Source organism: Longimicrobiaceae bacterium (assembly GCA_035936415.1).
Lineage (GTDB): Bacteria > Gemmatimonadota > Gemmatimonadetes > Longimicrobiales > Longimicrobiaceae > JAFAYN01.
Genome location: DASYWD010000169.1, coordinates 1 through 44,187 on the forward strand (window position 1 = coordinate 1; position 44,187 = coordinate 44,187).

The 44,187-nt window shown below is 70.7% G+C and carries 31 protein-coding genes; 12 read left to right on the top strand and 19 right to left on the bottom strand.

The features are described 5' to 3' along the window. The 3 genes from VGR37_06325 to VGR37_06335 all read left to right on the top strand — a co-directional run. Positions 1-1,747, top strand: a 1,747-nt coding sequence (locus VGR37_06325) for an FtsX-like permease family protein (GenBank protein HEV2146997.1), incomplete at its 5' end; no start/stop codon positions are given. A 78-nt stretch (positions 1,748-1,825) separates the two neighbouring features. Beyond that, on the top strand, positions 1,826-4,066 hold the full coding sequence (locus tag VGR37_06330; GenBank protein HEV2146998.1) for a hypothetical protein: 2,241 nt from the start codon (positions 1,826-1,828) through the stop codon (positions 4,064-4,066). 125 nt (positions 4,067-4,191) lie between these two features. Beyond that, positions 4,192-5,364: a cytochrome P450 gene (locus tag VGR37_06335; protein HEV2146999.1), complete on the top strand. Its 1,173-nt coding sequence runs from the start codon at positions 4,192-4,194 to the stop codon at positions 5,362-5,364. A gap of 52 nt (positions 5,365-5,416) precedes the next feature. Here VGR37_06335 and VGR37_06340 read toward each other — a convergent pair whose 3' ends face one another. The 7 genes from VGR37_06340 to VGR37_06370 form a co-directional block, all read right to left on the bottom strand. Further along, positions 5,417-7,258: an ABC transporter ATP-binding protein gene (locus tag VGR37_06340; protein ID HEV2147000.1), complete on the bottom strand. Its 1,842-nt coding sequence runs from the start codon at positions 7,256-7,258 to the stop codon at positions 5,417-5,419. After that, a complete protein-coding gene (locus VGR37_06345; protein HEV2147001.1) occupies positions 7,255-8,013 on the bottom strand; it encodes a pyridoxal-phosphate dependent enzyme in 759 nt (252 codons plus the stop codon). Before VGR37_06345 ends, VGR37_06340 begins: the two co-directional genes overlap by 4 nt. Beyond that, a complete protein-coding gene (locus VGR37_06350; GenBank protein ID HEV2147002.1) occupies positions 8,010-9,191 on the bottom strand; it encodes a pyridoxal phosphate-dependent aminotransferase in 1,182 nt (393 codons plus the stop codon). Before VGR37_06350 ends, VGR37_06345 begins: the two co-directional genes overlap by 4 nt. Positions 9,192-9,337: 146 nt before the next feature. Beyond that, complete coding sequence (locus tag VGR37_06355; GenBank protein HEV2147003.1) at positions 9,338-10,549, bottom strand: PLP-dependent aminotransferase family protein; 1,212 nt, start codon at positions 10,547-10,549, stop codon at positions 9,338-9,340. A 241-nt stretch (positions 10,550-10,790) separates the two neighbouring features. Beyond that, positions 10,791-11,099 (bottom strand): hypothetical protein, encoded by a 309-nt coding sequence (locus VGR37_06360; protein ID HEV2147004.1) that lies wholly within the window; start codon positions 11,097-11,099, stop codon positions 10,791-10,793. Between the two features lie 60 nt (positions 11,100-11,159). Further along, entirely contained in the window at positions 11,160-12,707 is a 1,548-nt protein-coding gene (locus VGR37_06365; protein ID HEV2147005.1) for a GAF domain-containing sensor histidine kinase, read from the bottom strand. A 78-nt stretch (positions 12,708-12,785) separates the two neighbouring features. Beyond that, positions 12,786-13,385, bottom strand: a complete 600-nt coding sequence (locus VGR37_06370) for a TetR family transcriptional regulator C-terminal domain-containing protein (GenBank protein ID HEV2147006.1) — start codon at positions 13,383-13,385, stop codon at positions 12,786-12,788. 348 nt (positions 13,386-13,733) lie between these two features. On the opposite strand from VGR37_06370, the gene VGR37_06375 reads away from it, so the two are divergent. The 3 genes from VGR37_06375 to VGR37_06385 are packed head-to-tail and all read left to right on the top strand — an operon-like array spanning position 13,734 to position 16,788. Continuing rightward, on the top strand, positions 13,734-14,147 hold the full coding sequence (locus tag VGR37_06375) for a response regulator (GenBank protein HEV2147007.1): 414 nt from the start codon (positions 13,734-13,736) through the stop codon (positions 14,145-14,147). Then, complete coding sequence (locus VGR37_06380; GenBank protein ID HEV2147008.1) at positions 14,135-15,562, top strand: ATPase domain-containing protein; 1,428 nt, start codon at positions 14,135-14,137, stop codon at positions 15,560-15,562. Before VGR37_06375 ends, VGR37_06380 begins: the two co-directional genes overlap by 13 nt. Then, on the top strand, positions 15,559-16,788 hold the full coding sequence (locus VGR37_06385; GenBank protein ID HEV2147009.1) for a HAMP domain-containing sensor histidine kinase: 1,230 nt from the start codon (positions 15,559-15,561) through the stop codon (positions 16,786-16,788). Before VGR37_06380 ends, VGR37_06385 begins: the two co-directional genes overlap by 4 nt. Here the strand turns inward: VGR37_06385 and VGR37_06390 are convergent. Genes VGR37_06390 through VGR37_06415 form a run of 6 tightly spaced genes read right to left on the bottom strand, consistent with a single transcriptional unit; the run spans position 16,730 to position 22,883 of the window. Further along, positions 16,730-17,896: a sensor histidine kinase gene (locus tag VGR37_06390; GenBank protein ID HEV2147010.1), complete on the bottom strand. Its 1,167-nt coding sequence runs from the start codon at positions 17,894-17,896 to the stop codon at positions 16,730-16,732. The genes VGR37_06385 and VGR37_06390 overlap by 59 nt on opposite strands. A gap of 59 nt (positions 17,897-17,955) precedes the next feature. Beyond that, positions 17,956-19,299: an AI-2E family transporter gene (locus VGR37_06395; protein HEV2147011.1), complete on the bottom strand. Its 1,344-nt coding sequence runs from the start codon at positions 19,297-19,299 to the stop codon at positions 17,956-17,958. A 34-nt stretch (positions 19,300-19,333) separates the two neighbouring features. Further along, positions 19,334-19,963 (bottom strand): PqiC family protein, encoded by a 630-nt coding sequence (locus tag VGR37_06400; GenBank protein ID HEV2147012.1) that lies wholly within the window; start codon positions 19,961-19,963, stop codon positions 19,334-19,336. A 13-nt stretch (positions 19,964-19,976) separates the two neighbouring features. Beyond that, positions 19,977-20,963, bottom strand: coding sequence for an MlaD family protein (locus tag VGR37_06405; protein HEV2147013.1), 987 nt, complete (start codon positions 20,961-20,963; stop codon positions 19,977-19,979). After that, on the bottom strand, positions 20,960-21,760 hold the full coding sequence (locus VGR37_06410) for an ATP-binding cassette domain-containing protein (GenBank protein HEV2147014.1): 801 nt from the start codon (positions 21,758-21,760) through the stop codon (positions 20,960-20,962). Before VGR37_06410 ends, VGR37_06405 begins: the two co-directional genes overlap by 4 nt. 7 nt (positions 21,761-21,767) lie before the next feature. Further along, positions 21,768-22,883 carry an ABC transporter permease gene (locus VGR37_06415; GenBank protein ID HEV2147015.1) on the bottom strand — a complete coding sequence of 372 codons (1,116 nt, stop codon included), beginning with the start codon at positions 22,881-22,883 and terminating at the stop codon, positions 21,768-21,770. A gap of 391 nt (positions 22,884-23,274) precedes the next feature. On the opposite strand from VGR37_06415, the gene VGR37_06420 reads away from it, so the two are divergent. Continuing rightward, positions 23,275-24,714 carry an ATPase domain-containing protein gene (locus VGR37_06420; GenBank protein HEV2147016.1) on the top strand — a complete coding sequence of 480 codons (1,440 nt, stop codon included), beginning with the start codon at positions 23,275-23,277 and terminating at the stop codon, positions 24,712-24,714. Beyond that, positions 24,711-25,952 (top strand): ATP-binding protein, encoded by a 1,242-nt coding sequence (locus VGR37_06425; GenBank protein HEV2147017.1) that lies wholly within the window; start codon positions 24,711-24,713, stop codon positions 25,950-25,952. Before VGR37_06420 ends, VGR37_06425 begins: the two co-directional genes overlap by 4 nt. Positions 25,953-25,960: 8 nt before the next feature. Here the strand turns inward: VGR37_06425 and VGR37_06430 are convergent, their stop codons facing one another. Then, complete coding sequence (locus tag VGR37_06430; protein HEV2147018.1) at positions 25,961-28,498, bottom strand: ATP-binding protein; 2,538 nt, start codon at positions 28,496-28,498, stop codon at positions 25,961-25,963. A gap of 438 nt (positions 28,499-28,936) precedes the next feature. Between VGR37_06430 and VGR37_06435 the strand changes: the two genes are divergently transcribed. Together VGR37_06435 and VGR37_06440 are read left to right on the top strand one after the other, a co-directional pair. Then, positions 28,937-29,293 carry a PadR family transcriptional regulator gene (locus VGR37_06435; protein ID HEV2147019.1) on the top strand — a complete coding sequence of 119 codons (357 nt, stop codon included), beginning with the start codon at positions 28,937-28,939 and terminating at the stop codon, positions 29,291-29,293. Between the two features lie 15 nt (positions 29,294-29,308). Continuing rightward, positions 29,309-32,038: an ABC transporter permease gene (locus VGR37_06440; GenBank protein ID HEV2147020.1), complete on the top strand. Its 2,730-nt coding sequence runs from the start codon at positions 29,309-29,311 to the stop codon at positions 32,036-32,038. 100 nt (positions 32,039-32,138) lie between these two features. Here VGR37_06440 and VGR37_06445 read toward each other — a convergent pair whose 3' ends face one another. After that, positions 32,139-32,570, bottom strand: coding sequence for a HEAT repeat domain-containing protein (locus VGR37_06445; GenBank protein ID HEV2147021.1), 432 nt, complete (start codon positions 32,568-32,570; stop codon positions 32,139-32,141). A gap of 113 nt (positions 32,571-32,683) precedes the next feature. Between VGR37_06445 and VGR37_06450 the strand changes: the two genes are divergently transcribed. Further along, positions 32,684-32,941 (top strand): type II toxin-antitoxin system Phd/YefM family antitoxin, encoded by a 258-nt coding sequence (locus VGR37_06450; GenBank protein HEV2147022.1) that lies wholly within the window; start codon positions 32,684-32,686, stop codon positions 32,939-32,941. A 12-nt stretch (positions 32,942-32,953) separates the two neighbouring features. Next, positions 32,954-33,376 carry a type II toxin-antitoxin system VapC family toxin gene (locus tag VGR37_06455; GenBank protein HEV2147023.1) on the top strand — a complete coding sequence of 141 codons (423 nt, stop codon included), beginning with the start codon at positions 32,954-32,956 and terminating at the stop codon, positions 33,374-33,376. A gap of 4 nt (positions 33,377-33,380) precedes the next feature. On the opposite strand, the gene VGR37_06460 is transcribed toward VGR37_06455, so the two are convergent. From VGR37_06460 to VGR37_06475, 4 genes are all read right to left on the bottom strand, one after another. After that, on the bottom strand, positions 33,381-33,809 hold the full coding sequence (locus tag VGR37_06460; protein ID HEV2147024.1) for a HEAT repeat domain-containing protein: 429 nt from the start codon (positions 33,807-33,809) through the stop codon (positions 33,381-33,383). A gap of 622 nt (positions 33,810-34,431) precedes the next feature. Then, positions 34,432-36,363 carry a RiPP maturation radical SAM C-methyltransferase gene (locus tag VGR37_06465; GenBank protein ID HEV2147025.1) on the bottom strand — a complete coding sequence of 644 codons (1,932 nt, stop codon included), beginning with the start codon at positions 36,361-36,363 and terminating at the stop codon, positions 34,432-34,434. A 152-nt stretch (positions 36,364-36,515) separates the two neighbouring features. Continuing rightward, positions 36,516-43,733: an amino acid adenylation domain-containing protein gene (locus VGR37_06470; protein ID HEV2147026.1), complete on the bottom strand. Its 7,218-nt coding sequence runs from the start codon at positions 43,731-43,733 to the stop codon at positions 36,516-36,518. Further along, the coding region (locus tag VGR37_06475; protein HEV2147027.1) for a phosphopantetheine-binding protein at positions 43,730-44,187 on the bottom strand (458 nt) is incomplete at its 5' end. The genes VGR37_06470 and VGR37_06475, both read right to left, overlap by 4 nt.

Consider the following 44,187-nt stretch of genomic DNA (forward strand, 5'->3'; position numbering starts at 1 on the left):
GATCGCCGCGGCCGCCGGCCGGCCGTCCGGGGAGCGGGTCAGCGAGCCCGGCACCGAGGTGGTCCCGCTGCTTTCCGGAAACGGCGACCCCAACTTCGAGCAAGACGTGCGGCGACTGACCCTGTCGCTCGGCCTGCTCGGCCTGCTGATCCTGCTGGTCACATGCACCAACGTGAGCGCGCTCCTGACGGGCCTCGCGATGGTGCGGCGGCAGGAGATCGCGGTGCGCCTGTCTCTGGGCGCGCCGCGCGCCCGCATCATCCGGCAGCTCCTGACGGAGAGCGTGCTGCTGGCCGTGACGGCGGGCGCGGCGACGCTCGGCATCGTCTGGGCCGTCCTGCGAGCCGTCAACACGGCCTATCCCCGGCTCCCGCTCGAGGTGGGGGTCACCTGGCTGGTGGCCGCGTTCACCTTCGGCGTCGCCCTGGCCGTGGGACTGCTCTTCGGGCTCGCGCCCGCGCTGCACGCCACCCGTGCAGGCATTGGGAGCGCGATGAGGGATTCGACCACCGGCATCGCCGGGACGCGCCTTCGGCTGCAGCGCGCGCTGGTCGTGGCGCAGATTGCCCTCACCCAGCCGCTGGTGGTGGGCGTCGTGGCGGTGCTGCTGATCGTGGTGAGCGAATTCCAGCCGGCGAGCCGCAACCGGTTCGCCGAGCAGCTGGTCTCCGTGCAGCTCCGGCCCGCCATGCCGACCGGCGGCGCGAGCTCCACCCGGTCCGAGCTGCTCGACGGACTGCAGGGGGAGATTCGCCGGCTGCACGCCCGGCTGGAGGCCACGCCGGGCGTCGCCGCCGCCGCTTTCAGCTCGGAGCCGGCGGGAGAGTTCCAGTCCTACTTCGTGCATCCGGAGGACCGCGTGCAGGGGGGCCCGCAGGCGCCGGTCCGGCTGTCCGGGAACACGGCCCCGCCGGGCTATTTCTCCGTGGCGGGCATCCCCCTCCTCCGCGGCCGGGAGCTCACGCCGGCCGACGCCGGCTACGAGCGGGACGCCGCGGAGGTCCCGGTCGTCATCGGCGGCGACCTCGCCCGGCGGCTCTGGTCCGGGGCCGACCCCGTGGGAAGGCGGCTGCAGCCGGCCGGGGACTCCGTGGCCGTCGCGCCCACTCTCGTGGTCGTCGGCGTGGCGGCCGACCCCGACGCCGGCAGGAGGGATTCGCGCAAGCCGTACCCGGTCTACGTGGCACCCGATACGGCGGCCGCGCCCTCGGGGCTGCTGGTCCGGACCCGGAGCGACGCACAGCCGCTCGTCCCGACGATCCGCAGGACCGTGCAGGAGGAGGCGCCCGGTCTCGTAGCCGACGTCCAGACCGTTGCCGCGATCGAGGAAGAGAGCCGGAAGACCTTCCGCGCCGCCACGGGAGGCCTCCTGGGGAGCGCGCTCCTCGCACTCTTCCTCTCGGCCATCGGCCTCTACGCGGTCGTGGCGTTCTCGGTCGGCCAGCGCGCCAGCGAGATCGCGGTTCGGATGACGGTCGGCGCCCGCCCCCGACAGATCGCCGGGCGGTTCATCGCCGACGGCGTCCGTCTCAGCACCGTCGGGCTGGCGATAGGGCTGCCGGTCAGCGTGATCGGCCTGCGGTTCGTGAACTCGATCCCCGACGACTCCGGCCTCCCGCAGGTCCCTCTGGGGCCCGTGGTAGTGCTGGGGCTGCTGGGAGTCCTGGCCGTGGCCGCCGCCGCGAGCCTGGTTCCGGCCCGCCGTGCCGCCTCCACGGACCCGGCCCAGGTGCTTCGCCGGACGTAGGCCGGGACGGAGATCGAACGCGCGTCCACTCCGGACCGGAGTGGGCCCTTCCGGCGCACCCCCGGTCACGGGAGAGTCATGGGCAATCTCAGCCACGGTGTTGCCGGGTCGGAGACGGAGGCACCCGCGCTCGCCGCAGCCGTCGGCGTTCCAGCCCACGGGATCGACGGGATCTTCGCCGGGGACCCTGCCGCGGTCTACGGTCGGATGGACGCGCGGACCCGCGGGTGGTACCGCGCGATCGCAGAGCGCTGGTCGCAGGAGAGCGGAATCCCCGCCGAGGAGGTGGCGAGGCGCGCGATCGCCCGCGCGGCGGCCGCGCACGCCCGGCATCCCGCCGGGGACCCCTCGGCGCACGTCGGCTACTACCTGGCCGGCCCGGGAGCCCGTGCCTTTCGCGACGATCTGGGATTCTCCGGCCCCTGGTACGGCGTTCTCGAGCGCGCCCTGTTCAGCGGCCAGGTCGTGCGCTGGTACCTCGGCCTGCTCAGCATCCTCGCCCTCGCCCAGTTCGGCGGCGCGGTCCTCTACGCCGGCTCCAGCGGACGCGAACTGCTCCTCGGGATCGTCGCCGGGCTGATCGGGCTCCCGATCTTCTACCTGAACGCCAGGTCCATCGTCCCGATGCTGCTCGGACGGTACGTCCCGGTCCGCGAGCTGCCCCGGATGGAGTTTTCCGGCGGGATCCCGGACGAGCACCGCGCGCTCGTCGCCGTCCCCACCATCCTCGGCAGCGTGGAGCGCGGCCGGGAGCTCCTCGAACGCCTGGAGCGCCTCGCCGAGGAGAACCGCGATCCCAACCTGCGCTTCGCCCTGGTCACGGACTTCAGGGACGCGGACTCGGAGCGGCTCCCCGGGGACGAGGAGATCCTCTCGTCGCTTGAGGAGGGGGTCGCGTGCCTGAACGAGAGGCACCGGGACGGAGCCGGAGACCGCTTCTTCGTGCTGCACCGCGAACGGCGGTGGAACGCCGCCGAGAGCGCGTGGATGGGGTGGGAGCGGAAGCGAGGGAAGATCCTGGAGCTGATCCGGCTGATCCGCGGCCGCGGCTCCGAGACCTCGTTCCGGTGGATCTTCGGGGACCTGGGCCGCGCCTGCGCGGCGGGCTCCTTTCGGTACGTCATCACCCTCGACGACCAGACGAGGATGGAGCCGGGGGCGGCGCACGACCTTGTCCGGACCGCCGCCCACCCGCTCAACGCGCCCCGCTTCGACCCCGGCAGAGGCAGGGTCGTGGAGGGATACGCCATCCTGCAGCCGGCGGTCGTGCTGGTCCCGCCCGGGGAGTCGACCCCGTACGCAAGACACATTCTGCGGCTGCGCCCTCTCCCTCCCGTCCGGGCGCGGCGTCCTCTGTCGGACACGCAGTTCGACCTCTCGGGGGTCACGCGCTACGCGGGGAAGGGACTGTACCACGCCGACGTTTTCTTGGAGGTCCTGGACCAGGCTCTCCCGGAGAACCACGTCCTCGGCCACGACCAGATCGAGGGATACTACGCCAGGACGGCGTGGGTGGGCGACGTGACCCTCAGCGAGGCGGTGCCTGCCCGGTTCTGCTCGGGCGCCCTGCAGCGCCACCGCTGGATCCGCGGCCACTGGCAGGCCCTTCCCTGGATCCTGGGGCGGCACGTGCGCGACGCCGACGGCCGGAAGCGGCCGAACCCGATCGGGATCCGGGAGCGGTACGCGCTCCTGCGCGTCCTCCGGGACGGGACGGCAGTCCTCCCCAGCTTCTGTCTCCTGGTGCTGGGGTGGACGGTCCTGCCGGGCAGTCCCGCGGTCTGGACGATGGTCGCGCTCTCCTACTTCCTCCTCCCGATGCTCCTCGGATTCGCGCGGGGTGGCGGCCGTGCGATCCGCGCGGCAGTCCTCCGGCCGGCGCACCCCTCAACGGGCCGGAACGGGGAGGCGCCGAATCGCGGCCGGCCCGCCACCGGGGTGCTGGCGGTCCAGGCGCTCAGGACCGCCTTCCGGGTGACCGTCCTGGCGTACGAGGCCGCGGTGGCCCTCGACGCCATTGCCCGCTCGAGCTACCGGATGCTGGTCTCGCGCCGCTGGCTGCTGGAGTGGACGGCGCAGCACGAGGTCGAGGCGGGAGCGGCCGGACGCACTCCGCGCCACCTGCGTGGTGCCGGGATCTCCACGGTCATCGCGCTCGCCACCATCGCCGCCGTGGCGGCCGTGCGCAGAGAGGCGATCCCGGTGGCTCTGCCCTTCACGGTGCTGTGGACGGCCGCGCCCTGGATCCTGGCGCGCCTCGACCGGGTCGACGGCCCCGCCCCCGGGGACCGAATTCGACCCGCACCGGGCGGCCCGTGAGCTCCGCGCGGCCGCCCCTGCCCGGCCGACCGCCCGCTCACCTGGACGGTCGCACCTCGTCCTGCATGGGGAACCCGATGACGCCGCAACGCGGTGAGGACCGAGAGCCCGATTTCGCGACGCTCGTGCGAGCGTACAAGGACCCCCACGGACTGTACGACGCGGCCAGGGAGGGGGACGGGATCTACTTCGACGCGGCCGGGAAGTGCTGGATCGTCACCGACCACGCCGCCGCTCGGAGGATCCTCAGCGACCCGCGCTACACCTCCGACCTGAGCTTCGGGGACGACGGTGCGCGGCGGGGGGGCCCGACGTCGTTCCTGCAGGCCGCGATCCAGAAGCAGATCATCTTCTCCGACGGGGACCGGCACCGGCGCGTCCAGCAGGTGATCCTGCGTGAAAGCGCCCACAAGATGCAGGAGATGCTGCCGTCAATCCGCAGCACCGCCTGCCGGCTTCTGGAGGCGGCGAAGCGCCGGGGAGGGTTCGACCTGATCCGGGATTTCGCGATGCCGTTCTCGCTGGAAACGATCTCCCTGGTCGTCGGTGTGCCCACGGGCGATCCGCAGCAGGTCGAGCGGCTCGCCCAGTGGTCGACGACCTATGCCAACGTCACCAGCGGCTTCCTGCTGGTCCGCATGCAGGAGATCACCGCGCTGGGAGACTACTTCCGCGAGCTGGTCGCCACCCGGCGGGATGCACGTTCCGACGACCTGATCGGAGCGTTTCTCAGGGAGGGCGTTTTCGAGGACGAAGAGGACCTGGTGATCAACTGCATGATGGCGTTCGCCGCGGGACGGGTCACCACCCAGAAGCTGCTCGGGGACGGCGTTCCCGCTCTGCTCCCCGGCTGGGGACGGTGGCGCGAGGAGAGTCGCCGGAACCCGGGCCTCGCCAGGCGCCTGACGGACGAGCTGCTGCGGATCGTCACCCCGACGCGGTACCTCGCCAGGTGCGCAATGGAGGACGTGGACCTGTCCGGGGAGCTTCCGGGCGACCACGTGATCCGGAGGGGGGAGAAGGTGTTCCTCTTCCTGGAGGCCGCCAACCGCGACCCGGCGAGCTTTGCGCACCCGCACTGCATGGCCCCGGAACGTCAGCCCAATCCGCACATCGCGTTCGGATTCGGCCCGCACCGCTGCCCGGGGGCGAGCATCGCCCGGGTCGAGATCCAGATCGCGCTGGAGGCCCTGCTGGAGACCTTCGAGGAGCTCGTGCCCGACCCCTCCGCGCCACCCACCTGGGACCCGAACCCGAACCTGGGGGGGTTCGCCTCGTACCGTTGTCTCTGCAGCTGACCGGGACCGCCATCGCGGGCGCCCGCGGCGCCCGCCGTCTCCGATCCCCGGGTCAGCGGTACCCCGCGGCCTGCAGCGAGAACAGCTCGGCGTACCGTCCCCCCATGAGGTTGAGCTCTTCGTGGCTCCCCTCCTCGATCACCCTGCCGCCGTCGAGCACCAGGATCCGGTCGGCCATGCGGACCGTGGAGAAGCGGTGGCTGATCAGCACGGCCATCTTCCCCCGCGTGAGGTCGCTGAAGCGCTCGAAGACCTCGTATTCCGCGCGGGCGTCGAGCGCGGCGGTCGGCTCGTCGAGGACGAGGAGGCTGGCGTCGCGCATGTACGCGCGGGCGAGGGCGATCTTCTGCCACTCCCCGCCCGAGAGGTTCGCTCCGCCGTCGAAGCGCCGGCCCAGCATCTGGTCGAAGCCGCCGCGCAGACGCTGCACCACTCCCAGGGCGAGGCTCTTCCGGGCGGCGTCGGTGATCCGGTCGTGGTCGCGCGCCTCCTCGATGCGTCCGACCGCCACGTTCTCGCGAGCGGTCATGTCGTAGCACACGAAATCCTGGAAGATCACGCCGATCTGGGAACGGAGCTCGACCGCGTCGTACTCGCGCAGGTCCACGCCGTCGAGGAGGACGCGCCCCTCGGAGGGGTCGTAGAGACGGGTCAGCAGCTTCACCAGCGTGGTCTTCCCCGCCCCGTTCTCCCCCACGAGCGCGAGTCGCTCGCCCGGCGCGAGGCGGAAGGAGACGTTCCGGACGGCCCAGGTCTCGGTGTCCGGATAGCGGAAGCCGACGTCCTCGAAGACGAACCCCTCGCGGATCGGGGCTGGCAGCGGCTTCGGATCGCGCGGCCGCGCCTGCCTGGGGCGCAGATCGAGAAACGAGTACAGGTCGTGGAGGAACAGGCTCTCCTCGTAGATCCTGGCCCCCTGCAGCAGGGCCCCCGAGACGAGGGCCCGGGCCCGGTCGAAGGAGCCGATGAGGAAGGTCATCGTGCCGATGCTGATGGCCGCCCCCACCGCCTGGAAGACGATGAAGCCGAGCGCGCCGTAGTACGCCAGCATCGACAGGCCGGTGAGCACCGCGCCGGTCACCGCGCGCCGGACCACGAGGCCCCGGTTCATGGCGTAGTACTCGTCCGCGAGCCGCCGGTACCGGCGGATGAAGTAGTCCGAGAGGCCGAACAGCTGGACCTCCTTCGCCGTCGCGGTGCTCGAGGCCAGGTACCGGAGGTACTCGAGCTCCCGCCGCTGCGGCGTCCACCGGAAAAACAGGGAGTAGCTGTGCGCGGCGTGGTGGGTTTCGCCCAGGAACGAGGGGATGACGGCCGCGACCACCAGGATCAGCAGCCAGACGTTGTAGGCGACCAGCGCCGCCGTCAGCGAGGCCAGGGTCAGCAGCGTCTGGCCGATGCCGAACAGCGTGCTCAGCAGCGCCACGCGACCCGAGGACTGCTGGTGCGCCCTCTGGAGGGAGTCGTAGAACCTGGGGCTCTCGAACTGCTCCAGGTCCAGCGTCGCCGCGTGCTCCATCAGGTGGACCGTCATCCGGTTGCCAACGAGGTCGCCGATCAGCCCCTCCAGCAGTGAGGAGCCCCGGGCGAGCACCTCCATCACCAGGGCGATGCCGAACTCCAGGGCCACGAGGCGGACCAGGTACGCCCAATCGGGGTCGGCGGCGCCGACGTTGGCGATGACCTCGTCGACGATCAGCTTGCCGACCCAGAGGAGCGCGATCGGGCCGAGCGAGCGCAGGACCCGGACCAGGACGATCACGGTCCCGTACACGGGCTGCGTCCTCCACACCAGCGCCAGGAAGCGGGGTACGTAGCGGAACGCGGCGAGCTGCTGCGTGAGCGGAGGAAGCTCCTCCCCCCGGTGGTTCCGGAGACGGCTGAAGCGGATCAAGCGGGCATCGCAGGTGTGTGTTGCTCGGGCCCCCGGCGCCGGGCGACCCGGTCCCGGTAGTCCGAATAGTCCGTGACCACCGGGATGCGCTCCGGAGAGGTCCACGGGCGGTACTTCGTCGCCCCGGCGGTGTTGAAGAGGACCACCTCGTCGCCGGGCCGGATCCAGGCGTCTTCCCGGAGGCGCAGTAGCCCCGCGAGCGTGGCCGCGCCCTCCGGGGACGAGGAGAGCCCGAGCGAGCCGAACCGCGCCTGGGCCGATTCGATCTCCTCCCGGGAGACGGCCACGGCGGTCCCGCCGCTCAATCCCATCGTCTTCTTCCCCTCGACCCGGCCGGGCTCCCGCAGCGTGCCCACGTTGAACCAGCCCTCGACCTCCCGCCCCTCGTCGATCAGCCTGCCGGCATCGTGGATCAGCCCCCTGACCAGGCACACCTGGGCGCCGTAGCGCCGGCATTCGTCCACGATCAGCCCGGGACAGTCCTCCGGCAGGCACACGTGCGCGGAGACACCCGCGCGCGCCGCATAGGCCGCCAGAGCACTCCCCGCGTTACCGTTCGAGCCGATGGCGGCCTTCCGGACGCCGTGCTCCACCAGCAGGGACACCGCGGCCGAGAGCCCCCGGGCCTTGAAGCTGCCGGTCGGGTTCTGCTCCTCGCGCTTGGCGTACACTCCCCTGGTCCCCAGGGCGAGAGCGCCCCCCCCCGGGCGGAGCGAGCCGCATCGCCCGCCGGACCCCTCGGGGCAGCCGGTCAGAGAGGAACGAGGTCCACCACCTCGGACGGAACCGGAGACGTCGCGTCGATCAGCCCCCGGATCCGCCGGATTCCCTCGCGCACCCGCTCGGCGTCCTCCGCCCCCACGGAAATCCGGATGTAGCGGTCGCACGACGTGCCGTACCCGATTCCGGGCACCGCGCAGACGTGGTGGTCCCGCAGGAGCCGCGTGCAGAACTCCATGGAATCCAGGGTGGACGGCTCGATCGAGGCGAAGAGGTAGAAGGTGGCGTCTCCGGGCAGGCAGGAGATGCCGAGCTCCTCCATGAAGTCCGCCATCTGGCACCGCCTCCGCACCACGTCCGCGATCTGCGGCTTGGTGATCTCCAGCACGTCGTGGAAGTGCCGGACGAGGTAGTACTCCAGGATCGTCGGGGGACAGGTGATGAGGTGCTGGTTGATCTTGAGCACCTCGTCGATCAGCCCGCTGTTCCCGATCACGTAGCCGATGCGCCACCCGGACATCCCGTAGTTCTTCGACATCGAGTTGACCACGATCGTGTGCCGCTTCTGCGGATCCAGGACCCCGCACGAGATGAAGCGGTCGTCGAGGAGGAAGTCGCTGTAGGCCTCGTCCGAGATGAGGAAGAGGTCGTACCGGTCGGCCAGGGCGTGCAGGTGCTCCAGCTCCACGCGCGACATGACGCGGCCGGAGGGGTTGTTCGGGTTGTTGACGATCACGGCCCGGGTCCGCGGGGTGATGAACCCTTCCAGCCCGAACACCGGCTGGTGGTAGGGCACCATGACCGGAACGCCGTGGCAGAGCCTCACCTGCTCAGAGTAGCTCACCCAGGCCGGCTCCAGGACCAGCACCTCGTCGCCAGGGTTCAGGATCGCCATGAGCGACATGTAGATGGCCGCCTTGGACCCCGCCGTGACGAGGATCTCCGTATCGGCGTCCACGGCCACCCCGTACTGCCGGCCGTAGTACCCGGCCAGGAGTCGGCGCAGGTCGGGATTCCCCCGCGACTGGTTGTAGTGGTAGCTCTCGGGGATCGGCATCTCCGCGAAGTCGAAGAGCGGGATGTCGAAGAACGCCTCACCGAGGGACAGCACGATGACGTCCGTTCCGCGGGCCTTCAGCTCATAGACGATGCTGTTGAACCTGATGGACAGGGCCGGCACGACCTCGCTGACGTGGGTGGCTGCAGAAGGCATTGGCGTCCCGGCTGAGAAGGGGTTTCCTGAGTGCGCCGATGGCGCGGAAAAGGAATGACGGCCTGGCGCTGGTGCGTGCGCGCGTTTGGCGCCCGCGTGCGGCCCCATCGACGCTCATGCATGGATAGTTTCCCGACAGAGAATTGTCAATCGTGAAGGGAGCCGACCAGGCCCTCGGCGGCCAGCGCGCGAGCCAGGCGCGCGATCCCCTCCTCGATGCGCTCCGGCGGGAGGCTGGCGAAGCACAGGCGCATGCAGTGGGCAGCCTGCCCCGGGTCGTGCGCGCAGAACGCGGGACCGGGGACGAACGCCACCCGCTCGCTCGCCACCGCCCGCCGCAGCAAGGCCACGGTGTCCGTCCCCTCGGGCAGGCGCACCCACACGAACATGCCCCCGGCGGGCGCCGTCCACTGCGCCGTGGAGGGAAAGTGACGCTCCAGGGCGCCGAGCATGGCGCCGCGCCGGGCCCGGTACTCCGCCCGCACGGCGTCCAGGTGTCCGGGCAGGGCCCCGGTGTCCAGGAACGCGGCGATGCACCGCTGGGCGAGCGTACTCACGTCCAGGTCGCTGCCGTGCTTGAGGATGGACAGCGAGGGGATGAGCGGCTCCGGCACGATCAGCCACCCCACCCGCAGGCCGGGGGCGAAGATCTTGGAGAAGGAGCCCACGTACAGCACCCACTCCGCGTCCAGGGCCCGAAGGGGCGGCGGCGCGGCGCCGTCGTAGCGCAGGAAGCCGTACGCGTCGTCCTCCACCAGGGGCACGCCGAAGCACCGGGCCAGCTCCACCAGCCGCAGCCGCCGGTCCAGGCCCAGCGACACCCCCAGGGGATTGTGCCCCTCGGGAATGACGTAGACGAAGGCGGGGCGCGGGCCCTCGCTCAGCAGGGCCTCCAGGGCGTCCACGTCCAGCCCGCCCGCGTCGGACGGCACCGTCCGGAGGTCGGGCCGGAATGGCCGGATGGCTCCGTGGATGCCGTCGTAGACGGCGGCCTCGGCCACCACCCGCCCGCCCTCGTCCAGGAGCAGGCGCGCCAGCAGGCTCATCCCCTGCTGCGCCCCGGTGGTGAGGAACACCTGCTCCTCGCGGCACACCACCCCCCGCTGCGCCATGAGCTCCACGACGTGGCGCTTGAGGGGAACGTGGGGCATGCCGTACTGCAGGGGGAGCGGATCCGCCGCGAGCGCCTGGCCGGTGGCCTGCAGGTACGCCTGCGCGGGAAGCAGCTCCGCGGCCGGCATGCCCAGGGCGAAGGAGAGCAGCCCCGGGCGCGCCAGCAGGGGCAGGATCTCGCGCAGGGCGGAGGGCGCGAGCGTCCGCGTCCAGGCGGCCTGCGCCTCTTCGACGGAGTGCGGCATCGGGGCTCCCTCGGGCCCCGCGTAGACGTCCACCATGGTCGTACCGCCTTGTTCCGGCGCGCGCACGCGCCCGTGGGGGCCGGTGAAGCCCGGATGCCCGGGTGAGCACTGCGAGGGAGGACCTGATCGTTCCCAACGACAAAGCACCCCACCGGGCGGAGTCGGGCCCAGTGGAGCACGTTATCAAACTATGGCGCCTTATGCAAGCACCTCTTCTGTCGTTCGACGCAGCCGCGCCCCTTCAGGGCGCCGTCGAGACGACCCCCTCTTCGGCGTACGCCAGCGCAGCGTCGAGGTGGCAGACGACTCGATGCAACGCCCCCGCACGCTCCTCCTCGGCGAGCCGGTGGGACGCACTCAGCTCCCCGAGGGCGGCGGTGAGGCAGTCGGCGATCTCACGGTCCCGAACATGGCCGAGCCCGTGCAGCTGCCGGCCCAGGTGATCGATCTCGCTCGACGCGCGATTCAGGTAGGGATGAGAGTGGGCGTGCTCACGCAGGCCACTCGCGATCGCACGGATTGCTTCCGTGAAGGACGGCTGGCCACCCATGTGCGTTCTTCTCGTGGATCGGGGTTGCGTGGCGACGTGACGCCGGCGGCGAGCCGGTGCTCACGACGGGACCTCCCCGGACCTCTCGCCCCGTGGCGTGTCCGGCAGGGGTGGGCCCGATCCCTGGAGGGGCACCCCCCGGCGCCCTCGTACCCGCCGCTCGGAGTGCGAGACTTCCGCCGCCCCGTCCGCAGGGGGAGCCTCCAGCTCCGGCGTCACGAGCGGGAGCCGTACCGTGAGCACGGTTCCGCTGCCGAGCTCGCTCTCCAGTGCCACCTCTCCACCCAGCAGGCCGGTGAGCTGGCGCGTCACGGCCAGGCCCAGACCGGTCCCCCCGACCCTCCCGGCCGAATGGTCCACCTGCCAGAACGCGTCGAACACGCGCTCGGCATGTCCGGGCGCGATCCCCAGCCCCGTGTCGCCGACCCGGATCAGCACCGAGTCGTCTGCGGCCTCCAGGTCGAGCCGGACCTCGCCCTCGTCGGTGAACTTGACCGCGTTCGCGGCCAGGTTCAGGATGATCTGGCGGAGCTTGCCGGGGTCGGTCCGACAGGGGATGGGCCCCTCGGGAATGCTCACGAGGAGACGCAGCCCCTTTTCGGCGGCGAGCGGCTCCGCCAGCGCCGCCGTGTCCCGGACGAACCCGGCGAGGTCCACCTCCCGGAGGCGGAGCTCGGAGCGGCCCGCCTGCCGCCGCGCGAAGGTGAGGATCTCCTCGATGAGCTCGAGGAGGTGGTCGCTGGCGGCGCGGATCCGCTCCACCTGGTGATGCTGCTTCTCGTTGAGGGGTCCCGGAACCTCCGCCGTGAGCAGGTCGGTGAAGCCCTGGACGGCCGTGAGCGGGGTGCGGAACTCGTGCGAGATCGTGCCCAGAAAGGTCGTCTTGGCCAGGTCCGCGTCCTCCGCCTCGTGGCGCGCGACGTTGGCCTCGCCCAGCAGCTCCTCCGCGCGCCGGGCGGTGAGCGTCGCCGCCTTGCGCGCCTCGTCGGCGGCCCGGAGCGCCTCCTGCGAGGCAGCGTAGAGCCGCGCGTTGTCCACGGCCATCGCGCACCGGCGTCCCAGGTCCTCCGCCAGCAGCAGGTCGGCCTCGTCGTACCGGCGGCGGTCGTCCGAGACGAAGGTGATCGCGCCCAGGGTCTGCCCCCGCGCCGACATGGGGACCATGAGGAACGACCGCGCGCCCAGCTCCTGCAGGAGCAGGCGGTGCTCCTCCTCCGCGATCCCTTCCAGCACCTCGTCGTAGGCGAGCACGAACTCCGACTCGCTGGTACGGATCACCCGCGGCGCGCCGAGCGGGTCGTCGCGGCCCGGCGGGTGGGCCGCGTAGAAGTCGCGGGCGAGGCGCTGCTTTTCGGGATCCGGGTGGATGACGGCGACGCGGCGGATGGTGTCGTCCGCCTCGACGATGTCCACCATGCACCAGGTGCCGAAGTGCGGGAGGGCGAGACCCGCCCCCGTCGCGAGGGTGGTCTCGACGTCGAGCGAGTCGGCCAGGATGCGGCTGGTCTCCGACAGGAAGGCGAACCGGGTGCCGGCGTCCGTCGGAGCGGGATCGGCCGCGGTGGGCTGACCACCGGTCGGCGGGGCGTCCGTGCTGAGCGTGCTCATGCGGTCCTTTGCGCGAGGGGAGCTCCGCCAGGGCCGGTCCCGCGGAGGGGTTGCTTCCAGCCCGACGTGTCCGCCGCGTCAGGCGAGCTGCCTGACCATCCCTCGCACCGCGGCCAGGTACTCGCCGACGTCGAAGTGCTCGGGGTCCACCATCGCCTGCACCGCGCACCCGTGGATCCAGCTCACCGCCACGGCGGCGAGACCGTCGGCCGTCACCCCGCCGAACGTCGCGGGCTCGGCGCGGAGAAGCTCCTCCATGATCTCCAGGAACGCCGCGCGGTACCGTTCCAGCTCCGCGCTGATCCGCGCCCGGATGGACTCGTCACGCGCGCCCAGCGCCCAGTATTCGAGGAACAGCCGGGTGTGCCGCGGCTGGTGCGAAAGCCGGGCCATCTCCTCCTGGAGGAGCGCGTGGAGCCGGTCCAGCGCCCTCGGGAAGCGGGCGACTTCCTCCGGGACGTTGAGCACCGACCGGGTCGCGATCAGCCATTCGAGCAGCTCGTGCACCAGCCGCTCCTTCCGCTGGAAGTGGAACAGCACCAGGCCGTGGCTCAGCTCGGCTTCGGCGGCCACCGCCCGGACCGTCAGGCTGCCGATCCCCTCCCGTGAGGCGACCTCGAACGCCGCCTGCAGGATCTGCTCACGCCGCACCTCTTCCGAAGCCCGCTTCCCCGGCATGCTTTCTCCTCCCGATCAATGGCTGGGATCCGTCCGCAGGCCCGAGGGGCACGCGAGTTGTTGACCATCCGTCAAATATATGATAACTTTTATTTACCATCTGGTCAACAGGGTGGGGTCTCCCGTCCGTCCTCCGCTCCGCACGCCCCGGGCGCTCGCAGTCTGCCCGGTTCGTCGCGCTCCACGCCGCCGCTCCCCGTCCACGCCCTTCCGGAAAGCGTGGCCGGGGCTCCACGTTCGGGCAGGGCTCGCAGTTTGCAGGGCTCGCCGGCCTCCACACAAACTCTTCCCATCCGCGCCCTTCCACACCGGGAACCGGTCGGGCCAAGCTCCGCCTGAGGAGGTGGGATGCAGATCGACCAGACGGAAGAACGCGTGATACTGATCGCCGAGCGAGACCGGAACGTCCGGGAGCTTCAGGAGCACTTTCTGGGGAAGGCCGGCTTCGCCGTGGAGTTCGCGGACAGCGGGCCGGACGCGCTCGAGCGCGCCCGGGCGGCCCGGCCGGCGCTCGTCGTCACGGAGATCCTCATCCCCGGGATCGACGGCCTGGCGCTCTGCCGCCGCCTGGCGGAGGACCCGCTCACCCGGGACATCCCCGTGATGGTGTTCAGCATCCTCGCCGCGGCGGCGCGGGCGGACGAGGCGGGAGCCAGGGCGTTCCTCCGCAAGCCGGTCGTGGAGTCGACATTCGTGGCTGCGGTCCAGGAGCTGGTCGCGGCGCAGCCATCCGAGGCAATGGAGGAGCAATGCCAGACGTGATGATCCAGGACCGCCGCACCGATCCCAGGGAGGACCTTGGTGAGCCCACCGAGCGGATGAGCGTGGGCAACGCCGAAGCGGACTACATCCTGGGGGGCGGGTTCCCGGCCGACTCCATCAACATCATCATGGGCCACCCCGGCTCCGGGAAGACGATCTTCGCCGAGCAGCTCATCTTCCACAACGCGGGCGACGACCGGCCCATCCTCTACCTCACCACCCTGTCCGAGCCCCTGGCGAAGGTCGTCCGGTACCTGCAGGGGTTCACCTTCTTCGACGAGACGAAGCTGGGGACGCAGGTGATCTACGAGGACGTGGGCCCGCAGCTGGCGGAGGACGGGGCGGGGGCGCTCATCCCCCTGCTGCGCGAGGCCATCAAGACGCTGTCGCCCAAGGTCATCGTCATCGATTCCTTCAAGGCCGTGCACGACCTCGCGCCGGAGCCGGCCGAGCGCCGCCGGATGGTCTACGAGATGACGGCGCTGCTCACGGCGTACGGGACCACGGCGTTCCTGCTGGGCGAATACACCGAGGACGACATCCTGCGCTACCCGGAGTTCGCCGTCGCGGACGGGATCGTGGAGCTGTCGCGGCGCCGGCTGGGGAACCGGGACGAGCGGTACTTCCGCGTCTACAAGCTGCGCGGCAGCCGCTACCTGGAGGGGGCGCACGCCTTCCGCATCAGCGACTCCGGCCTGGTCATCTATCCCAGGCTGGTCAGCCCGCGGATGCCGGAGGGGTACGAGCCGGCCTCCGAGCGGATCTCCACGGGCGTCGGCGGGCTGGACGAGATGCTGGACGGCGGGCTGTGGCGCGGCACCACCACGCTGCTCGCGGGCCCCTCGGGTGCCGGGAAGACCACCATCGGGCTCCAGTTCGCGCTGGAGGGCGCGCGCCGCGGCGAGCCCAGCCTGTACATGAACTTCCAGGAGAACCCCACGCAGCTCATGCGCACCATCCGCGGGCTCGGCGTGGACCTGGAGCAGGCGCAGGCGCAGGGGCTGGACCTGGTGTACGCGTCGCCGGTGGAGCTGCAGATCGACAGCATCATCGTCGACATGTTCCGCAGGATCCAGCAGGGAGGCGTGCGGCGGCTCGTCATCGACGCGCTCGGAGACCTGGCCAGCGCCGCGACCGACCCGCAGCGCCTGCACGACTACCTCTACGCGCTGGTGCAGCACTTCGCGGTGAGCACCATCACCAGCGTGCTGAACTTCGAGACCTCGGGCAACTCGATCGCCGGAGACGGGATGCAGAACGCGATGAGCTACCTTTCCGACAACGTGCTGCTGCTCACGGTGGACGGCGAGGAGAGGACCCGCCGCAAGCTGCGCGTCCTGAAGACGCGCGGCAGCGCGCACGACACCAAGGTGCGGGAAGTGCAGATCACCGCGGCCGGCCTGACCGTCCTGTGACGACCACCGGGTCCGGCTTCGAGACCGCGGGCCCGGGGTTCGCGCAGCTGCGCAGGCTCACCGAGGTCAGCCGCGCGCTCACCTACACCACCTCGCTGGAGCAGGTCACGCGGCTGACGGTGGAGCGGGGCGCCGAGCTGCTCGATGCCGGGGCCGCAGTGCTCATGCTGGGGGACGCCGGGGGCCTTCTCCACGTGCGCGCCGCGCACGGCATCGACGAGGAGCGCGTCACCCGCTTCCGCGCGCCGCTCGACGACGAGGTGATCGGCCGGCTGCAGGGGCTGCTCGCCGTCCCCGACGACTGCTTCGTCGCCGTGCCGCTCGTGGTGGGCGGCGCGGTCACCGGGCTGCTCGCGGTGGCGACGCGGCAGCCCTCCACCGCCGCGGACGAGTCCCTGCTCTCCGCGCTCGCCGACCAGGCGGCCGTCGCGATCGAGAACGCGCGGCTCGGAGGCGAGGTCCGCGCGGAGATGGAGGACCGCCTGCGCGCCAGCGAGGGCGCGACCACCGCCAAGGACCGGGCGCTCTCCACCCTGGCCCACGACATCCGCACTCCGCTCGGCGCCATCGACGGCTACTGCGCGATCCTGGAGGAGGAGATCCAGGGGCCCATCAACGACCGCCAGCGCGAGACCCTGGGCCGGGTGCGCATGAGCGGCCGGCACCTGCTCTCGCTGCTGGACAACGTCATGGACATGGCGCGGCTCACCGCGGGCGTCGTGCGGGTCGGCGCGGAGCCGGTCCGCCTCGCGGACGTGGCGCGCGAAGCGGTCCACCTGCTGATCCCCGCTGCCGACGCCAAGCTCCAGGCGCTGCAGCTCTGCGTGCAGGCCGACGCGACGGTGACGGCGGACCATGCCCGCGTGCGGCAGGTCCTGGTGAACCTGATCGGCAACGCCGTGAAGTTCACGCCGCAGGACGGCACCATCACGGTCACGACCTCCGAGCACGTCGCGCCCGGGGCGTCCTGGGGCGCGATCCGGGTGACCGACAGCGGGCCCGGCATCGCGGAAGCCGAGCGGGCGGCCATCTTCGAGCCGTACTACCGCAGCGAGGGCACGGCGGAGGCCCCGGGAGTCGGCCTGGGACTGGCGATCTCGCATGCGCTGGTGCAGCAGATGGGCGGCGAGCTCGACGTGGAGAGTGAGGTGGGAGCGGGCTCCTCGTTCATCCTCCGTCTGCCGCTGCTCGGACCGGCTTCTCGTCGCGTGGCAGCCAGACGGTGAAGGTGGTGCCGTTCGCCTCGGAGGACTCCACCGCGATGCGCCCCTCGTGGGCGCTGACGATCCGTTCGGCGATGTAGAGCCCCAGGCCGAGGCTCCCGGTCGGTCCCCTGCCCGCGGCCTTTACGGGCAGTTCCCTCGCCTTCATGGGGTTGAAGATCCCGTCGAGCTGGTCGGGCGGGATCGCCGCTCCGCGGTTGTGGACCAGGACGGCGACCTGGTCCTCCTCGCCACGGATCTCGACCGTGACCGCGGCTCCCTCCGCACCGTGCTGGGCGGCGTTGACGACCAGGTTGGTCAGCGCCTGGCTGAGCCGGGCCTGGTCCCACTGCCCCACTTCATCCCCGCGGGTGTCCACCTGGATCCGGCATCCCGGGTGCGCCGCCGAGACCTCGTCCACCACGTCGCGCACGACCCTCCCCAGGTTCACCTCCGTCCGCACCACGGGGATGCCTCCCCCCAGACGGCTCCGCGTAAAGTCCAGCAGGTCGCCCACCATCTGGATCGTGCGCGTGGCGCTGTCCGCGATGCGCGCGGTGAGCGTGCGGTGGGGCTCCTCCAGCTCGTCCAGGTCGAGCATGAACCTGGAGGAGGTGTAGATCGCCCCCAGCGGCGTGCGGAGGTCATGGCCCAGGATGGCGAGGAAGATCTCCTTCGACTGCTCCAGCTCCTGGTTGTACTGGGACACGGACTCGGCCAGCGACTGGTCGACGGCCTCGTTGAAGCGGGTCAGGTCTTCCACGTCCTCGGGAACCAGCTCACCTTTCTCCTTCGTCCACAGCCGGATGACGCTGGCACGCAGCGCCCGGTACTCGGCCACCATCTGCTCCACGGTGAATCCGCTGTCGGCCCGGCCCGCCCCGTGCTCTTCGGCCGCCGTCGTGGCGTCGGGATCCTCGGCCCGTGCATGCCCCTTCGACTTCTCCGTCTGCTCGACGCCGTCCTGAGGCGTTCGGAGGTCCGCGGCGATCACCGTGAGCATCTGATCGGCATGGTCCCGGAGCGCGTCGACGTCCATGGTGCCGCTGGCCGGCGCGCAGGTCCGTGCGAAGGCCTCCCATTCGCGCAGGATCGGCTCGCGGTTCGCGAGGATGAAATCGGCGAGTCTCATTCCGTCTACACCCTGCTGGTGACTCGATCTGTTCTGGTCGTCGTCGCGGGGACGGGTGGTCACACGTGGTCCCCCGGCTTCGAGCTCGCCGCCACCCGGCGAAGGCCGACGATGTTCTGCTCGATCCGTTCGAGCATGGCCTGGTAGGTCTCTCCAGCGAGGCCGTCCATGAGGTCGGTGAGCGATGCGGCAGCCTGCTCGTGGGCGTTGATCGCTTTCTGCAGCGCGAGCTGCTTGTTCTCCTGCGGCTCCATGGGACGCTCCTGTCTGCGTGGAAGGATAGGGGCCGTGGCGGCCGGGGAGTCCGCCGCGCGGGGATCGGGAGGTGCCGTGGGAACCGCGGATCGCACCGAGGAGTCGAGCGGAGCGTACTCGTCGGCGAACATCTGCCACGTCACCAGGAAGAGCGCGGCGACGACCGGTCCCGCCACGAAGCCGGCGAGCCCGAACACGGTGAGGCCCCCCAGCGTGGCGAGCAGCACCAGGTAGTCGGGCATCTTCGTCTCCCGCCCGACGAGGATGGGGCGGAGCACGTTGTCCACGAGCCCGATGACGAGCGTGCCGCCGGCGATCAGCACCATCCCCTTCCAGAACGCTCCGGTGGCGAGCAGGAAGACGGCGGCCGGAACCCACACCAGCGCGGCTCCCACCGCCGGCAGCAGCGAGAGGACGCCCATCGCCACTCCCCAGAACACGGCGGCCTGGATCCCCACGAGGGCGAACAGCACCCCGCCGACGGCGCCCTGCACCGCGGCCACCACGATCGTCCCCTTCACCGTCGCCCGCGAGACCTCCGCGATCTTCCGGAACAGCCGCTCCTCCCGCTCGTCTCCCATCGGGATCGCGCGGATGAGCGCCCGTACGATCCGCTCCCCGTCCCGGAAGAAGAAGAAGAGGAAGTAGAGCATCAGCCCGAAGAGGATCGCGAGGGTGAGGGCGTTCTGCCCCACCGCGAGGGCCTGCCCGGCGACGTACCGCGTGGCCGACCCCGCTGCGCCCTGGAGCGAATCCCGCACCCGCTCGACGTCGACCCCGTAGCGCGTCAGCACGCGGGTGAGCGCCGGCAGGGAGCGCTCGACGAAGTGGACGACGGCGTCGGCGTTGATCTCGCCCGACGCGATGCGCTGGTAGACCGAGAGCCCCTGCTGCGCCAGGGCCCCGACGAGCAGCCCGGCCGGGACCAGGACGGCGACGACGACCACGAGCGTGCTGCCGGCGGCCGCGAAGCTGCGCCGTCCCCCGAGAAGGACCAGGAGGCGCAGGAAGAGCGGCTGGAAGAGCATGGCGAAGACCGCCGCCCAGAACACCGGCAGCAGGAAGCCCCGGACCATCCACAGGAACAACGCCGTCGTGACGAGCACGAGGGAGACGAAGACGCGGCTCTCCAGGTTCCGCAGGCGCATGTCGCTCGGGGCTGATGGGTTCGGTCGTGACCGCCTACGGGGCGCCGAGCTTTTCGAGGCTGGTCATCAGGTCGTTCGAAAGGACGTGCAGTCCGGCGTCGAGCAGGGCGACGAGCCCGGCGTAGTCCCCCACCCGCCACCCGTCCTTCCGGTAGTCGGTGGTCCCCCGTGCGAGCACCTCCCCGTCCCGCTGCCGGATGATCTCCCAGGTGGCCAGCAGGTGGGCCTCCCCCCCGGTCGCCGCGGGGTCCGCGGGCGCCACGCCCTCGAAGCGCGACACGTGGAGCTGGATCAGGTGATCGTACTTCTCCCGGAGCGGCCACGGCGCGACGTCGACGGCGCGGAAGGGCGCCCCCGCGGTCAGGTAGCCGGCGACCGCCCGGCTGATCCCCCCGGGGAGAGGCTCGCCCCAGCGGTGGAACTCGGCGAACGTGATCTCCTGGGGTCCCCGGCGAACCGCGATGGAGGGAGATTCCAGGTACGAGGCGAGCTGCAGCCGCCGCACTCCGACCGTGAGGCCGGCGAGACCCGGGCGCGGCGCTTCGCTCCCCTGCACCCGGTTTCCCCCCAGCACGTAGTGCCGCTGGGGCGGCTCTCCGTGGGAGAGGCTGCACCCCGCCAGGCCCGCCAGGGCGCAGAGGACGATCAGGCGCGTCGTTTTCATTGCGTACCGCATCCTAGTTCTCGCTCGGCCGCTTCCCGCGGATGAGCATGTCGGGATTCCGCTCCAGCGTGACGGCGAGCGCGCGCAGCGCCTCCGCCGCAGCGGCCATGCTGGCCATCGCCTCCTCCATCTGGTAGCCCACCCCCGAATCCTGGGAGATGAGGCCCCTCGTCTCCTCCATGGTCTGCCGCACCGCCTGCAGGGTGAGCACCATCTCCGAGTTGGTGCCCGCCAGCTGGAGCTGGAGCGGATCGACCGTCGCGCCGAGCCGTGCGGCCAGCGACTCCATCTCGGCCATCGTGCGGGTGAGCTGCGCGGTCATCTGCGGAGCGTCCGCGAGTGCCGTCTGCAGTCCCGGCGACTCGGCCAGGCGCTCGACGGCCCCGGCCGATGCGACCACCGACCGGTTGAGCTCCTCCATGTTCACCTCTTCCAGCATCTCGTTCACCCGGAACAGGATCTTCAGCACGTCTCCCACCATGCTGCCGGCCTGGGTCCCGAACGCGGCCAGGAGCGAAGGGCTCGTCGGGATCTCCGGATAGGGAGTCGGCCGCCGCTCCAGCTCGGGCGCCGCCGCGGTGGGGCGGTACGCGAGCTCGATGTACAGCTGGCCGGTGACCATGCTCTCCATCTGCAGCTGGGCCCGCAGGCCGTCCTTGATCTGCTGGCGCAGCACACGCTCGTCGTCCAGCTGGACGAAGGTGCCGGCCACCGACGTCAGGCGGGTGAGGTCGATCTCGTACTGCACCGGCACCTGGAAGGTCTTGTCCTTCAGCTCGATCTGGATGTGGAGGTTCGTCACGCGGCCGACCGGCACACCCTGGAACTTCACCGGTGCGCCGACCTCCAGCCCGTTCACCGACTCCCCGAAGTAGCTGATGAAGATCGTCTGCTTCTCGAACCAGGAGGCGGAGGCCAGCGTCGCGACGCCGGTCACCGCCAGGATGATGCCGCCGATCATGAACAGCCCGATGGCGGTCGGATTGGCGCGAATGCTCATAGGGACATCCTTTCTCGGGTGCGTCCGGAGGCGGAGCGTCCCTCGACGTCGCCGCTGCGTGTGAGAAACCGGTGCACCTCTTCGCTCGGCGGGTTCTCCCGCAGGTCGGCAGGATTGCCGAGCGCCGTCATGGTCTTCTGCTCGATGTCCAGGAAGACCGCCCGGTCGGCGATCTTGAAGATGCTGTCGAGGTCGTGGCTCACCACGACGATCGTGGTGCCGAAGCTGTCCCGCAGCTGCAGGATCAGGTCGTCGAGGCGGCTCGCGGTGATCGGGTCCAGGCCGGACGAAGGCTCGTCGAAGAAGACCACCTCCGGGTCCAGCGCCACGGCGCGCGCGAGGGCGGCGCGCTTGCGCATCCCGCCGCTGATCTCGACGGGGTAGTACGACTCGAAGCCGCGCAGCCCGACCAGCGCGAGCTTCAGCGAGACCACCTCGGCGATCGCCGCGGGGGGCAGCTCCGTGTACTCCTCGATCGGGAGCGCCACGTTCTCGGCCAGCGTCAGCCCGCTCCACAGCGCGCCGTTCTGGTAGAGCACGCCCATGCGGCGGAGCATCCCCTTCCGGGCCGCCTCGTCGGCCTCTCCGAAGTCCTCGCCGTCGAACAGGATCGCTCCCCCGGCGGGCTTCTTCAGGCCGATCAGGTGCTTCAGCAGGGTGCTCTTGCCGCCGCCGCTCCCGCCCATGATGACGAAGATCTCCCCCCGCCGGACCTGGAAGCTCAGGTCCCGCATGACGACACGGCCGCCGTACGCCATCGTCAGGTCCCTGACTTCGATCGCGGCTGTCTCATTCATTTCGACCTCAGACTCCCACGAGGGCAGAGATCCAGTCGATGACGGCATTGGCCACGATGATCAGGGTGATGCCCGTGACCACGGCGGACGTCGCGGCCCTTCCCACCGCTCCCGCGTCGCTCCCCGTCTGCATTCCCCGCATGCAGCCCGCGATGCCGATGATCAGGCCGAAGACCGTTCCCTTGAAGACCCCCAGCAGCCCGTCGGCGAGCGTGACGGGCGTCAGCAGGCCGCCGATGAACTGGGTGGGCGTGAGGTCCAGCAGCGTGACCGAGACGAGCAGCCCGCCGACGATGCCGACGAACATCGCGTAGACGGTAAGCACGGGCATCATCACGAAGAGGCCCAGCACCCGCGGCAGCACGAGGTGGTCGACGGGCGAGAGCCCGAGCGTCTCGAACGCGTCGATCTCCTCCGTGATCTTCATGCTTCCGAGCTCGGCGGCGAAGGCGGCGCCCGTCCGGCCCGCCATGATGATCCCCGTCATCAGCGCGCCCATCTCCCGCAGCATCCCGTAGCCGACCAGGTACGACACGTAGTAGCCCGCCCCGAACCGCCGCAGGACGACCGCGCCCAGGAAGGCGATGATCAGCCCCACGAGAAAGCTGATCAGCGTGACGATGGGGAGAGCGCCCGAGCCGTTCGACTGGACCACGACCCAGAAGTCGCGCCAGCGCAGCCGCGTTCGGAAGAGAACCAGCCTCCCGGCGCTCTCGGCCACCTGGCCGAAGAATGCGACGGATGCGAGGAAGGCGTCGAAGGAGGCGAGCCCTTTCGTCCCGAGCCGGGCGAGGAACGACGATCCGGTCTCCTCGCGAACGGCGACCTTCTCCGGCACGGCCCGGGCGAGCGCCAGGAGACGAGCGATGCTCTCCGGCAGGCCGTCTTCCCTGAACTCGAGGCCGTGGGCCTCGCAGTAGTTCATGCCCTGCAGCAGGAAGGTGAGCAGGCTGCTGTCCCACCTGCCCAGCTCCGCCGTCTCGAATGCGAGCGCCCGCGGCGGGTGCCCGGGCGCCCGGCCATCCACGAGGCGGTCGAAGCGCGGCGTCGGGTTCCCCAGCTCCCAATCGCCGGCCAGCCCCGCGATCAGCGTATGATGTTCCTGGCGGAGCTCTACCCGCATCGCGCTTCCTATTGATCAGATGGTAAATAAATCTACCCTATATTGTCCGGATGGTCAATAGTGATGCCTCCTGGGAGACCTGCCGATTCACCACTTTTGTGGTCCCGCTCTCAACCGGAGAAACAGAACAACTTCGGCGGATCGAGGAGGTCCGGCTCCACTGGAGTCGGGCTCTGGCATGCATCTTCCTCGCTGGAGGCACGATCTACCGCCTGCCGGGAATCCGCCAGCGCGGTAGGGCAGATGCACGCATACACCGGCCTCTGCGGCTTTTTTCCAGAGTGAGCGAATGCATGGCGACCGCGAACCAGACGAGATGGTGGAAGGCTCGAATCACTCCGGACGCTCTGGCGCCCTGACGGCGCGGCGTAGCCAGAGGATCCCCACCGGGGTGGAGGGTCTGGACCGGATCCTCGAGGGCGGCCTACCGAAGCGGGAGATCTACCTCGTCCAGGGCGAGCCCGGCACCGGCAAGACGACCTTCGGCCTCCAGTTCCTGCTTGCGGGCCGTGATCTGGGCGAGGCGGGCCTCTTCATCACCCTCACGCAGCGCGAAGCAGACCTCCAGGACACCGCCGCGTCGCACGGCTGGTCCCTGGAGGGAATCCACGTCCATCAGCTCAAGGGGCCGGGCACCGCCCAGGCCGCCATCGCGGATCAGGCCCTGTTCCCGACCGGCGACGTGGAGCTCACGGAGGTGATGGAGGAAGTCCTGGAGGTGGTCGAGCGCATTCGTCCAAGCCGGGTCGTGTTCGACGCCATCGCGGAGCTCCGCCTCCTCGCCAACGATCCGACCCGCTTCCAGCAACAGATCTTCACCCTGAGGGAGCTGTTCGCCGACTCCGGCGCCACGGTGATCTTCCTCGATACGCAGCCGCAGCTGCGTGGAACGCGCGAGATGGAGCACATCGCCCACGGCGTGATCCTCCTCGATCACACGTTGACCCGCTTCGGCAACGCACAGCGGCGCCTGCGGGTGCTGAAGATGCGGGGGATGGGCTACGGCGAGGGCCTGCACGACTGCCGCATCGAGACCGGCGGATTCGTCGTCTTCCCGCGCCTCCTGCCGGGCGAGGAGAGCGCCCACGAGGGAAAGCTCCTCGAGAGCGGGGTCGAGATGCTCGACCAGCTGGTGGGCGGCGGGCTCGCCGAAGGGACCTCCTGCCTCTTCGTCGGTCCTTCCGGCGCGGGGAAGAGCTCGGTTGCCACCCTGTATGCCAGTGCGGCGGCGGAGCGCGGCGAGCGTTCCGCAGCTTTTCTCTTCGAAGAGCGGCCCGAGACCTTCATCCGCCGTTCCGAGAGCCTGGGGATGCCGGTCCGCTCCTACATCGACTCCGGCATGATGCTGATCCGCCCGATCAACACGGCCGAGCTCTCGCCGGGCGAGTTCGCCGAGCATGTGCGACAGCAGGTGCAGGATCGGGGCGTGCGCGTGGTCACGATCGACAGCCTCACCGGCTACATCAGCGCAATGCCGGACGAGCAGATGCTCCTCACGCAGATGCACGACCTCCTGCACTACCTGAGCGGCCAGGGCGTTCTCACGATCCTGGTGGTCGCCCAGCACGGGATCGTCGGCTCGACGTTGGCCGGCCCGATCGACGTGAGCTACCTCGCGGACGCGGTGCTCCTCTTTCGCCACTTCGAGACCAACGGCGAGATTCGGCGCGCGCTCTCCGTCTTCAAGAAGCGATATGGCGACCACGAGAAGATGATCCGGGAGCTCATCATCACCGGAGGAGGCATCCAGGTCGGTGATCCGCTCCGCGGCTTCCGGGGCCTCCTCACGGGGAATCCTGCGCCCCTGGACACCGAGGTAAGGCGATCGTGACCGACGAGGGACATCTCGCCGAGGTATCCCCGGTAGTGACCACAGATCGAAGTGCGGTCGAGAGACGCATTCTGATCCTGGCGCCGATCGGGCGGACCGCCCCGCTCGCCCGCGACATCCTCGAGAGAGCAGGGTTCGCCTGCGAGGTTTGCGCGACCATGGGGGAGCTGTGCACCGAGATCGGCCATGGCGCCGGCGCCGCATTACTCCTCGAGGAGGCGATCTCGGCCGAGGCCGACGCTCGGAAGTTTGCCGCGGCACTCCAGGCCCAACCCGACTGGTCGGACCTGCCGGTCACCGTGTTCGTCGCCGACCTGGAGCGCACCGCGACCTGGTTCCGGTACTTCGCCAAGCTCATGCCCGGCCGGAGCATCGTCGTCCTCGAGCGGCCCATCCGCGCGCCGGCTCTGATCTCCCTGATGACTTCCCTGCTCCAGGCCCGCGCGCGCCAGTGCGAGGTGCGAGACCTCATGATCGAGCTGGGCCGGGCCCGCCACGAGGCCGAAGCCGCGAACTTCGCGAAGAGCGAATTCCTGGCCGTCATGTCGCATGAGCTGAGAACGCCGTTGAATGCAATCATCGGGTTCAGCGACCTGCTGGTCGATGGGATCTCCGGCCCGCTCGCGGAAACTCCCAGGAGGCAGGTGGAACGCATCGGCAAGAGCGCGTGGCACCTGCTGGGCCTCATCGAGGACATCCTGGCCCACGCTCGCATCGAAGCAGGCAAGGAGGAGCTCAGGCTCGAACCGGTGAGTGCCGCCGACCTCGCCCGGGAGGCGGCCACGGTCGTCGAGCCACTCGCGGCCAAGAAGGGGCTGGCGCTTCTGGTCAGCGTGCCGGAGGACCGCGTCTCGATCGAGACTGACGCCCGGAAGGTGAGACAGATCCTCCTCAACCTGTTGAGCAACGCGATCAAGTTCACGGAGCGAGGTGAAGTCGCGCTCAAGCTCGAACCCGCGCCGGGCGGTGGCGTGGTCTTCCAGGTCCGTGATACGGGGGGCGGGATCGCCCCCAGGCACCTGGAGACCATCTTCGAGGCCTTCGAGCAGGTCGATCCCTCCCTGACGCGAAGGGAACAGGGCACCGGCCTGGGTCTCGGCGTCAGCCGCAAGCTGGCGCTCTTGCTCGGCGGAGAGCTGTCCGTCGAGAGCGAGCTGGGGGTGGGGAGCACTTTCACGCTCCGGCTCCCGAAGTCGGCACCGCCCGGGGTATCCGGCGGAGCAGGAGGAGGGCCTTGAGATTCCCTTCAGCTCTCCTGGACCGGCGCGAGCGACAGGACGAACGTGGAGCCCACACCGATGGTGCTTTCCACCGTGAGGTCGCCCGCCATGTCTCGCGCAAGCTGCCGACTGACTGAGAGGCCAAGTCCCATCCCCTCCGCAGGACGCGTGAGGCTCCCGTCTCCCTGCACGAACGGCTCGAACACGGAGTCCAGCTTCTCGGGCGGGATGCCCTGCCCGGTGTCACGGACCCGAATCGTCGGCCGATCTCCATCCATCCTGCACTCGACCGCCACCTCGCCGCCGGCCTCGCTGAACTTACGCGCGTTGGAGAGCAGGTTCATCAGGATCTGCCAGACCTTGGCCGGATCCGCATGCGCACAAACACCGGGTTCGCAACGGGTCACGAGCTCCAACCCATTCTCCTCGAAGCTCTGTCGGTAGGCTCCCGATGCGTCCTCGACAACCGAGCAAAGACCCACGTCGTCGAGGTGGTACTCCACCTTCTTCTCGTGGAGGCGCACGAAGTTCAGCATGTCCTCCACGATGCGCAGGAGCTGCTTCTCGCCGGCCCGGACTCGCTCCACGTAATGTTTCTGGGTGGTGGTCAGCGGGCCCGCGATCTCCATGGTCAGAAGCTCCAGGTACCCGGCCATGATGTTGAGCGGCGTGCGGAGCTCATGACTGGCGGTCGCGAGGAGCTCGGTCTTGATCTGCTCCTCGGCCTCCTTCCGAGCACTCGCGCGTTCAGCCTCGACCAGTGCCAGCGCCGCGCGGTGCAGACGGGCGTTGTCGATCGCGATCCCGCACCGCGCGGCCAGATCCTCGGCGACCGACATGTCGGCCTTGTCGAACCGGCGGCCTGCGGACGACGTGACAAAGGTGATCGCCCCGAGCACCCGCCCTCGAGCGGACATGGGAACGGTGATCAGCGAGGACATCCCCAGCGCGCGGAGTCGAGCCAGGTTCTCCTCGGTACGGGCGACACTCACCAGGAACGCCTCGGTGATCTCCGGGACGACCTCCGCGCGCCGGGTGCGTGCGACGACGGGGACGCCCATCGGGTCGTCACGGAGAGGAGGCCAGCCCTCCTTCAGCTCCCGCGCGATGGCCTGCTGCGCGGGATCGGCGTGGACGATGGAGAGCCGCCGAACCGAGCCGTCGGGACTCACGAGGTCCACGATGGACCAGGAGCCGAGCAGAGGGAGAGCGAGCCCGGCGACGGTCTCGAGTGTGGTCTCGTAGTCGAGCGAATCGGCCAGGCACCGGCTGGCCTCGGCCAGGAACGTCCTCTGGGCGCGGCTCGTATCCTGCCGATCCGTATCTTCGGGGTGCGGGCGGCTACCGGGCCTCGCCTGCTCGTTCTCGGTGGCGGCTGCGCCGTCGAGCGAGGCCTCCGGGCGAGGCTGGCGCGCCATGCTCCCCACCGCGGGAAGCCAGAGGAAGAAGCTCGTTCCGAGGCCCACCTCGCTTCGCGCGGTGATGTCGCCACCCATGAGGCGCGCCAGCCGCCTGCTGATGGTAACGCCGAGCCCGCTCCCGCCATGCTGGCCCCCGGACATGTCAGCCTGCTCGAACGGCTCGAAGATGGCCGCGAGCCGCTCCGGTGGGATCCCCGGCCCCGTGTCCTCGACGCGAATCCACGCCCACGGCCCCGGCCCCTTCAGGTCGGCTTCCGGCGAGGCATGCTCCGCCGTCCCGGCACTGACGGTGATCCGCCCGCCCCCGGGCGTGAACTTGACCGCGTTCCCGAGCAGGTTCACCACGATCTGCCGCACCCGCTCCTCGTCTCCATAGTAGGGCGTATCGGCGGCGGACCCGGAGATCTCGTTCGCCAGGCGAAGCGTCTTCGCTTTCGCCTGCGGCTCCACCAGCGCGAGAGCGCCCTCCACCGCAGGTCCGATCCGTTCCACCGCCCCGCCGAAGGGCATCCGGTCCGCTTCCATGCGCGAGAGGTCCAGCGTGTCGTTCACCAGCCCCAGCAGGTGCCTGCCGCTCGATCGGATGCGCTCGACGTGGGCTCGCTGCTCGCTGGCGAGTGAGCCCGCCGTTTCCATCTCCAGCAGGTCTGCGTAACCGATGATCGCGTTGACCGGGGTGCGGATCTCGTGGCTGAGCGTCGTCAGGAACTCGGCCCTGCTCCGGTTCGCCTCCTGCCCTGCCCTCAGTGCCTCGGCGGATTCGCTCGCAGCCCTGAGCGCCGCCTCGGCCGCATGGCGCGCCGTCAGGTCGCGAGTCACCTTGGCGAAGCCCAGCAGGGTGCCGTCCGCATCGCGCAGGGCCGTGAGCGCGACCCCGGCCCAGAAGGTGGAGCCGTCGCTTCGGACGCGCTGTCCCTCGCCCGTGTACTCCCCCCGCTCGGCCGCGCTCTGAAGGTGCTCCTCGGCGGTTCCGTCCTCCGAGCCGCCGTCGAGGTACATGGCGCGCAGGTGGGCGCCTTCGACCTCGTCCGCGGTCCACCACTTCATGAGGCGCGCCCCTTCGCCCCAGTAGATGACGATCCCGTCCGGGTCCAGGAGGAAGACGGCGTAGTCGCGCACGTTCTCCGCGAGCGCGGCGAACATCCGCATCGCCACGCCACGCCCGGGCAGACCCTGCCGCGGACGGTCCGACTCCTGCGGGCTCGCACCCGACTCTCCAGCGCGAGCCCTGCCTCGGTGCCACGCCGCCTCGCGTTCCTGGCTCTCCCGGCCAGGCACTCCGGGACGCTCTCCCCTCAGCTCGCCGGGTGCGCCCGTCGCACTCGGGTCGGGATGCGCGGATCCGTCGATCTTCTCCCGCTGGTCCATTGCTCGCCTGTTGGAGGTCACGTAGGGCTCGATCAACACTCCGGGAGCAGGACCGGTGCCAACCAGCGGCTCCGACGGACTGCTGTCGTGCCGTGGTCAAGCACGCCGAGCCCGGTGTGAGGGTCCCGGATGCCGGAGCCTTTGTTGTTGACTTCCGACAACACCCCACGCATACTGGTGTCGGAAGACGACACTTCCCACTCCGAGGCCTGCATGGCGGACCCCCGCGCATCGAGCTCCCCATCCGCGCCCAACGACGTACTGCGCGGCACGTTGGACCTGCTGATCCTGAAGACGCTGTCCCTCGAGCCGATGCACGGGTGGGCGATCAGCCAGCGCCTGGAGCAGCTCTCCCTCGACGCCCTGCGGGTGGGTCAGGGCTCGCTCTATCCTGCGCTCCAGCGCCTGGAGGAGAAGGGCTGGGTCGAGAGCGAGTGGCGGCACACGGTGGAGAACCGCCGCGCGAAGTACTACGAGCTGACCCCCGCCGGCCGTCGCGCGCTCGGCGCGGAGACGGAGAGCTGGCGGCGATACGTCGACATGGTCGACCTCATCCTGAAGACCACCTGACCGGAGCGGACTCCGATGCGCTGGACGAACCGATGGAGGAAGCGGCTCCGCACGATCACCCACCCGGACGAGGTCGAGCGTGAGCTGGACGACGAACTCGCCTTCCACGTGGAGATGGAGATCGAGAAGAACCTCCGCGCGGGGATGTCGGCCGACGAGGCCCGGCGGCAGGCGGCGCTGCGCTTCGGGGGGGTGCAGAAGTTCTGCGAGGAGGTCCGCGAGGCGCGCTTCTTCGGGTGGCTCGACGGCTTCTCGCTCGACGCGCGGCTCGGGCTCCGAATGCTGAAGAAGTACCCCGGCCTCACGATCATCGGCGGGCTCGGGATGGCCGTGGCGATCGCGATGGCGGCGATCTTCGACGCCAGTCTCGGCGTCGCCAACGCGCCACTCCCTTTCGAGGGCGGCGACCGCGTCGTTTCGCTGGAGGTCTGGGACGCGCGCATCAACAACCAGACCGGGCAGATCCTCCATGACTACGGCGTCTGGGAGGATGAGCTCCGGACGATCGACGTCCTGGGCGCGTTCCGCACTGCCTCGCGCAACCTGATCGTCCCGGGCGGATCGGCGGAGCCGACGCGTCTCGCGGAGATCACGGCGTCGGGGTTCTCGATGCAGCCTGCCCCGCCGATCCTCGGCCGGCCGCTCGTGGAGGCGGACGAGATCGAGGGCGCGCCGGCCGTTGCAGTGATCGGCCACGACCTCTGGCAGTCGCGCTTCGGCGGCGATCCGGAGGTGATCGGCACCGAGGTCCGTCTCGGCTCGGTCGTCCACGAGATCGTGGGGGTGATGCCGGAGGGGTTCGGATTTCCGCTGAACCACCAGCTCTGGGTCCCGCTCCGCCTGGACCCCACGGATCATGCGCCCGGCGACGGGCCGGTGATCGCGGCCTTCGGGCGGCTCGCGCCCGGCGCGACCCTCGAGGAGGCGCAGGCCGAGGTGACCGCGGTCGGGTCCCGGCTCGCGACCGCCTTCCCCGATTCGCACGCGCAGCTCCGGCCGAAGGTCGTGCAGTACGGGCCGCACCTGATGGACGACATGCAGGGATGGGAGATCCCCGCGATGCGGGGGATGATCGCGCTCCTGCTGATCATCATCGCCGTGAACGTGGCGGTCCTGGTGTTCGCCCGCACGGCGACCCGCGCCGGCGAGCTCACGGTCCGGAGCGCTCTGGGCGCGAGCCGCAGGCGGATCGTCACGCAGTTCTTCACGGAGGGGCTGGTGCTGTCGGCGCTCTCGGCGGTCCTGGGGCTGGCGATCGCGGCCTTCGCGGTTGGCCGCATCGAGTCGGTGATGGACGACGTCCTTGGCCCGATGGGCGGGCTCCCGTACTGGCTGGACTTCTCGCTCTCGCCGCGCGCGGTGGCGTTCGCGATCACGCTGGCTACGCTCGCGGCGGTCATCGTGGGCATTCTCCCGGCGCTGCGGATGACGGGCAGCCGCCTCGAATCCGCGCTCCGCGCTCTCGGCGGCGCGACGGGGATGCAGCTCGGTCGGACCTGGTCCATCCTCATCGTCGCGCAGGTCGCCTTCACCGTCGCCATCCTCCCGGCCACGCTCTTCTTCATGTACGACTTCGCCCGGTACGGGATGGTCGATCCGGGGTTCGCCGCGCATGAGTACCTGACCGGATACATCGTCAACGACCGCGAGGTGCAGGGGCAGGACGTGATGATGAGGGATGTGGAGGAAGGGGTCTTCCGCGCGGCCTACGCGGGCAGGCTCGAGGAGCTGGGGCGACGGCTCGAATCCGAGCCGGAGGTGCTCGGGGCCACGTTCACGGTGGCGAGGGCGGCGGACGAGCCGACGATCCGGTTCGAGGTCGAGGGGCCGACGGTGGTCTCGGAATCGGTCGCGGCCGAGCAGGCGTATCCGGTGAAGTACAACCGCGTCGACGAGAGTTTCTTCGAGACCTTCCGCCTCCCGCTGCTCGCCGGCCGGGCCTTCCAGGCCGGGGACGAGAGCCCCGCGGCCGTGAACGTGGTCGTGAACCGCGCGTTCGTGCGCGACGTGCTCGGCGGCGGACGCGCGCTCGGCCGGCGTATCCGCTTCGCGAGCGGGTACCGCGACGGCGGACGGGAGCGGACGCCGGATGGGCTCGTGGGCGACCGCTGGTACGAGATCGTGGGCGTGGTGGGTGATCTCCCGCCCGTGTCGATGGAGCCGGGCGAGCCGATTGCGCGCGTGTACCGGCCGCTCGAACACGGGAGCGCGTATCCGCTGTACCTGGCCGTCCGCACGCGGGGCGAGCCGGCGGTGTTCGCGCCGCGGCTGCGCGACCTGGCCGCGGCGGTCGATCCGGCGCTCCAGACGCGCAACCTCCAGCCGCTCGACGCGGTGCTCCGGAAGCTCCAGGAGGCGATGCGTTTGGGCGCGCTCGGGCTGGGGCTCCTGATCGGGAGCGTGCTGCTGCTCTCGGCCGCCGGGATCTACGCCCTGATGTCGTTCACGGTGACGCAGCGACGGAGGGAGATCGGGATCCGGTCGGCGCTCGGGGCGGATCCACGGCGGATCCTCGCGAGCGTGTTTGCGCGCGCGGGTCGGCAGCTGGGGGTGGGGGCGGGGGTCGGGCTGGCGGTCGCGATCGGCCTGGACGTGCTGTCGGGAGGGGAGGTGACTGGCGGGCGCGGGATGATCGTGATGTCGGTCGTCGCGCTGGTGATTCTCGGCGTCGGCATGCTCGCGACCTGGGGTCCCGCGCGGCGCGGGCTCCGGATCCAGCCGATGCAGGCGCTGCGAGAAGAATAGCACCATGCACGAGACGCGCAGTCTCTACGCGATTTGTTGGCGGTCGAGCGTATCCCCGGGACGGGGCGCGCCGACCTGGGGGTCGGAGCTGATCGCGCGGTCAAGGGGGAGAGGCACCCACCGCCTCCTCCGAGGCGTGTTCGATCTCCTCCCACACCCAGGCATCCCCCTCCACCTCCGCCCTCCCCCGCGGCGCCTGGAGCGCGCCCTCCGTCCCGATCCGCCCGAGCGCCCACGCCGCGTGCCCCCGCACCAGCGGCTCCTCGTCGTTCAGCGCCGCCGTCAGCACCGGCACCGCCTCCGGCGAGCCCCAGTTGCCGAGCGCGACGGCCACGTTGCGCAGCAGCGCCCGCCGCTTGGTCGGCTTGACAGCCGAGCCCTTGAAGCGCCGCGAGAACTCCTCCTGCGTCAGCCCCATCAGCTCGATCAGCGCCACCCCGTCCACGTCGGCGCGCGGGAGGAACGCCTCCTCCGCTGTGTCCGAGGCGAACGAGTTCCACGGACATACCTCCTGGGAGGTCTGTCCATTCACCACTTCTTCTTTCGTCTCCGACGAACACGGCTTGTAGTCCCCGCAGATCGGTGCGATATTGACTCTGTCCAGACTAGACAGGAGAATGTGCCAGACTGATTCTGGAGGCGCCGATGCAGACGTGGAAGCTTGAAGACGCCAAGAACCGGTTCAGCGAGGTGGTCCGGCTCGCTCTCTCCCACGAGCCCCAGCGCGTCACCCGCAACGGACGCGACGCCGTCGTGGTCGTCAGCGCAGAGGATTACGAGCGCCTGATCGCCCCGGGGGATGTGGTCGATTTCCTCCGGCACTCTCCGCTTGCGGAAGCGCTGTCCAGCGGCGAGTTCGATCTCGAACGTCCCGGAGACCTGGGAAGAGACGTTTCCTTCTGATCGGCGGCCCGCATGCGCTATCTCCTCGATACGAACGTGCTCGCCGAGCCGGCGAAGCCCCGTCCTGACCCGAACGTCGTGGCCTGGCTGCAGGCGCAATCGCCACTCGATCTTGCATTGAGCGTCCTCACGTTCGGCGAGATCGAGAAGGGGCTCTCACTTCTGCCGGCGGGGGCCCGGCGGGAGGCGCTCGCAAACTGGCTCCGTACCGACCTCCCCCGACAGTTCACGGGACGGTTGCTGACGGTGGATGACCGGGTGGCGCTCGAGTGGGGGCGGCTCGCTGCGGAAGGACGGAAGGTGGGGCGGGAGCTACCGGTGGTGGATGGGCTACTCCTGGCGACGTGCGCAGCCCATGGGCTCACCCTCGTAACGCGGAACGAGCGCGACTGCGGGAACCGAGGGGTACCGGTCCTGAACCCCTGGCTCGGCTGATGGGCTACACCGGAGCACCCGTCGGGCTGTCACCGCGACTCTCACTAGCGCTCGGCGAGCGTCGCCTCGATCTCCTCCCGCACCCAGGCGTCCTCCTCACCTCTGCCCTCCCCCGCAGCGCCTGCAGCGCCCCCGCCGTCCCGATCGGCCCCAGCGCCCACGCCGCGTGCCCCCGCACCAGCGGCTCCTCGTAGTTCAGCGCCGCCGTCAGCACCGGCACCGCCTCCGGCGAGCCCCAGCTGCCGAGCGCGACGGCCACGTTCCGCAGCAGCCCCCGCCGCTTGGTCCGCTTCACAGCCGAACCCTTGAAGCGTCGCGAGAACTCCTCCTGCGACATCCCCATCAGCTCGATCAGCGCCGCCCCGTCCACCCCTGATCGCGGCAGGAACGCCTCCTCCGCCGTGTCCGAGGCGAACGAGTTCCACGGACACACCTCCTGGGAGGATTGTCCACTTCCACGTTTCGTGATCCCACTGGAGACGGGACGCAGAACCTTACGGAAGGAGCGGAGATAACCGGCACGGAGCCTTCAACCTGCCGTGCGTCGAGCTCACCGGCCAGGTGTACCCCCGGGGGCCTCGGCACCGCGACACGACCGGCCGAGTGCGCCCGATACTTCCCCCCGCCCGTGAGGGATTTCGATATCGCGAAGCGGGCCGGCGTCGGCGATCGCGGCCTACCCCCGCCAGAGCGGGAGATCTCGCGACCCCGGATCTCGCCCTTGTCAGGCCGCACCCGCCGTCGATGGGCGTCGAAAAATCCCTGCCAGTTGTCGTCACCGCTGCCGGCCGTCGCTCCGCTCCTGTGGGATTCTTGACAACCTTCGTCGAGAAGGCGGGAGCGGCTCGCAGGTGGCGCAGTGCAAGCAGGTCGGAGGTAAGCCTGCCCGCGGACCCGTGATCGAGCACGCGTCGAGCCCCGCGTCGTACGGAGGCGGGGCTCGGCTGGGCCGTCGCGCCGGACCGGGGATCCAGAACCGAAGGCGACGGCAGTCCACGGCCCGGCCGCGGCGGTGCCGTGGGTCCCCCACTCCGCGGAAGGTCCGCCGGAACGGCCTACACCGCCGCCACCGCCCGGTCGATCTGCGCGACCGGCCCGCTCAGACCTACCCGTGGCGAAACCACCAGGCTCATGAATCGTTCACCCTCATGGAAGATGAGCTCCCGCGCGCGCAGGATCTCGAGTTCCGCGGCGACATCGAGATCCTCGAGCTCCGTCGTGAGCGCCGAAAGCTTCTTGGCCGTGCTCAAGGCGCTCAGGAGGACGCGGCTCTCTCGGGTGATCGAGTACTCCACCGGTGCACCCGAACGCGAATCGTACACGGTGGTCTCCCCGTTCCTCTCTCCGAGACGGAGCTGCGGACGCTTTTCGGAGTCGTTCCACATCGTGGTCCAGCGATCCACCTGGGTGCGCAGCTTCGCCACCATCCTGGCTGCATGCATGGCATACGGAGCGGCGAAGTTGTGATCCGAGAAGTAGTAGGCCAGGTTCATCAGCACGTCGGAACCGAACGGGTAGGTCATGTCGTACCAGTCGAGCGGATGAAGGGCCAGGCCATAGCTCTCGGCCTCGTCGTAGTAGGGGCTGAAGCGGTCGAAGCGAATGGGGAACACCCCGCTCGGCGGGGGAAGGTGGGTCAGGAGGGGGAGATCTTCCAGGTACTTCTCGTACACCTGTATCTCCTCGCCGGGAAAACCGATCAACAGGTTCCACGACGGGTGGATGCCGTACCGCAGGCAGTTGATGAGGAACTGGAGGTTCTGGAAGGCCGAGGTGCCCTTGCGCATCAGCTTCAGCGTGGAGGTGTTCAGTGCCTCGATCCCCGGCTGGATCTTGAGCACCCGCGACTTCTGGAGCACCCGGAAGGACTCCTCCGCCAGGTCGGCCTTCACCTCGTAGAAGATCTCCATGCTGGACGGCGTGTCGAGAAAGGGGAGCACGTCGGTCAGGTACGACTTGGGGAGGATGTTGTCCACGCTCGAGAGCTCCGCACACCTGGATTCGTGCTGGAAGAGCGAATCCAGCAGCCGGAAGGCGAGCTCGGGCTTCATCGCCCGGTAGTTGATGGTGGAGCCGTTGAGACCACAGAACGTGCAGTGCGCTCGCTCGCCCCACCAGCATCCGCGGGAGGTCTCGAAGAAGAGGACCGGCTGGGGCTCGTCCGGGAAGCTCGCCTCGTACATGTCGAGAAAGCGCCCGTAGTCCAGCTCCACGGGCTCGTTGATGTCCAGCTCGTCACCGGAGGCACCTACCGTGAACGCGGCCGGGCCTCCCAGTGTGACCATGTCGCTCTTCGAGGAGCACCCGGCGGGCCGGATCTGGTTTCGCCGGGAAAACACCCCGTTCAGCCGATGGCACCCGGCTTCGTCTCCTTCCATCAGGCACCGCACGAGCTCCGGGAAGCTCTTCAGCGACGGCCCGGAGAACACGAAGTCCACGGCGGGGACGTGGTCCACGATCTCCCTCCCCATGGGAGCCTCGCAGTTGGCGCCACCCATGACGACCACCACGCCCGGATTCCGCTCCTTCACGCGGCGGGCCATCGCCAGGGTGGCCACGTTCTGCGCGAACATGGAGGTGAAGCCCACCAGGTCCACCCGGTCCAGCCCGTACTTGTCGATCATCTCGTCGAAGTGCGCCTCGAGCCCCTCGCGCTTCTGCAGCACGAACTGCCTGATCATGCGGTTGTGCGGATCGTGCTGCGGATAGTGGCGGCGAAAGTATTCCTCTGTGTTGTCCGGGATCCCGGGGAAGGCCGCCTCCCGGAAGAACCACTCCGCCAGCCCCGTGGGATGGTGCTCGAAGCTGTTGAGCTCGTGGTACGCCGGCGGCGTCATGTAGTGGGCGAAGTCCTGGTTGAGGTAGTCGATCTCGACCGAGACGCGGTCTCCGAACGCCTTCATCGCCACGAACCGCAGCTGCGTGAGCGCGAGGGACGGAGCGGCCAGGCTTGCCATCGGCATGTTCACCAGGGCGATCTTGTACATCGGGTGCTCCTTTCGGATGGAGGAGAGATCTCCGGCGGTCAAGGCTCCGCTTCAGGACGCCGCCGATGGACGCAGCAGGCAGAGGGTGACGGGCCCCGGCACCGGGGTGTTCACCCGGCCGTGGAACGGGGATCGGGGGGGCGGGACCCAGGTCATCGGCCGTTCCTTCGGGCCAGGCAGGCACTGAGCTGCGCGGCGAGGGCGGGGGCGTGGGGATCGCGGATCATGGTGAAGTGGTCGCCGCCGGCGACGTGCACCTCCATGCCCCCGCGCGCGAGGCGCTCCCAGCGGGTCCTCGCCCCACCCCCCTGCGACGCCCGGAAGAGCACCAGGCCGCCGGCGTATGGCCGCGGCTCGTAGGCGCGCAGCGCCAGGGAGTGGGCCCGGAAGACGTCGTACAGCCGCTGGATCGTTACGAGGTCCAGGTCGGGCGGGACCGCGTCCACCCTGGACGCCAGCTCCAGGAGGCGCCCCAGGCGGGCCTCCGGGGCCAGCCCGCGGGTCGCGGCCTCCGCGTCCGGGATCCGCTCGAGCGGAACACCCAGGTGGAGAGCGAAGCCGTGCAGCAGCGTCAGCTCGTCCGCCGGCGCGCGCCCGGCCGGGATCACGGCGTCGACCAAGACCAGGGCGTCCACCTCCTCTCCCCCGGAGCTGAGCTGCCGGGCCATCTCGAAGGCCACGACACCACCCATCGACCACCCGCCGAGGCGGTAGGGACCCGAGGGATGCACGGCACGGATCCGGTCCAGGTAGTCCGCCGCCATGGACTCGATGGAGGTGCCCGCGGCCTCGCCCGGGTGGAGCCCGCGCGCCTGCAGGCCGTAGAAGGGCTGGTCCCCTCCCAGGTGCCGGCTGAGCGCCATGTAGCAGAGGACGCTTCCCCCCGCCGGGTGCACGAAGAAGAGAGGTGGCCTGCTCCCGGACGGCCGGATCGCGACCAGCGGCGACGTGCTCCCTCCCGTCGAGCCCCGGCGCACGGCCGCTGCCAGCTCCTCGATCGTCGGTCCCGCGAAGAGCACGGCCACCGGCAGCCTCCTCCCGGTCCGCTGCTCGATCCGGGCGAGCATCCGCACCGCCAGGAGCGAGTGGCCGCCCAGCTCGAAGAAGCTGTCGCGCACACCGACCGTGCCCGTGCCGAGCAGCTCCTCCCAGATCTGCGCGAGGTCGAGCTCCAGCGGGTCGCGCGGAGCCACGTAGCCGTCGTGCGGTCCGTGCCGCGGGGGCGCGGGGAGCGCCCTGCGGTCGAGCTTGCCGTGCACGTTCAGGGGGAGCCCGTCCAGCACCACGAACGCCGCGGGCACCATGTACTCCGGGAGGCGCATCCGCAGCAGGGAGCGCAGCGCCTCCGCCGTGACCTCTCCCTGCACCACCACGTACGCCACCAGCCGCACCGCGTCAGCCGCGTCCCCGCGCGCCACCACCGCCGCGTCGCTCACCCCGGCCAGGCCCCGCAGCGCCGCCTCCACCTCCGCGGGCTCGATTCGGAAGCCGCGGATCTTGACCTGCTGGTCCACGCGTCCCAGGAACTCCAGCTCGCCGGAGTCGAGCCACCTCACCCGGTCCCCCGTGCGGTAGAGCCGCCCGCCCGGGACACCGCCGAAGGGGTCGGGCAGGAAGCGCTCGGCCGTGAGCCCCGGCCGCCCCAGGTAGCCGCGCGCCACCTGCGCCCCTGCTACGCACAGCTCCCCCGGCACGCCCACCGGCACCGGCTCGCCGCCCGCGTCCAGCACGTATGCCCGCACGTTCGCCACGGGCCGTCCGATGCTCACCCGTTCCCCCGGCACGAGGCGCGCGGCCGTGGCGTTCGCCGTCGCCTCGGTGGGCCCGTACAGGTTCCAGAGCTGCGCCCGCGGACACGCCGCGGCGGAGGCCTCCACGAGTGCCGGGCTCACCTGCTCTCCTCCGAGGAGCACCTGCCGCACCTGCTCCAGCCCCCGCGCCGGCCCGGCGCCGGACGCGTCGAGGAGCGCCGCCCACAGGGAGGGCACGCAGTTGACCGCCACCGCGTCGGGGCCCTCCAGAGCCTCCAGCAGCGCGGGTGGGTCGGCGAGGACCGCCTCGGGAAGGATCCACACCGCGCCTCCGTGAAGGAGGGGGTGGAAGAGCTGCTTCAGGGAGGCGTCGAAGGTGCACCCGCTCAGGAGCGGCACCGCGACGGGCCGCTCTCCCAGGACGGCCCGCCCGATCCACGACAGGTAGCTGGCGAGGCTGCCATGCGAGACCATCACCCCCTTCGGCCCCCCGGTGGACCCGGAGGTGTAGATGACGTACGCCAGGCTCTCCGGCCCCACCCCACTCTCTGGCGGCGCGTCCTCGTCTCCCGGAGCCGGGTGTCCGTCCTGGTCCAGGCAGAAGAGCTCCGCCGCCGCGTCCGGGAGCCGGCCGCGCAGGCGGGTCCGGGTCAGCAGCACCCTCACACCCGCGTCCCCGAGCACGTGCCGCAGGCGCTCGGGCGGGTGGCCGGGGTCCAGGGGGACGTAGACGCCGCCTGCCTTGAGGGTGCCGAGAAGGCCGACGACCAGCTCCACCGACCGGTCCAGGCAGATCCCCACCCGCACTTCCGGACCCACCCCGCGCCTGCGGAGGCGGTGCGCCAGGTGGTTGGACCGGCGCTCGAGCTCGGCGTAGGTGACCCGAACGCCGGTGCCGGTGATCGCGACGGCACCGGGACTGCGCGACGCTTGCCCGGCGACCAGCTCGTGGATGCAGCGGTCGCGCGGATACTCGGCGGCCGTCGCGTTCCACGCCTCCAGCACCTGCGCGCGCTCCCCGGCGCCCAGGAGCGACACCTCCGACAGGCGGCGCTCGGGGTGTGCGGTGACCCCCTCCAGCACGCGGACGTAGTGCTCCAGCATCCGCCCCGCGGTGGACGCGTCCCAGAGATCGCGCCGGAACCCCAGCGAGCCCACGACCACCTCGCCCGTCTCGACCAGTCCCAGGGCCAGGTCGAACTTGACCGGCGCGCTCGCGGCGTGGAGCGCGTCCGGCCCCGCCGCGCCCGGCGCCGGCCCGGAGCGTACGTGGTTCTGGAGGACGAACAGCACCTGGAAGAGCGGCGTGTGCGCCAGCGAGCGCTCCACGCCGAGCTCCTCCACCAGCTTCTCGAACGGCACCTCCTGGTGCTGGTACGACTCCAGCGTGGTCTCCCGGACCTGGCGCAGCAGGCCGCGGAAGTCCTGGCCGCCCGACACGTCGGCACGCAGCACGAGGGTGTTGACGAAGAAGCCGATCAGACCCTCCGTCTCCAGGTGGTTCCGGCCCGCGATGGGGCTGCCCACCACCACGTCCTGCTGCCCCGAGTACCGCGCCAGCAGGAGCTGCCAGCCGGCCAGCAGCGCCATGAACGGCGTCACGCCCTCGCGGCGGGAGAGGGCGCGCAGCAGCGCGGTGGTCTCCGCCGGCACGACCAGGGCGGCTCGCGCGCCGGCGTCGCTCACCGCCGCCGGCCGCGGCCGGTCCGTGGGCAGCTCCAGCAGCGCGGGGGCGCCGGCCAGCCGCTCCCGCCAGAACCCGATCTTCCGCTGCAGCACCTCTCCCGAGAGCCAGGCGCGCTGCCATGCCGCGTAGTCTGCATACTGCACCGGCAGCTCCGGCAGGCCCACCTCCTCCCCGCGCACGTAGCCCTCGTAGAGCGCCGAGACCTCGCGCGTCAGGACGTCCAGGCTCCACCCGTCCGAGACGACGTGGTGCATGGTGAAGAGCACCGCCGCGTCGCCGTCCGCCAGCCGCACGGCCGTGGCGCGCAGTAGCGGACCCGCCGCCAGGTCGAAGGGGCGGACCGCCTCCACAGCCGCCAGCCGCTCCAGCTCCGTCTCGCGGGAGGGCACGTCGAGCCGGGCCAGGTCGACCGCGGGCAGGCGGACCCGGCCCAGGGGCTCCACGACCTGCACCGGCTCGCCGTCCACCACGCCGAAGCGGGTGCGCAGCGTCTCGTGCCGGCGCACGATCGCCGTGAGCGCCCTCTCCAGGGCTCCTACGTCCAGGCCGCGTACACGCAGCGGCATGGGCAGGTTGTATGCGGCGCTCCCGGGCTGGAGCTGGTCGATGAACCAGAGGCGCTGCTGGGCGAAGGACAGCGGCAGCGGCGACCCGTCGCGCGGCACCGGCAGCAGCGGCGGGGCCTGCAGGCCCGCCCCCGCGCGCCGCGCCGCCTCCACCCGCTCCGCGAGCCCTTCCAGGGTGGACGCCTCGAACACCGCCCGCAGGGGCAGCTCCACGCCGAACGCCTCGCGGATGCGAGACACCACCCGCGTCGCCAGCAGCGAGTGCCCGCCAAGGGCGAAGAAGTCGTCCGTCGCACCGACTCGCTCCCGGTGCAGCACGTCCGCCCAGATCGCCGCCGTGACCTCTTCCGCCGGCGTGCGGGGCGCCACGTGCTCCCGGCTCCCGCCTGCCGCCTCCGTCACGGGCAGCGCCCGCCGGTCGATCTTGCCGCTCGCCGTCAGCGGCAGCCGCTCCAGCGCCACGAACGCCGCCGGCACCATGTACTCCGGGAGGCTCCCCCTCAGGTGCCCCCGCAGCTCCGCGTCGCCCACCACCGCCGCGGGCACGACGTAGGCGACCAGCCGCTTCTCCCCCGGCACGTCCTCGCGCGCCACCACCACCGCCTCGTGGACCCCTGGGTGCCGCTCCAGCGCCGCCTCGATCTCCCCGGGCTCGATCCGGAAGCCCCTGACCTTCACCTGGAGGTCCGTCCGGCCCAGGTATTCGAGCTCCCCGCCGGAGTGCCACCGCGCCCGGTCCATCACCCGGTACATCCGCCCGCCGGGAGCCCCGTACGGGTCCGGCAGGAAGCGCTCGGCCGTCAAGTCGGGCCGCGCCGCGTAGCCGCGCGCCAGCCCGACGCCCGCCAGGTACAGCTCGCCGGGAACTCCCACCGGCTGCGGGTTCAGCTCCCCGTCCAGCACGTACGCCCGCGAGCCCGCGACGGGGCGCCCGATCCGGACCGGCTCCGTGCCCCGCTGCACCCGCGAGTACGTCGAGTAAGTGGTGTCCTCGGTCGGGCCGTACAGGTTGCGCACGTGCTCGACATGGCCCAGCGCGTACAGATCCCGCGCCAGCTCGGCGGTCAGCGCCTCGCCCGCCAGGTTGAAGGCGCGCACGCTCCGCGGGATCCCGCCCGTGCGCAACAGTTCGGAGGCGGCGGTCGGCACCATCACCACCAGGCGCACGTCGTGCTGCGCCACCGAGGGGAGTTCCAGCGCGTTCTCCACCAGCACCAGCCTCCCGCCCCAGCAGAGGGTGCCGAAGACTTCCGCGATGGAGACGTCGAAGCTGAAGGAGGTCGCCCCCAGAACCGACTCCCGCTCCTCGGCCGGCACGAGGCCGCGCAGCCAGTGCAGGAGGACCACCGTGCCGCGGTGCTGGACCATTACACCCTTGGGCCTGCCGGTGGAGCCCGAAGTGAATATCACGTGCGAGAGGTTGTCCGGGGTGACGCCGCTCTCCGGGGCCGTCTCCGGCTCGCGGGCAAGGACCTCGCTCTCGGAGTCCAACGCGAGGGTCTCCACCCCGCGGGGGATGCGCCCGGCCAGCTCGCTCTCGGTGAGGACCAGGCGCACGCGCGCGTCCTCGAGCATGAAGCCCATGCGCTCGACGGGGTGCGCGGGGTCGAGCGGGACGTAGGCGGCACCGGCCCTGAGCGCGCCGATGATGGCCACCAGCGCGCGCGGGGTGCGCCGCAGGCAGACGCCCACGCGCGACTCCGGACCCACGCCCCTGCGGCGCAGCGCGTGCGCGAGTTGGCTGGAGAGCCGGTCGAGCGCGGCGTAGGTGAGGCTCCCCGTCTCGTGCACGACCGCGGGCGCGTCGGGGGTGCGGGCGGCCTGCGCGGCGAACAGGTCGTGGACACACGGCTCCGCGGGGTACGCGTGCTCCGTGGCGTTCCACCCCCGCAGCACCTGCTCCCGCTCTGCCGGGGCAAGAAAGGCGACCCGGGAGACGCGCAGCGCAGGGTCGGCGGCGACCGTCTCGACGAGCACCCGGAAGTGTTCCACCATCCGCTGGATCGTCTGCGGGTCGAAGAGCGCCGCCTGGTACTGCAGGACCCCTGTGAGCCCGTCTCCCTCGTCCGTGACCTTCAGGTCGAGGTGGTGGGGGTTGTTCGCGGAACCTTCCCCGAACGCCTCCACCCGCACCCCCCCGAGCACGAGTGTCTTCCGTTCGGGGGCGGCCGCCTGCTCGAGCCCGAAGCCCACCTGGAAGAGGGGACCGTAGGCGAGCGAGCGCTCCACCTTCAGCTCGTCCACCAGGCGCTCGAAGGGGAGGTCCTGGTGCTGGTATGCCCCGAGCGTCACTTCCCGGACCCGCCCCAGGAGCCCGGTGAAGGTGGGATCTCCCGAGAGACCGGTACGCATTACGAGCATGTTGACGAAGAGGCCGATCAGCCCCTCCAGCTCTACCCGGGTGCGCCCGGAGATGGGGGTGCCCACCACCACGTCGTCCTGGCCGCTGTAGCGGGAGAGCAGGAGCTGCCAGGCGGCCAGCACCACCATGTACAGCGTGGCCCCCTCCCGCTGGCCCAGCGCCAGGAGTGAGCGCGCCGTGCTCCCGGCGACCCGGAAGGAGACTGCGGCCGCGCGCTGACTCTGCCCCGCCACCGCGGGACGGTCGCCGGGGAGCTCAAGGACCGGGGGGGCGTCCGCGAGGCGCGTTCTCCAGTAGCAGACCTGGGAGCGCAGGACATCCTCGGTGAGGCGGGCCCGCTGCCACACCGCGTAGTCGGCGTACTGCACCGGGAGCTCCGGCAGGGAGGGCTTGCGTCCCCGCGAGCACGCCTCGTACAGGGCGGCGAGCTCGCGCACCAGCACGCCCATGCTCCAGCCGTCCGAGGCGATGTGGTGCATGCAGTAGTACAGCACGTGCTCCGCGTCTCCAAGGCGAGCCAGCGTGCCGCGCAGGAGCGGCCCCCGCGCCAGGTCGAACGGGAGCACCGCCTCCCGCCGCGCCAGCTGCCTCGCCTCCGCCTCCCGCGCCTCAACCCCCAGGCCGCGCAGGTCGACCGTCGGGAGCGAGAACCCGGCGGGCGGCCGGATCACCTGCACCGGCACACCGTCGCGGCTCTCGAACACGGTTCGCAGGACCTCGTGCCGGCGCACCAGGTCGGCGAAGGCGCCGCGCAGGGCGGCTGCGTCCAGCTGGCCGCGCAGGCGCGCCGTGTAGAGCATGTTGTAGGTGGGCGAGCCCGGCTCGAGCTGGTCCACGAACCAGAGCCGCTGCTGCGCGAAGGAGAGCGGCACCGGGCCGTCCGTTTCCCTGCGCCGGATCTCCTGCGGAGCGGTCTTGGCGCCGGTCCGCTCCCGCAGGATCTGCTGCAGGAGGGCCCGTCTCTCCGGGGAGAGCTCCGTCAGCCGCCCCAGCGTCCCGCTCACGGCGCCTCCTCGCGGCCCCGCCGGGAAGCGGCCCGGAGAAGTTGCTCGACGTCGTGGTCAGAGAGCTCGTCCAGCCTGCCCAGCGCCTCCTCGAGCTCCCACTCCTCCAGCCCCGCCCGCACGGTGGCGTCCACCCGGGCCGCGAAGTCCCCCACGTTGGGCGCCTCGAAAAGGGCACGCAGCGGGAGGTCCACCCCGAAGACCTGCTGCACCCGTGCGATCACCTGGGTGGCCAGCAGGGAGTGCCCTCCCATCTGGAAGAAATCGTCCTGCACGCCGATGCGCCGGCCGTCGCCCAGCTCCAGCACCTCCGCCCAGATCCCCGCCACCAGCTCCTCCACCGCCGTGCGGGGCGCCTCGTAGACGGATTCCTCCCCCCCCGCCTCCGGCGCCGGGAGGGCTCCCCGGTCCAGCTTGCCGTTGGGAGTGAGGGGGAGCGCCTCCAGGACCACGT

Coding starts and splice junctions, on each gene's coding strand:
- VGR37_06375 (HEV2147007.1), top strand. CDS start 13,734: ATGCAGATCGACCAGACGGAAGAACGCGTGATACTGATCGCCGAGCGA.
- VGR37_06410 (HEV2147014.1), bottom strand. CDS start 21,760: ATGAATGAGACAGCCGCGATCGAAGTCAGGGACCTGACGATGGCGTAC.
- VGR37_06450 (HEV2147022.1), top strand. CDS start 32,684: ATGCAGACGTGGAAGCTTGAAGACGCCAAGAACCGGTTCAGCGAGGTG.
- VGR37_06415 (HEV2147015.1), bottom strand. CDS start 22,883: ATGCGGGTAGAGCTCCGCCAGGAACATCATACGCTGATCGCGGGGCTG.
- VGR37_06360 (HEV2147004.1), bottom strand. CDS start 11,099: ATGGGTGGCCAGCCGTCCTTCACGGAAGCAATCCGTGCGATCGCGAGT.
- VGR37_06390 (HEV2147010.1), bottom strand. CDS start 17,896: ATGAGACTCGCCGATTTCATCCTCGCGAACCGCGAGCCGATCCTGCGC.
- VGR37_06435 (HEV2147019.1), top strand. CDS start 28,937: ATGGCGGACCCCCGCGCATCGAGCTCCCCATCCGCGCCCAACGACGTA.
- VGR37_06370 (HEV2147006.1), bottom strand. CDS start 13,385: ATGCCGGGGAAGCGGGCTTCGGAAGAGGTGCGGCGTGAGCAGATCCTG.
- VGR37_06365 (HEV2147005.1), bottom strand. CDS start 12,707: ATGAGCACGCTCAGCACGGACGCCCCGCCGACCGGTGGTCAGCCCACC.
- VGR37_06355 (HEV2147003.1), bottom strand. CDS start 10,549: ATGCCGCACTCCGTCGAAGAGGCGCAGGCCGCCTGGACGCGGACGCTC.
- VGR37_06440 (HEV2147020.1), top strand. CDS start 29,309: ATGCGCTGGACGAACCGATGGAGGAAGCGGCTCCGCACGATCACCCAC.
- VGR37_06395 (HEV2147011.1), bottom strand. CDS start 19,299: ATGCGCCTGCGGAACCTGGAGAGCCGCGTCTTCGTCTCCCTCGTGCTC.
- VGR37_06330 (HEV2146998.1), top strand. CDS start 1,826: ATGGGCAATCTCAGCCACGGTGTTGCCGGGTCGGAGACGGAGGCACCC.
- VGR37_06350 (HEV2147002.1), bottom strand. CDS start 9,191: ATGCCTTCTGCAGCCACCCACGTCAGCGAGGTCGTGCCGGCCCTGTCC.
- VGR37_06455 (HEV2147023.1), top strand. CDS start 32,954: ATGCGCTATCTCCTCGATACGAACGTGCTCGCCGAGCCGGCGAAGCCC.
- VGR37_06405 (HEV2147013.1), bottom strand. CDS start 20,963: ATGAGCATTCGCGCCAATCCGACCGCCATCGGGCTGTTCATGATCGGC.
- VGR37_06380 (HEV2147008.1), top strand. CDS start 14,135: ATGCCAGACGTGATGATCCAGGACCGCCGCACCGATCCCAGGGAGGAC.
- VGR37_06465 (HEV2147025.1), bottom strand. CDS start 36,363: ATGTACAAGATCGCCCTGGTGAACATGCCGATGGCAAGCCTGGCCGCT.
- VGR37_06430 (HEV2147018.1), bottom strand. CDS start 28,498: ATGTTCGCCGCGCTCGCGGAGAACGTGCGCGACTACGCCGTCTTCCTC.
- VGR37_06400 (HEV2147012.1), bottom strand. CDS start 19,963: ATGAAAACGACGCGCCTGATCGTCCTCTGCGCCCTGGCGGGCCTGGCG.